Source organism: Galbibacter kalidii, assembly GCF_026241135.1.
Taxonomy (GTDB): Bacteria; Bacteroidota; Bacteroidia; order Flavobacteriales; family Flavobacteriaceae; genus Galbibacter.
Map to the genome: position 1 here is coordinate 57,672 of NZ_JAPFGA010000012.1, position 57,671 is coordinate 115,342.

The window sequence follows — 57,671 nt, forward strand, 5'->3', positions numbered from 1 at the left end:
AGCCACATTATCCCCCGTCCACGCCGAGGTAAAGCGTTGTGTTCCCGAATAAGCAGACCGGGTAATAACAAACGGACGCTTTGGGAAAATATATCGTCTCACCCCTTCATGGGTGGCCCTTGCCATCTGCATACCGTAAATATTGTGTGCTTTACGATGACTGCAATAATGGCCGTCGTAATGATGGCGCACATCATCGGGGAAAGTTTTCCCGGGCACTTCCATCACAGCGGGTTCATTCATATCATTCCAAACCCCTTTTATTCCTATGTCTGCGATTAGCTCTTCATACAAACCAGCCCACCATTCGCGGACTTTTGGATTGGTGAAATCAGGAAAATTACATTCACCGGGCCATACTTTACCCTTCATATACGGACCGTCTGCCCGCTTACAGAAATAATCCTTTTCCACTGCTTCGTTATACACCCAGTATTCTTTATCAATCTTAATTCCCGGATCGATGATCACCACGGTTTTAAAACCGTCTTCCGCCAATTCGCTCACCATTCTTTTAGGGTCGGGGAAATACTCCTTGTTCCAGGTAAAACACCTGAAACCATCCATATAATCAATATCCAAGTAAATGGCATCACACGGGATCTGTAATTCTCGGAATTTTTTTGCAATCTTTTTTACTTTCCCTTCCGGGTAATAACTCCATTTACATTGATGGAACCCCAGCGCCCATAAAGGTGGGAGTTCCGGTCTTCCGGTAAGATCCGTATAACCAATAACCACATCGGGTACGGTAGGTCCGTAAATAAAATAGTAGTTCATTTCCCCTCCGTCTGCCCAAAAACTGGTAATATTCCTTCTTTCCTGACAAAAATCGAAATGTGATTTAAAGGTGTTGTCAAAAAATATCCCATAGGCGATATTGTGATGCATCCCCACATAAAACGGAATACTTTTATACAGTGGATCCTTTCCTTTTCCATAAGCATACTGATCGGTTGCCCAATTTTGAACCCGTTTACCTCTTAAATTCAACTGGGAAGGCTTATCGCCCAAGGCATAAAAACTTTCTGACTCTTGTGAAAACTTGCTCATCTTCACTACATTCCCCCCATACTCATAGCTTTCTTCCCAATGAAAACCCAATTCATCTTCATTGATGATCTTACCCTTGATGTCTAAAATAGTCAACCTAAGGTCTTTTTTGGCTACTCGTACTTCCAATTTGGAGGTTTTCATACTAAAGTGATCATCCTTCTCCTCTATCTCTAAAAAATTGTACCCATAGGTGGCATCCTCGGAAATCGCATATGAAAAATCGGACTCAAAATCTACTTCTGCTGCATATCTGAAACGCAACACGCTATCCCTCAAAAAAGAAATCTGCAAAGCGACATCATTCTCGGCATAAAAGGTAACCTTATCGACTTCTTTTTTGTGATCTATGATCTTGGAAGGAAATAGGTTCCCTTTTTGTTCTAGCTTAGTGTTGGCAATCATAGCAAATCCTTTTTCAATTTTTTACAAATAAAACAATTTGTTATCAATAAATGATGAATGTTTGTTTATAAAATTTTAAAGATTATAACGCTCAATGGCGGCAGGGTGACAACGGCAGAAAAAGGCTTTTCGTTCCACGGAGTAGCCTCGATAAGCACTTCATTTTCATTGCAAACCCCACTACCGTAATATTTTTTGTCATCACTATTGAAAACTTCTTTTATTTTCCCACCTCTAGGCATTCCTATACGATAATTTTCCCGTACCATCGGTGTAAAATTACAAATGACGACCAAATCGTTGTGCTTGTCGTGCCCCTTTCTGAGGTAGGATAGCACCGAGTTGTCAGCATCACTATAATTGATCCACATAAACCCTTCGGTACTGAACTGTTTTTCATACAATGCCGGTTGATTGGTGTAAAATTTATTCAAATCAGCTACCAAGGTTTTCACTCCCTGATGGCCTTCGTACTGCAGCAAATGCCAATCCAAACTATTTTGAAAATTCCATTCGCCGGATTGTCCGAATTCCCCTCCCATAAAAAGCAAATTCGTCCCCGGATGGGTAAACATATAACTGAATAGCAATCTCAGATTCGCAAAACGCTGCCACTCGTCACCAGGCATACGCCCAAAAAGGGATTGTTTCCCGTAAACCACTTCATCATGACTTAGCGGTAACATAAAATTCTCAGAAAATGCATAAGTCATGCTGAAAGTAATATCATTTTGATGAAAACGGCGGTGAACAGGCGATTTTTTGAAATATTCCAAGGTATCGTGCATCCATCCCATCATCCATTTCATTCCAAAACCCAATCCGCCCGTATGTACTGGTTTTGAAACCATGGTATATGAAGTAGATTCTTCTGCAATGATCTGTACTCCATCAAAACTGGTGTAAACAGCTTCGTTCATCTCTTTTATGAATACCATCGCTTCCAGATTTTCCCTTCCGCCATGAATATTGGGTTCCCATTCTCCTTCTTCTCTTGAATAATCCAAATACAACATCGAAGCCACAGCGTCTACCCTCAGACCATCTACATGGTATTTATCCAGCCAAAAAATAGCATTGCTAATCAAAAAAGAACGCACTTCATTCCTTCCGTAATTAAAAATAAGACTTTTCCAATCGGGGTGATAGCCTCTTCTCCTATCGGGGTGTTCATACAGGTGTGAACCATCAAAAAATCCAAGTCCGTGACTGTCCTCAGGAAAATGAGATGGCACCCAATCCAAAATCACACCAATATCCGCCTGATGGAATTTTTCAATGAGCAGCATCAAGTCTTCCGGTTTCCCAAAGCGGGATGTCGGCGCAAAATAACCGGTAACTTGATATCCCCATGAGGGATCGTATGGATGTTCCATAACGGGCATAAACTCAACATGGGTAAAGTTCATCTCTTTAACATAACTTACCAGTTCATCGGCCAATTCCACATAATTGAGCGAACGTCCGCCCTCTTCCACTTTTCTACGCCAGGATCCCAAATGCACCTCATATACAGAAAAAGGCTTATCCAAACCGTTTTTATCTTTTCTATAACCCATCCATGCGGTGTCTTGCCACTCATGTTCCGGCTTCCAAACAACAGAAGCGGTGTTGGGTCTTTCTTCACAATAAAACGCAAAAGGGTCTGCTTTTTCCGTTTCTATATCCTGATTGTGTGATTGTATCTTGTATTTATATATGGCACCTTGCTCAACCCTGGGGATAAAGCCTTCCCAAATACCCGATTCGTCCCAGCGCACCTGAAGTTCATGCTCACTGGCTGTCCAATAATTAAAATCGCCTATAACAGAAACTGTTTTGGCAGTTGGCGCCCATACCGCAAAATAACATCCTTTAACACCATCTTTTTCCATCGGATGCGCACCTAATTTTTCATACAGTCTATAGTGTTTTCCTGCCTTAAAAAGATCGATATCATAATTTGTAAACAGACTGTACGAATGTACTTTGCTCATAATTTTTCGGGTATTGTGTATTATGGTGGTTTTGAATGCTCTAAATATCTAATGATCGTTTACGCTCAAAAATATTCTTTCGACTAAATTTATAAAAAAGGATCGATAATTAATACCTTGCAAGTTCAAATTATTGGTAAATGGACACAACAAGTAAAGAAAACTACCAACAGAGCGTAAAAATACCAAAACCTATCGTCATATTTGCCAAAATACTGCAATTCATTTCGACAGCCTTGGCAAGTAAATTTGCTTCCAAATTATTTGCTACTCCCATAAAACATTCCATACCCAAACGGGAATTCCATATGGACGCGGATTCAAAACAGGAAGAAATCACCATTCCATCTATTGATAAAAAAGTAATTGTCTATAGCTATGGAAGAAGCAAAAAGAAAATACTTCTCGTACACGGATGGAGCGGTCGGGGAACACAGTTGGTTAAAATAGCCGATAAATTTCTCGAAATGGAGTACAACACTGTCAGTTTTGATGCTCCTGCTCACGGAAAAGCCCCCGGAAAGGTCTCTAATATGAGTGAGTTTATCGAAGCGGTCATGGAAATAGAAAAAAAATACGGTCCTTTTGAAGCTGCTGTGGGGCATTCTTTAGGAGGAATGACACTACTGAACGCCGTTAAAAACGGTTTGGATATTAAATCCATGGTCATTATTGGAAGTGGGGATATCGTAACTGATATCGTTTTTGATTTCACCGAAAAACTGGAATTAAAAAAAGAAGTCGGGCTACACATGAAAAACGTATTTGATGTAAAAATAGGAAGAGACATCGATGAGTTTTCCGCCAGTGTTTCGGCCAAAGAAGTCGATATCCCTGTCCTCGTGATTCATGACAAAAATGACATGGACGTACCAATTTCCTCTGCACACAATATCCACAATAACCTCAAAAACTCAAAATTGCTTGTCACCGAAGGATTTGGACATCGAAAAATATTGGGAAATAATGAAGTTATCGAGCAACTTTCTAGGTTTATAGAAAAATATACATTAAAATAATGTGAAAAATTTCTATTATTGCTTTTTTTTCATAGTTTTGGAAACTAAATCTTACTTAATACTTTTACTATGAAAAAAACTGTTTTCTTTATTTTAATGATGATTACTAGTACTTTTTACGAGGCAAATGCTCAAGTACAAGTAAAATTAAATGATATGTCTTATGCTTCCGGCGCAAGCATAGCGGCAGGGAGTCCGATTGAAATTACTAATGGGCAGTCTGTTAGAATATTATTTACCGTAGAATTAACAAAAACCGGATCAACCTCAGATGGGTATATCATAATATATACACGTAAAGGGTCTTTATCGCCCGTACAACAGGGAGCAAAAAGGTTTATCTCAAATAATTCATGGAGTACTCTTAATGTTCAATCTTATGATGTAACTTTAAATTCTTCTGATTTTTATAATACTAACAACAAAATATATGCTGAATTTGTAACAAATTCAGGTCTTAGGTATACAAGTAGAAATAATTGGTCCATAGTTATAAATGGTGGTGCCCCAGTAACTACACCTGGCCCGGGTGATAATTCTATATGTTGCAACCAATCCATAACCAATCAAGCAGATGTTCAAGAAATCAAAGGCCTACCACCTGTTTCTACAAACTTAGATGTAGCGTGGTATCGTTGGCAATATTATCGATCGCCAACCAGATATAGTGATGGTGGTTGGATAACAATTGGGATTAACACAAAAGATTTCCATCCAAATTTAATAAATAATGGTTATGGCAATACTACTACTAGAAGCAGACCACATACATATAACAGATCATATACATATAAATTTAGAAGAGTTTTAATGACTCGTAAGGGAAGTAAAATTATAAGTAACACTGTTGATATAATATATACTCGTCCTAGCACAACAATACCTCCAAGAAGAAGATCTGGATCTTCTGGTGATAGAGGATAACAAATAGAGTAAGTCATGATGCATTTAGTCACAATTTTTTTCATATTTTGGCATAACATTTGTATCTGATATAAAAAATCAATCTATTATGAAAAAAATAATCACATTACTATTTGTATCGCTATTTGTTTTAACTGCTTGTGAAGGACCGGAAGGACCTCCGGGACTAGATGCCCCTGTTGTTGAATTCTTTGAAAGAACTGTAAACTTCAATAGTGGAAATAATTATGCTGAACCAGTTTCAATTCCAGAATCAATTGAAGTATCTGGTTTTGATGTTGTCCAAGTCTATATTTTATGGGGGCAAACCGAAAACGGTGACGATATATGGAGAGCCCTTCCTCAAACAGTTCAAATGGCAGATGGGGATTTAATCTATAATTTTGATTACACCATTGCCGATGTTCTATTGTTTATGGAATCCCTTGATTTCGATTTAGGAACAGTGGATCCTGCTTATACAGATAACCAAACCTTTAGAATTGCGATTATACCTTCTTATGAAGCAGCTATCATGGATCTAAACGATGTAAGTCAAGTTTTTAAATCTAGTATTAAAATAGATTAATCAGTAAAATAACGAACAAAGCCCAAAATCCAATTTTTGGGCTTTTTTTATGCAATGTTTTTAACCCCTGTCCGACCAATTGATTGAAAATCAATAACTAAACACTTCTATTATGAAAAGAGTTCTTTTACTGATCGTATGCTTGAGCCTATTCTCCTGCAACACCAAAGCACAGGATAAAAAAGAAAAAAACACTGCCAAGGCTGAATTTCCCATCACTAAAACTGATGCCGAATGGAAAGCCGAACTACCTCCTGAAACCTATTACGTCATGCGAAAAGCGGGTACCGAAAGGGCTTTCAGTAGTGATCTCTTAAATATAAAAGAAAAGGGCACCTATGTGTGCGCCGCTTGTGGCACTCCCCTTTTTAAAAGCGAACACAAGTTTAAATCCGGTAGTGGTTGGCCAAGTTTCGACAGGGCCATTGAGGGCAATGTAGCTTATGGGGTTGATAATAAGATTGGTTACCCCCGGGATGAAGAGCACTGTGCCAAATGTGGGGGACACCTCGGTCATGTCTTTGATGACGGTCCGAAAACTACCGGAAAAAGACATTGTATCAACGGAGCCGCACTGAGGTTTGTCCCTGAGGAGTAGCGTGTTAAAATCAGGTTTTTGGTCGAAAATCGCTTGTCCTCAATACTTTTCTCTTTCATGAAAAAACTCGAATTGACGTGATTTTCTTATATCAAAGTATTCGTAAAATAATTATGAAATCCTTAAATTTGATAGGAAACCGTATCCGTAAAGCAAAAATCCATGTTTCGAAGGACAAATGTTGAAGAGAAACTAAGACACCATCGGGATAAACACTACGATGAAAGGGATATTATGGACACTGTTTATCGAATACTACAATCGGAAACGGAGCACAACAAAAGGATAGAAGAAGTTTTAACTTCAGGAAATAGTGCAGAAAAAAACGACTTTGTCTTTGATCTGCTCGAAACGGATAAGATCTATCACATTGATCAAATTCAAAAAATATGTATTGATTACCGGCTCAGGTTCTTGGACACCAAATATTTTAAAGGAACTTTCCCAAAAGAAGCCATTACAGCTATAAGGGATTTGGAAGAACAACACGACACCAGTCTTAACGGACTTAAAATCATAGCGCCTTCCAGGCTTTTTAAATTGGAAAATGCAGATGATCCCTTACTCTTTGCGTCTATCGGAAACAATTATTACTATCTCATTCATAAATGGGGAAATGACCTCCATCCGTTACGGAAATTATTGGTGCTTCCTTTTAAAAACTTTTTAAACCTCTGCATTACTGTGCTACTTATCAGTTGGTTGCTTACAGCACTTATACCCTTAGATCTATTTGTAAAAGACCACAACAGCACCCATTTTTGGCTCATCTACCTCTTTATGTTTAAAATGGTAGGAAGTCTTGTTATTTTTTACGGGGTGGCCTTGGGAAAAAATTTTAATCATGCTATTTGGAAAAGTAAGTATTATAATGCGTAACTTTAGTATATGGAAACGCAAGACTATATCAGAATATTTACCGGAGAACGTACCTATGCCGCTTTACTTGAAAGTAGGCTTAAGGATGTTTCCATAAATCCCATTATAAAAAACGAAAGCGAATCTGCCCGCCTGGCCGGATTTGCCCCTGCGGTCTTTAACCAAGTACAAGTGTTTGTTCATAAAGATGAACACGAAAAAGCACTTAAAGTCCTCACCGAGGTCGAAAAAGAGGTTGGTGAAAAGGAATAGTTCAATCTTAGTTTGCAGAAGCATAATACCTCTATCCTTATACCGATTTTAAATCCACACTATCAGGCATTAATATTCAATCGGGACGCTACAATACTCAATCAGAATACTATATCACCAAATGAAGATGTTCTATTGTGCTCGAACTAACAAGAAACAATCTTTTTAGACAGCCTCATAATTTTCTCCTTCACCCCATCATTCAATTAACACCTTCTTCCGAAACCGCTTTAAGTTTATCTGAATCCAAATTGCCAATAAAAACAAAGCCACGGAAGTAAAAATGGGGATATAAAAAGCCTCTTCAACGTCTACGTTAAATGTAATAATGAGTGTGCCCACAGAAATAAGTACAGCTGTCACCGCATATCCTATTTCGTCGTACAACCAGGCGTAGGGAAATAGGTGGGCTCCTGTTATCACGGCATAGGCCATTATAAAATAATCGGGGTATTTAATTAAAATGAACACCAGAAACGGAAAGTAAATAAGTTGAGCGAAATTCAGCCAAAGTCCTAACGGTTGTAGCGGATTATCCTTTATTTTCCAGTTTGTCTTTAATAGTTTTGATAGTCCTAATGCCAATGGAAGTAATAATGCACTGATGATAAAGGTAAAAACGCTCTTATCGTAAGATTGATAATCCAAAGTCCAAATAATATAGACCCCAAACCAAACGATACCTGCAGAAATTATAAAATCAATACCGTTTTTGGCATTCAACTGGAGTTCCCGTTTTAATTTCTCAAACTCTTTTATTCTCATTATTTAATGTTTTTTTGGTTTATATGTTGTCGAGTGTACTGACAAACACCCTCTCATTTATTTTCTTCTAAAATATGATTTTTTCTCGTTAAAACAGTATGCTTTGTTGTGAAGGCTGAGAATGTTGTTGTAAAAGGATGTTGGGAGTTTTTCAGTAGGCAGTGGGTATATAACTAAGAAGAGGCTGTTTAAAAAGCCCTTGATGAATTCGGTTTGTCAGTCTGAGCTTATCGAAGACATATTATGTTTCAATGAATTATACTTCGACTGCGCTTCGACAGGCTCTGCATGACATCTAAATTTTCAGCTTTTTAAACAGCCTCCCTAAGTTAAAGTATGTAATCCGTACTTACGAAGTTGGAAGCTTTACTGCCTAATAGATCATTCAAGATTCTATTGTTGTATTCGTTGTCTTTTGACGCTACAAAGGTTCTGATAGAGAACGAACGCAAAGCATCGTGAACACTTAGTGTAGCCACTGCGGAATCTTTTCTTCCGGTAAATGGATATACATCCGGACCACGTTGACACGAACTGTTTAGGTTTACCCTACATACCAGGTTTACCAAGGTATCGATAAGTGGTGCCAGCTGACGGATATCAGCACCGAACAAACTTACTTGTTGTCCGTAATTGGAGTCAGCTATATCGTTGAGGGGTTCGTCTATATTACTAAAAGGCACCACAGGAATCACCGGACCAAACTGCTCTTCCTGGAAAACCCTCATTTCTTTTTTCACCGGATATAACACAGCGGGAAAAATATAATTCTCAGTAGTTTCCCCTCCTTTTTTATTGATCACAGAAGCACCATTGGCTTTTGCATCGTCTATCAATTCTTGAATATATGCCGGTTTTCCCGGTTCGGGAAGCGGTGTGAGTTCTGCTCCCTCATCCCATGGATTTCCATATTTCAATCCGTCCACACGCTTTGCAAAACGCTTATTGAACTCCTCTACTATATCTTCGTGCACATACACCAGTTTTAATGCCGTACATCGTTGTCCATTAAACGACAAGGTTCCTGCAATACATTCATTAATAGCCAGATCGAGATCGGCATCGGGCAATACAATAGCCGGGTTTTTGGCTTCCAATCCCAAAACTAGACGCAATCTGTTTTTGTATGGGTGTTGATCTTGAAGAGCTACAGCCGATTTACTGTTCCCGATCAGTGCCAACACATCTACCCGTCCTGACTTCATTATAGGTGCTGCTACTTCCCTACCGCGACCAAACACTATATTGACCACTCCTTTGGGGAAACTGCTCCTAAAAGCTTCTAAAAGCGGTGTAATGAGCAACACTCCGTGTTTTGCCGGTTTGAAAATGGCTGTATTTCCCATGATCAATGCCGGAATCAACAAAGCAAAAGTTTCGTTAAGCGGATAATTATAAGGTCCAAGGCACAAAACAATACCTAGTGGTCCCCTGCGGATATGTGCATAGATTCCATCCCTCTTTTTAAAATTAGCCGAATCACGATCCAGTTGTTTGTAATCTTCAATGGTATCATAGATATATTCAACCGTACGGTCGAATTCCTTTTCAGAATCCGGGAGGTTTTTACCGATCTCCCACATCAAGAGCTTCACTACCTCGTCACGCTTGGTTTCCATTTGCTTTACAAACTTTTCCATACAGGCTACCCTATCGACTACTTTCATGGTAGGCCAAAGCCCTTTTCCTTTGTCAAATGCATTGGCTGCAGCCTCCAAGGCTTCATTAGCTTCAGGTTCAGACATATAAGGAATACTTCCCAAAAGTGTCGGTTTATAATCTTCTGTAGATGAAATTGTAGAATAGACTTCTGTCGTTTTTCCTGTCCACGGTTTTAATTGACCATTGACAAGGTATGATTTTTGGTGAATCAGTTCTTTTATCTGAAATTTCTCCGGAATCTGGTTGTGTGTTTTTGTTTTCGTAGTCATAATTTTTTTTGATTGATATAAAGTTCGGTATTACTTTATTAAAATTCAAATCGATAATGTCATCCTGCCCCGAGGCTTCGGGGTAGAAGACTTATCGTTCTCTGATGAAATACCCTTCGACAGGCTCAGGGTAACATCAAAGATTATACTTTATCAAACCAGATATTGAAACAGATCCGGTTTGTTGTTCAAATAATCCCCATAAAAGTTACGGGCTTTCATACGCGCTATTAAAGGTTCCAGATCGGCTTCATCTTTTAATTCGATACCAACCACGGCCGGAGCATATACCTTAGCGTTCTTTTTGGTATATTGGAAATGAGTAATATCGTCATTCGGACCCAAAATTTCGGCTACAAAATCTTTTAAAGCTCCTGCCCGCTGTGGAAAACGTACAATAAAATAGTGCTTTAGATTTGCGTACAAGAGTGCACGTTCTTTAATCTCGGGAGTTCGTAAAATATCATTATTGCTCCCACTCACCACACAGACCACGTTTTTGCCTTTAATTTCGTCTTTAAACAAGCTTAAGGCAGCTAATGTCAATGCTCCCGCCGGTTCAACGACTACAGCATCTTTATTGTAAAGATCAAGGATCTCCTGACATACTTTCCCTTCCGGGATCGTGATCATTTCCTTCAGCAATTGCTGGCAAATGGCAAAGGTTTTATCCCCCACACGTTGTACGGCAGCTCCATCAACAAATTTATCGATCTTGTCCAGTTTGATGTTCTCGTTGTTGTCCAACGAAGTTTTCATTGAAGGCGCCCCTTCTGGTTCTACCCCAATGATCTTGGTTTGAGGCGAAAGTACATGAAACACACTCGCCAGTCCTGATGCGAGTCCGCCACCACCAACTGCAACAAAAACATAATCGATTGCCTTTTTGGTCTGCTCCAGGATCTCAAGTCCGACCGTTGCCTGCCCTTCAATCACTTTTTCATCGTCAAAAGGGTGTACAAAGGTTTTTCCTTGCCTTTCACATTCGGCCATGGCTGCTTTGTTGGCATCGTCGAACGTATCACCTTCCAAAACAATATCGATATAATCTTCACCAAACATCTTTACCTGTTCAATTTTCTGTTTTGGCGTTGGTGAAGGCATATAAATAGTCCCTTTAATCTTCAGTTCCTTACATGAATAGGCCACCCCTTGTGAGTGATTTCCTGCGGAAGCGCATACAATTCCCTTTTCCCGTTCTTCTTCGGATAAAGAACTGATTTTGTTATAAGCACCTCGGATCTTGTACGAGCGCACCACTTGAAGGTCTTCCCGCTTTAAGAGCACATTCGCTTCAAAGGTTTTTGAATAGCGTAAGCTTTTGGTTAAAGGCGTAACTGCCGCCACTCCATTGAGAGTAGCAGCAGCCTTCCTTACATTTTCAATTTTTGGTATGTAAACTGTTTCTGTTTCCATATAGCTATTTAGTTTTAGAAGAATACAAGGCTTCGACAAGCTCAGCCTGACAGCTTAGGGAAATAAATCCGCCTTCTAAAATTTATACAATCTTTTTCATCGCTGTCATGGAAGAACGTAACCACGCTCCTACTTCTTCCACAGGATGATTTCTTATTTCAGCATTGACCGCGATCAATTCTTTATTGTCAACAGAATTGTTTGCAGCAAATGGCTTTCCGATGACATTGGTGTCGATTGTCTTCATAAAGTTTGCCAATAGTGGCTTACAAGCATGATCAAACAAATAACAACCGTATTCAGCTGTATCTGAAATAACACGGTTCATTTCAAACAATTTCTTTCTCGCGATGGTATTAGCGATCAACGGAGTTTCGTGAAGCGATTCATAATAAGTCGATTCTTCAATAATTCCGGCTTCTGTCATTGTTTCAAAAGCCAATTCCACTCCTGATTTTACAAAAGCGACCATCAACACTCCGTTATCGAAATATTCCTGTTCAGAGATGTTATCATCACCAGCTGGAGTTTTCTCAAAGGCTGTTTCCCCTGTTTCTGCTCTCCATGTATGCAAGTTTTTATCTCCATTTGCCCAGTCTTCCATCATGGTTTTAGAGAAATGTCCACTCATGATATCGTCCATATGTTTTTGGAAAAGCGGACGCATAATTTTTTTCAATTCATCTGAAAGTCTGTACGCTTCTATTTTGGCCGGATTGGACAAACGATCCATCATATTAGTGATTCCACCATGCTTTAGGGCTTCTGTAATGGTTTCCCATCCGTATTGAATCAACTTTGAAGCATAGCCCGGATCGACTCCTTTTTCAACCATTTTATCAAAACTCAAGATCGATCCCGTTTGCAATAATCCACATAGAATGGTTTGCTCACCCATCAAATCTGATTTTACTTCGGCTACAAAAGAAGAACGCAATACCCCAGCTCTGTGTCCACCGGTAGCAGCTGCATAAGCTTTTGCCTGCTCCAATCCTTTGCTTTCAGGGTCGTTTTCCGGGTGAACGGCTATAAGTGTTGGTACTCCAAAGCCTCTTTTGTATTCTTCACGTACTTCAGAACCGGGACACTTTGGTGCCACCATGATCACGGTAATGTCTTCACGGATTTTCATCCCCTCTTCCACGATATTGAAACCGTGTGAATATGACAATGTCGATCCTTTTTTCATCAAAGGCATGATCGTACTCACAACATTGCTGTGCTGTTTGTCCGGCGTCAGGTTACAAACCAGATCGGCCGTTGGGATCAATTCATCGTATGTCCCTACTGTAAATCCGTTTTCGGTAGCGTTTACATACGATTGTCTCTTTTCTTTAATGGCTCCTTTACGCAAGGCATAAGAAATATCCAATCCGGAGTCTCTCATATTCAATCCCTGATTGAGTCCTTGTGCCCCACATCCTACAATTACTACTTTTTTTCCTTTTAGTTTTTCTACACCATCACTAAATTCTGAGATGTCCATAAATTCACATACTCCTAATTGTTCTAATTGCTGTCTGAGTGAAAGTGTATTAAAATAATTTGCCATTTTCTGATCTATTATAATTTTAGTTGTTGTAATTATTCTTTTTAGTAAAGTTGAAATTCTTTTAAAATATTGGAGATTTGCATCTCTGATTTTGATACGGAAATCCTTCCCGATCTTACGAACTGCATAATTCCATAAGGTTTTAGCTGTTCATACATCTCTTCGATCTCTTCACGCCTTCCCGATTTTGAGATGACAAAGAATTCCGGAGAAACCGTTACAATCTCTGAGTGATTGTCTTTTATGATATTCTGAATCTGACGTTCATCAAACAATAGTCTTGAAGCTATTTTGAATAAACCCGTTTCCAAAAATATGGTTTCTTCGTCGGTGTGATAATAAGCTTTGATCACTTCGATCTGCTTTTCAATTTGTCCAACGATCTTACGAGCCCAATCTTCAGTAGAATAGATAACGATCGTAAATTTTGAAACATTATCAATCTCAGATTTTGAAACATTCAGACTCTCAATATTAATATGTCTCTTCAAAAATATTCCGGATATCCTGTTCAATAATCCTACGTTATTTTCAGAATAAACCGATATGGTGAATGTTTTATTGCCTTCCATTTTCTTATTCTTATAGTTGTTTGGTCTTGGGCTATTACCCTAACCTTCAAACTTTTATTTTTTTAACTCAAACGAACATCTGAAACCGAAGCTCCTGACGGAATCATCGGGAATACATTGTCTTCTTTCTCTACACATACCTCTAAGAAATATGCATTTGGAGAAGCAATCATTTCCTGAACAGCCTTAGCCAGATCTTCCCGTTTGGTTACTTTTTTAGCTTCAATATGATAACCTTGTGCTATGGTTATAAAATCCGGATTGGTCATTTCGGTTGAGGCATAACGCTTGTCAAAAAACAATTGCTGCCACTGACGCACCATTCCGAGAAAATCATTGTTAAGCACCACAATTTTTACAGGTACTTTGGTTTGGAATATCGTTCCCAATTCCTGAATGGTCATTTGATAGCCGCCGTCACCGATAACCGCTACAACTTCACGTTCGGGAGCTCCCATTTTGGCTCCGATAGCTGCCGGAAGTGCGAACCCCATGGTTCCCAATCCTCCGGAGGTAATGTTACTTTTTGTGGTATTAAATTTTGCATAGCGACAAGCGATCATTTGATGCTGTCCCACATCCGAAACGATTACGGCTTCCTGCTTGGAAGCATTATTGATTTCTTCAATAACCTCACCCATCGTCAAACCTTCTTTTTCCGGATAGATATCGTGTTTTATCACCTTCTCAAATTCGATCTTGTGTTTTTCCTTATACTCATTGTGCCATGCCTCATGTTTGTTCTCTTTAATAAGCGGTAGCAATTGTTGCAGGCTTTCTTTTACATCACCCAATACCGGAACATCAGCATGTACGTTTTTATTGATCTCTGCCGGATCGATTTCAAAATGCAAGACTTTTGCCTGTTTTGCATAAGTATTCAAATCGCCCGTAACACGGTCGTCAAAGCGCATCCCAAGAGCAATCAAAACATCACATTCGTTAGTCAGCATATTGGGTGCATAGTTCCCATGCATCCCTACCATTCCCACATTAAGCGGATGTGATGATGGCAATGCGGAAGCTCCAAGGATGGTCCATGCAGCCGGGACACCCGACTTCTCAATCAAGGTTTTTAGTTCCTCTTCTGCTTTTCCTAAAATAATTCCTTGTCCCCAAACGATCATAGGTTTTTTAGCGCTATTGATCAATGCCGCAGCTTCTTCAATTTTTGAAGTGTTTACAACTGGTTTTGCAGTATAACTTCTGATCGCAGTACATTTCTGATAATCAAAATCAAACTCTTCAAACTGAGCATTTTTGGTAATATCGATAAGTACAGGACCCGGACGACCAGATCTTGCTATATAAAATGCCTTTGCCATGATTTCGGGAATTTCAGATGCTTTTGTGATCTGATAGTTCCATTTGGTCACCGGAGTGGAAATTCCAATAATATCGGTCTCCTGAAAAGCATCAGAACCCAATAAATGGCGAGCCACCTGTCCAGTGATACAAACAATAGGGGTTGAATCTATTTGAGCATCGGCGATACCGGTAATCAAATTGGTAGCTCCGGGACCTGATGTTGCCATAGCAACACCTACTTTTCCTGAAACCCTGGCATAGCCTTGTGCGGCATGTGTAGCGCCTTGTTCATGACGTGTCAAGACATGGTGTAATTTATCCCTGAATTTATATAGTTCATCATAAATAGGCATAATTGCCCCTCCAGGATAACCGTAAACGGTTTCAATTCCCTCTGCCAAAAGGCAATGGATCACAGCTTCTGCTCCGGAAATCCTTATTGTGGTTCCGTTTATGCTTTCCCCTTTTTTTAGTGTTTTTACTTCCATAAGTAACAATCTTTTAGTTACGGACTGCGCCGCAATTATCAAATTGAGGCTATTGTTTAAAATTCATCGGTTACGCAGCCCTGAGAAGCAGATGAAACCGTTTTTGCATATTTATACAATACTCCTTTTTTAAATTTTAATTCAGGCGCCTTCCATGCCGCCTTACGTTTTGCTAATTCCTCCTCAGTCAATTCAACATTGATGCTGTTCTCTACTGCATCGATCGTTATAATATCTCCATCTTGCACCAAGGCTATGTTTCCTCCTGTTTGTGCTTCGGGCGATACGTGTCCCACCACAAACCCGTGAGATCCTCCAGAGAAACGTCCGTCGGTAATCAAAGCCACATCTTTCCCAAGCCCGGCACCCATAATGGCTGCAGTAGGCTTCAACATTTCCGGCATTCCGGGACCTCCCTTCGGACCTTCATAGCGGATGACGACGACGTCTCCTTTTTCTACCTCACCATTTTTAATACCGTCGTTGGCATCATATTCCCCTTCAAAAACCTTAGCCTTTCCTTTAAAATAAAGTCCCTCTTTTCCTGTGATCTTAGCCACAGCTCCCTCTTCAGCAAGGTTTCCATACAAAATGCGGAGGTGTCCGCTTTCTTTGATCGGATCTTCAACTGTTTTTATGATCTCCTGACCTTCGGTCAAGTCGTCAACATCCAATAGGTTTTCTGCCAGTGTCTTTCCGGTGACTGTCAAACAATCGCCGTGTAGCATTCCTTTCTTCAGCATATATTTCAATACTGCGGGAACACCTCCAACCTTATGCAGGTCTTCCATCACATATTTTCCACTGGGTTTTAAATCTGATATAAACGGCGTGGTATCACTAATTCTCTGAAAATCTTCCAAAGTAAATTCCACATTTGCTGCTTTGGCAATTGCCAAAAAGTGAAGTACTGCATTGGTAGAACCTCCCAAGACCGTTACCAAACGAATGGCATTCTCCAACGATTTTCTGGTTACTATATCTGATGGTTTTATATCCTTTTCCAATAAATTGCGAACGGCCTCACCCGCTGCTTCGCTCTCTATATTTTTCTCTTTGCTCACAGCCGGGGTTGATGAATTGTATGGCAATGCCATCCCAAGTGCCTCAATGGCCGATGCCATAGTGTTTGCCGTATACATCCCTCCACAGGCTCCTGCCCCGGGACAAGCATGGTGCACCACTCCTTTGAATTCTTCTTGGGTAATGGTTCCCGCCACTTTTTGCCCCCAAGCTTCAAAAGCAGAAACAACATCCAGTTTTTTTCCTTTGTGACATCCTGCAGCAATAGTTCCTCCATAAACCAATACTGATGGTCTGTCTAAACGAAGCATTGCCATCAATGCTCCGGGCATATTTTTATCACAACCAACCACAGTAACCAATCCGTCGTATCTCATCGCCTGTACTACCGTTTCTACCGAATCGGCAATAATATCCCTGGAGGGTAATGAAAAACGCATTCCTGGAGTTCCCATGGAAATTCCGTCACTCACCCCGATCGAATTAAAAATGAGTCCTACCATATCAGCATTCTGAACCCCTTTTTTCACATCTTTAGACAGGTCGTTCAGGTGCATATTACACGGGTTTCCTTCATATCCGGTGCTGGCTATACCCACAAACGGCTTTTGAAGATCCTCATCGGTTAATCCCAAAGCGTGCAACATGGCTTGAGCCGCCGGTTGCGTCGGGTCTTGTGTTACTTGCTTGCTATACTTGTTTAAATTCACTTTAAATGTTAAATTTTTCGACAATTATTAATTATATTCAAATTTATATTAATGTATTTTCAAGGTTTACTTCTTTTTATTTCTAATTTTAAATCCAACGTTCGATATAAATAGTTATCTTTTTGATAATCAGGCAAATAACTTTATTTTTTTAGGACATTCAACCTTTATTTTTTATACAATTTAATCCCCGATTGTTATTTATTTACCCCCAAATAAACAGCTCAAACATTCAAATCAACTGCCTCGGGACAAGCCTGTATACCGACAAAAGCAGGCCCACATGGTATTCAAATAAATTTTACTTTGGCTCATTTCGATGTAAAACATCGGAAAATTAAACCCTCTTAGTCGGCAACAAAAAAGCCTGTATCTCGATTGACACAGGCTTTTGTATAAAACATAGTCTCCCGTATCAACTCAGCACGAGTTAATAATGACGATAATGGCTATGATAATGTTCTTGATATTCATTCTGTTATATACTAAAAAAGCCTCCCGAATCCGGAAGGCTTTGTCTAATTATTTAAATAATACACATTCCTTCCTCTCACAGTGAAATAATCACCACGACAATGACAGAAATGATATTAATGATTTGCTTATGCATCACTGCAATATTAGATATAATTTCTATATTGAAAAAACTTTTTTAGTTTAAATTTTATGTCAGTAACCGCCCAAACTATTATTTCAGCACAGAAAAAATACTTTTCTGATGGCAAAACAGTCGATCTGAAGTATCGAAAATCCTTTTTGAAAAAATTGAAGGGAGAGGTCATTTCCAAAGAAAAAGCTATCTGCAAAGCCCTATATGACGATTTTGGAAAATCTGAATTTGAATCTTTACTGACCGAAACACAGATCATTATTGCCGAACTGAACGACGCTATAAAAAACCTTAAAAAATGGGCAAAACCCAAAAGAGTACGTCCGTCACTGGTTAATTTTCCTTCCTCAGCAAAAATCATTAAAGAGCCCTATGGTACGGTACTCATTATTGCTCCGTGGAATTACCCATTTCAACTTGCCCTTTCACCGCTTATTGGTGCGATTGCCGCCGGAAATACTGCTGTAATAAAACCTTCGGAATTGGTGCCGAACACCTCAAAAATAACAGCAGACATCATTAAAAATGTCTTTTCTGAAGAACATGTTGCCGTTGTTGAAGGCGGAAAGGAAACGGCGCAAGCTTTACTGAATGAAAAGTGGGATTATATCTTTTTTACCGGAAGTCCGAAAATCGGTAGGATCGTCTATCAAGCTGCTGCAAAGCACCTCACCCCTGTAACACTCGAACTGGGTGGTAAAAATCCGTGTATAGTTGACGAAACAGCCAATATTCGCCTTGCAGCCAAGCGTATTGTTTGGGGAAAATTTTTAAATGGCGGACAAACTTGTATTGCTCCCGATTACCTCCTTGTTCATCAAAATATACGATGTGAACTCATCAATGCTTTAAAGGAAGAAATTTTATTGGCCTATTCAGAAAATCCCCAAACATCTCCTGATTACCCACGAATTATCAATAACGGACATTTTGAAAGGCTTTTAGTGTTATTGGAAAACCAAAATGTAGTATTTGGAGGAAAAACTGATAAAAAAGAGCGTTACATAGCCCCTACCCTAATCAGCGAGCCTAAAATGGACAGTCCGATGATGCAAGAAGAGATTTTCGGTCCGATTTTACCCATCCTTAGCTATATAGACGAACAACAAATAAAAGACACTATCACAACCTATGAAAAACCGCTATCGCTTTATGTGTTCTCTAAAAAATCCGGTTTTTATAAAAAGATCATTCGTCAATACGCTTTTGGCGGTGGAACCATTAACGATACTGTAGTTCATTTTGCCAACAAGCGCCTTCCCTTTGGTGGTGTAGGCCATAGCGGAATAGGTGCCTATCACGGAAAAAAGAGTTTTGATACTTTCTCTCATCAAAAATCAGTTGTGAAGCGAGGGAATTGGCTTGATATTCCGTTGCGGTATGCTCCTTATGGAAAGAAAATAAAATGGGCAAAAAAGCTTGGGAAATTCATGTAAATCATATCCTTTTTGCGAAAATAAACCACTTTGAGCTTCAAATCCATAGGTTACAGACCGAAAGTTTGTTTTTGCCACGGATACACTAATAATTTTTAAATAGCCATTAGTGTATCCGTAGCTAAAGTTTATGAAAATCAATTCCTGTAATTATTGGGAGAAAAAGCTCCAAAATTTTGGAGGCTGGGTTTGAACTTATAATATAATAATAAATCACCTGTCAGGGTTATTAACTTTTTTTATTTTGAAAACCTTTTTTTAAATGGTAAATTGTAGTTCGTTGATAATCAGAATATCAAAAATTGAAACATCTACATATTAGGTTTGAGGCGCTTGTCAACCGGTATCCACGACATATGTGGATGCCCTTACTTTTTTGTGCCATTTTGTTATTTACATGTTGCGCCCCGAAATTAGATACGGTTGAAGCTCCTATAAACGACCCTCAAGAATTTTCATATACGGGAACGGAAGTAATTCCTGAAAAATGGTGGACTGTTTTTAATGACGACCAACTAAACACCCTTATAGATTCAGCCCTTAATCGAAATCTTAATCTTGCTGCAACTTGGGAGCAGGTTATGGAAGCTCACGCCATTAGACGAAGCGAAGCCTCATTTCTTTGGCCACAACTTGATGCAAATTTGCAAACAGGAATTAGCAGACCAAAACCAGATTTTGCCGGTGGGGAAAATACCCAGTTAGGTCTTTCTGCTTCCTACGAACTAGACCTCTGGGGGCGGTTACGATCCAGCAAACAGGCTGCCAATTTTCGTTTGGAGGCCTCTTATTTTGATTATCAAACTGCTGCAATGACCCTTTCTGCTGAAATTGCCACAACTTGGTTTCAATACTTAACGGCCATGCAGCAATTACAACTTGCAAAAAAACAGATTGAAACCAATGAGGATATCATGAAATTGATTCGTGTTCGTTTTAGTGGAGGAACAATACGTGGTACAGATATCTTGCGACAGCAACAGCTTTTAGAAGCTACTCACAATCAAAGAATAGTTTACGAAACCAATGTTGAATTATTTAAAAATCAGCTAGCTATATTGTTGGGAAAACCACCTCAAAATACGCTTCAATTAAAATCTGCCACATTACCAGAACTCCCTTCAATCCCGGAAACCGGTTTGCCGTTAGACCTTATTCGCCGGCGACCAGATGTGCAACAAGCATATAATCTAGTGCTAGCGGCAGACAGAGATATGGCTTCAGCCATTGCAAGCCGATACCCACGACTTACATTAACCGCTGCTACCCAATTGCGTTCCAACGACTTCAATAACTTATTTCAAGAATGGGCCTATACCTTGGGAGCTAACATAATAGCCCCATTAATTTACGGCGGCAGGCTTAATGCTGAAGTAGATCGTACCGAAGCTATTAAAAACCAGACCCTCTATCAATATGGACAGACAGTATTAACAGCTTTCCGGGAAGTCGAAGATGCCTTAATCCGGGAACAAAAACAAAAAGAACAAATTGCGGTGTTAGAGAAACGATTGGATTTGGCACAAAAGACAAATCGACAGTTGCGTATTGAATTTGTAAATGGTTTGAGCGAATATTTAGATGTACTGCTTGCCTTAGATCAAGAGCAACAATTGCGAAGGGATATGCTTTCAGCAAAACAAGAACTATTGAGCATAAGAATTTCGCTCTATCGTGCGCTGGCAGGAGCCTTCGAAACGAGCAGGGAAAGTGAACTAGAACAATAACCAAGAGACCATGAGTAGAAAAAAGATCATCCTTATCTGTTTAGTCATTTTATTTGCAGCCATCGTGATCATCACCATTATTTTCTTAACCGAACCAACGGCAAAAAGTGAAGGTGCAGTTAAAGAATCGGCCATGTTGGTAAACATTGTAGAAGTCGAAAAAGGCAACTTTAAACCTACCATTGTGGTAACAGGTACAGTTCGCCCCATAGAAGATGTAATGATAAGTCCGTTGGTAAATGGACAAGTAATACGCCGTGACCCAAACTTTGCTCCGGGCGGATTTTTAAAAAAAGGGGAAGCGCTGTTACAAATTGATCCTTCCGATTACCAAAATACTTTGGAACTCAGAAAAAGTGAACTGCTACAAGCTAAAACCAATGTAGAAATTGAAATGGGACGGCAATTTATTGCTGAGCAAGATTTGAAATTGATTGAAGGCGACACCCTTTCACAAAATCAACAAGATCTTGTGCTACGGAAACCACAGTTAAACGCCATTAAAGCAACCGTCATATCAGCGCAAGCTGCAGTGAATCAGGCTCAGCTAGATTTGAAACGAACTACCCTTCGCGTTCCTTTTGACGCACATATCATTAATCAAAATGTAACCGTAGGTTCACAAGTAGCTCCGGGCGATAATCTGGGGCGTTTGGTAGGTACCGATTTTTATTGGGTAGAGGTTACAGTTCCTCTTGGAAAGTTAAAATGGCTTTCTTTCCCCGATTCTAAAAAGGAACAGGGTTCAAGTGTAAGAATTAGGAATGTAACCGCTTGGCCCAAAGGAGAATATCGAACCGGTTTTTTAGACAAACAAATAGGGGCATTAAACAATCAAACACGTTTGGCAAGGGTACTTGTGCGTATCCCCGATCCATTAGCGCTTAAAGAATCGCAACAGGACAAACCAAAATTGATCATCGGTTCCTTTGTAGAGACCCGGATTCAAGGAAAAACTATTCAAGATGCTATTCGTATCGATCGTGATTATGTTCGAAACAACAATACGGTTTGGGTAATGGAAGAAGGAAAATTAGCCATAAAAGAAGTAACTATACCATTGACCGATGCTGAATATGCCTATATCAGTAATGGTATAGAAGACAATGCGAAAGTGGTGACCACCAATTTAAGCACTGTAGCTTCAGGAATACCTTTACGCACAGAAATAGATTCCTCCGAAACCAAAAAGAATCGACAAGAAATGAGTGATTAATGGCAGAAAAAAAGGAACATAAAGAAATCCGGAATGAAGGTGCCATTGCATACATGGCACGTAATTCGATTGCAGCCAACCTTTTGATGATTGTACTTATTGGCGCAGGTATTTGGACCATGTTCAATATTCAAAAAGAAGTATTTCCGCAATTTCAATTGGATTTTGTTGAGGTAAGTGTAGTTTATCCAGGTGCCGCACCCGAAGAAGTTGAGCAGGGAATTTTACTTCCTGTGGAAGAAGCCATTCGGGGCATACAGGGCATTAAGGAAATAACTTCCACCGCACAAGAGGGTTCAGGTAATGTTTCTATCGAACTTATTGCCGGTACCGATAGAATGAAAACTTTTCAGGATATCGATCAGGCGGTAAATCGTATCCGTACATTTCCAGACGATATTGAAGAACCTGAAGTTGCCCTGCAAGATCAGCAGCAGGACGTAATGCAAATAGCACTGTATGGCGATATCGATTTTTGGAATTTAAGGAAACTGGCCGAGCGTCTTCGAAACCGTTTCCTAAGCAATCCTGAAATCACGCAGGTAGAATTGGGCTTTGTTCCCGACTATGAAACCCGAGTGGAAATATCCCAGCATAATCTTCAGCAATATCAGCTCACCTTAGGACAAGTAGCCAATATCATAGCTAACAGCAGTGAAGATGTTCCTGCCGGGGCAATAGAAACACAGTCCGGGGAAATCCTTCTGCGAATGCAAGAACGCAAACAATGGGCACAAGAATTTGGCGAAATTACTATCATCTCTTCCGCATCGGGAGCACAAGTGAAATTGGCCGATATTGCTACCATTACCGATGGGTTTGAAGAAACCGGGTTTCACGGACAATTCAATCAAACGCCTTCCATCGATTTAGAAATATTCCGCGTGGGCGACCAATCGCCTTTGGATATTGAAAAAACAGTCTTGCAAATCATGGAAGATTTTCAATTGCCTCCGGGAGTCAATTATCGAATAGATTCCAACCGTGCCGAAGATTACAGGGAACGCCTCTCGCTTCTTACGGAAAACGGAATCTTAGCTATTTTTATCGTTTTACTCATCTTAGGGCTCTTTTTAGAATATCGTCTTGCTTTTTGGGTCATGGTTGGAATGACTATTTCCTTTATCGGTGGAATAATTTTCTTACCTGTGATTGGCGTTAGCATTAACATGATTTCCATGTTTGGGTTCTTGGTGGTACTGGGTATTGTTGTAGATGATGCCATTGTAGTAGGAGAAAATGTTTATGAATATCGCCAACAAGGTTTAAGTCCTATAAAAGCTGCTATCGAAGGAACAAAAGACATTTCAAAACCCGTTATTTTCAGCATTATAACCACAATTATAGCTTTTGTACCCTTGCTTTTTATGCCCGGTGAAACCGGAAAGTTTTGGTGGCCCTTACCGGTTGTGGTTATTGTAATTCTGGCGGTGTCCTTGTTGGAAGCATTATTTATTCTTCCCTCTCATTTAGCGCATTTAAAAAGAAAAAAGAAAAAAGGATGGTTGTTAAAACTGGAAAATTGGCAAGAAAAGTTTGCCCGTGGCTTTAATAAGATAATTGATAAACACTATCGTCCGTTTTTAGATAAATGCTTAAAATTCAGGTACATCACCTTAAGTACAGCTATTGCTATTCTCCTTGTGGTGGGAGGCTATGGTTATAGCGATCATATGGGGATGATTATGATGCCGGAAGTAGCAGCAGATGAAATTGAAGCCGGAGTGAGATTACCTGAAGGAACTACACCCGACCAAGCAGCAGTCGTAGCCGAAGAAGTTACAGCAGCAACCCAGCAAATGTTTGATGAACACAACTTATATGAAGTAGCTGAAGGAATAAAAACCAATGTTCGGGGACAAAATTTTATTGATGTGGAAATTGTAATGCTACCACCGGATAAACGCAGTACCACAGCCAGGGAAGTTATTGAGTTATGGCGCGATAATATTGGGGATATTAGCGGGGTAGATCAAATTACCTTTGAGGCAGAACGAGGCCCCGGAGGATTCCAACAAGCCATTAGTGTGGATTTAAGTCATAGCCAAATAGATGTGTTGGAACATGCCAGTGAAGCATTTGTTGAAAAGATGCAGGCATTTGAAAATACACGCGATGTGAATGATAATTTTAACAAAGGAAAACAACAATATGATTTTAAGCTTTTGCCTGCAGGAAGAAACCTGGGATTAACTTCTTCCGAAGTTGGGCGTCAGGTGCGTAATGCTTTCTTTGGTGCTTTATCCATGCGACAATTACGAACTATCAACGAAATAGAAATAAGAGTAAAACTTCCATTAGAAGAACGCAAAGACCTTCTGCATTTGGAAAACTTCCTTATCCGTACACAAGACAGCATTGAAGTTCCTTTGCTCGATATCGTTGAAGTTACGCAACAAGAAGCATTCACCAGCATAAACCGAAGAGATGGAAGACGTGTAGTAACTGTGGGAATGGATACTGAACCCGCTAATGCAGTAGGCAGGGTAATGAAGCGAATTAACGAAGAGGTATTGCCTCAACTACGTGCCGATTATCCCGGACTAACATGGTCTTTTGAAGGTAGCCAAGCCGATATGCGGGAATCTACAAACACTTTATGGAGCGGATTCATGATAGCCATGATGATTATATATGCACTATTAGCAGTAGCATTTGGAAGTTATATACAACCTCTGGTGGTTATGATGGCTATTCCTTTTGGAATTGTTGGGGCCGTAATTGGACACATTTTATTAGGATATGATCTCTCTTTGGTTAGCTTAATGGGTGTAATTGCACTTTCCGGAGTAGTGGTAAACGATTCGTTGATTATGATTGATTATGCCAATAAGAAACGAAAAAAAGGGGCTTCTATTTATGAATCTATTCACGAAGCTGGTCTCCGTAGGTTTCGACCTATCATGTTGACCACACTGACCACTTTTGGTGGATTGACCCCAATCATTTTGGAAACTTCAAGTCAAGCCTTTTATTTGATCCCCATGGCAATATCCCTGGGCTTCGGAATTGTTTTTGCCACTTCCATTATCCTAGTCATCGTGCCTTGCTTGTACCTTATTCTCGAAGATGCCCGATTGGTATTTCAAAAAGGGGAAACGGTCACACGGGATGCTACAGTTTTAGAATAAAAAAAGGGTGTCGAAAAAGACTATTTTTACACAAATTGTCAGTCTGAGCTTGTCGAAGACGATTTGATTTTTGTTACATTACACTTCGACAGGCTCAGTGTGACATAGGCTTTCAAATCTTTTTAGACACCCTCTTATGAACTCGTTTAAAAAAGAGCAATTACATAGCGCCCCATTCTTTTAAAGATTTTTTATTGAGCTCGACATAATCCTGATTTCCAGCTTTTTCTGCTGCTGCCATGGATTCTTTAGCCGTTTTAATCGCTTCTTTTTTATTGCCTCTTGCTGCCTGGATCAATGATTTTTGACGCAACATCCAAAAAGGAACTCCATTTTGCATGCTTATGGCCTTATCAATCCACTCTTGTGCTTGATCCAAGTCTTTATCCGATTGCAAATAATACACTGCCGAAGAGTAATAATCTCCTGCACTAGGACCATTCATTACCTTCTCGATACTCGCCAAGGCTTTTTCAGAAGTCGGTACCTCAAAAGGAACGCCTACATAGGTTTTTTCCCAAAAAATCCCTATAGATGCACCGTCGTTTGACAGATTGTCAATATCCATAGTAAAGGTTTCCACATCAAAAGGAAGGTTAAAAGTTTCAGCCGTAACTTTGGCCGCTACTTTACTATCGTCCCACTCCTGTGGATTTCCCCAATTGTCGGTAGCAGTATAAAAATATACTTCCCAACTTTCTTTTCCCGGTTTGGTATAGATGGCATAAGCTCCTTTTTTCAACTCCTTACCTCCTATTTTTACATCATCACTAAAAGTAATTACCGTATTTTCGTTGGCTCCGGTTCTCCATATTGCATCATAGGGAACCAAATCGCCAAAAATAGTTCTTCCACGCATAGACGGACGTGAATAATCAATTGTAACTTCCGTCAAGCCCACCTCCTGTGTCAATTTTGCTGAAGGACTGGGTTGTGGTGTTTCAACTTGTGCATTTGCTGTAAAGGATGCCAATACAACACATGCTGATAAAATTAGTTTTTTCATTTGTTCTTTTTTTAAATAGGTTAGACCTGCCTATGCCGGCAGGCAGGTGGAATTACTCTCGTTATTCCATTTTAGTTCAATAAATTAATTTATGCGCTAACGAATTTACGGAAAATAGATTAGTTAAATAACCAGAATGTTATAATGATTAGATTTTTAACACTAAGTTTTTTCTGAATATCCTTCAGCCTTTATTTCTTAGATGATTTTGCTTTGTCATTGAAACTCAAACACAATTCAACCCAAAATTCAAAATCTTTGTTATTCTTAAACCCTATCAGTTCAACATAACAATACCCTTCATACTCCCTCCCCTTCATTATCACAGGCATATAACCTCTTTTTTTGGCTATGTCTTGTGTTAATTTAGGGTCAAAACGACACATTAAGTTTTCTCCGCTTACGTTAACGCACATTTTTCCGTTTACCATAAAAGCAAGTCCGCCAAACATTTTCTTTTCCTCAACTTTGAGGTTGGGGAATTTCACAAGGTATTCTCTTATCCGGTCTGCAAGTTTTGTATCGTAAGCCATTTTTCTTTTGTACTGCTTTGGAAAGATAAATGTATTAAAAATTAATTGTAAACTACCTTTTGAATCCTCCCTGTCTCGGACGGGAGAGTTAGGTCGGGATGATTTTTCAAACCCCATGTTATGAAATCTTATGTCAACAAAAAAAGGCCGCCTCTTTCGAGACAGCCTTTTGCTTTTAAATGAACGGTGAAGAATTATTTTTTCTTCCCTTCCATTTTATCTTTCAATGCTTGTAGCTCTGCATTAGCATCTCCAAGCGTAGTTTTCTCTGCTTGGTTGCTACGTTTTGCAGCCGCTTTTACATTTTTCTCTTCTTCTTCTTTGAAGATCGCTGTGTGAGAAGCTACAACTCTTTTGAATTCTTTGTTGAACTCAATGATTTTAAAGTCTGCTGATTCTCCTTTTTTCAGTTTCTTGCCATCTTCTTTCTCTAAATGACGAGAAGGAACAAAAGCAACGATATCTTCGTTGAAATCTATAGTTGCTCCTTTGTCAACAATCTCAGCGATTTCCGCAGTGTGAACGGTACCTTCAGCAAATTCTGTTTCGTACTTGTCCCATGGGTTCTCTGTAGTTTGTTTATGACCAAGGCTTAACTTACGTCCTTCAACATCCAATTCCAATACTTCTACTTCCAGTTTGTCCCCTACGTTTACAAACTCAGATGGGTGTTTGATTTTCTTAGTCCAAGAAAGGTCAGAGATGTAAATCAATCCGTCGATTCCTTCTTCCAATTCTACAAACACACCAAAGTTGGTGAAGTTACGAACGATTCCTGTGTGTTTAGAACCTACAGGATATTTAGAAGTAATGTCTGTCCATGGATCAGGCGTCAATTGTTTGATACCAAGTGACATTTTACGCTCTTCGCGGTCTAGAGTAAGGATCACTGCTTCTACTTCGTCTCCAACTTTTACGAAATCCTGAGCGGAACGCAAGTGAGTTGACCAAGACATTTCAGAAACGTGGATCAATCCTTCAACACCGTCGGCTACTTCGATAAACGCACCGTAGTCTGCTATAACAACTACTTTACCTTTTACTTTATCACCGATCTTAACTTCTTCACCAAGGGCTTCCCAAGGATGCTTCTGTAATTGTTTAAGACCTAATTGGATTCTTGATTTGTTATCATCAAAGTCAAGGATCACAACGTTTAATTTCTGATCAAGCTCTACCACTTCGTTCGGGTGGTTGATACGTGACCAAGAAAGGTCTGTAATGTGGATTAAACCATCTACGCCACCAAGGTCGATGAACACCCCGTATGAAGTGATGTTCTTAACGGTACCTTCAAGTACCTGACCTTTTTCAAGCTGTCCGATGATTTCTTTTTTCTGTTCTTCGATATCAGCCTCGATAAGTGCTTTGTGAGATACCACAACGTTTTTGAATTCGTGATTGATCTTAACCACTTTGAATTCCATTGTTTTTCCTACGTAAGCATCATAATCACGGATAGGCTTCACATCTATTTGAGATCCCGGTAAGAACGCTTCGATACCGAATACATCTACGATCATACCTCCTTTGGTTCTGCATTTTACAAAACCATTTACGATCTCTCCTTTATCGTGGGCGTCATTTACTCGATCCCAAGCCTTAATAGTTCTGGCTTTACGGTGAGATAATACCAACTGCCCTGTTTTATCTTCGCGAACGTCGATTAAAACTTCAACTTTGTCTCCAACCTTAAGGTTTGGATTGTAACGAAACTCGTTTAAAGAGATTACACCTTCAGACTTTGCGTTGATATCAATAATCGCCTCTCTGTCTGTCAAGTGAACTACGGTTCCTTCTACAACTTCCTCGTCTGCCGTATCTACAAAATTCTCTTCAACAAGATTTTCGAATTCTTTTAATTTTGAATCTTCAACCTGCTCAATACCTTCTTCGTATCGGTGCCAGTTGAAATTCTCAAGAAACTCTTCCGGAGAAACAGTTTCTTTTACTTCTTGTTTTGCTTCAGCAGCCTTTGTTTCCTCAGCCTGCTTCGTAGCTTTTTCTTTTTTTTCTTTAGTTTCAGCCATCTGCTGATAAAAATTTGTATTCTGTGTTAAATCAAGAGGTTAGCAACAATTAACAACAGAAGATTGTTTTTAAAATAATTGATCTTCAATCCCTTTTCCCCCTTGGGGTTGCAAAAAGGAGTGCAAATTTATGATTATAATATTTGATTTACAAATAATTAGAACTTAAAAGTTGGTTTAAAGTATGTTGTTGACAAGTGTTGATTGTTTTTCGACATAAGATTTCAAGACTTAGGACGTAGGAAACAATATTGTCTAAAGCTCAATTTTACCTTTCCCCAACCCAATGTGGATAAATCATAGGTTGTTTGCTTATTTGATTCAGTTCCTCAAAATCTTTTTCAGGAAGGGACCAGTCAACGGCTTCCAGGTTATCTATCAGTTGTTTTTCATTTCGGGCACCTATTACGATATTGGAAACTGTTGCGTTTTGAAGCAACCAGTTAATAGCAACTTGCGGAATACTTTTGTTGTTTTCATTTGCAATTCGCTCCAAAACTTCAACCACATCAAAAATCAGTTCTTCATTAACAGGAGGAGCCCCCACATCACCACCGGATTTTATCCTACCATCTTCCGTAGCTTTATTCCGTTTGATTTTTCCGGTTAAGCGACCCCAACCAAGTGGACTCCACACCATAAGTCCCATGTTTTGATCCTGCAAAAGCGACATTAATTCTTGCTCATAATCCCTACCAATCAATGAATAATATCCTTGATATACAATATACTTTTCCAGATTTAATTTTTCAGAAACGGAAAGGGACTTCATTAATTGCCATGCCGCAAAATTGGAACAACCAATGTAACGCACTTTTCCGCTCGAAACCATATTATCCAAGGTTCTCAAGGTTTCCTCGATAGGAGTATCCTTGTCGAATCCGTGCATGAAATACAAATCAATATAATCGGTTTGCAATCGCTTTAAGCTGTCGTCCAAAGCTTTGGTTAAATGAAAACGGGAAGAGCCTTTATCATTCACACCACCACCCATTTGAAATGTAGCTTTAGTAGAAATAATAGTTTCCTGTCTTCTGCCTTTTAGAGCTTCTCCCAGTACAGCTTCAGAATCACCTTGTGAATAAACATTGGCTGTATCGAAGAAATTTACGTCGTGTTCTAAACAAATATCTATGAGACGGGAAGCTTCCTTGACATCTGTTTTTCCCCATTTCCCGAAAAACTCATTCGTACCGGCAAAAGTAGCAGTACCATAACTGAGCACAGGGACTTTCAATCCTGAGTTTCCTAAATTTTTAAATTTCATAATTTTCCTTTTTTAATCCCACTAAGTGGGTTTAACCTGACTGCCGTCAGGCAAGTTTCCCCGATGCTCTGCATCGAAATGAGTTAAGGTTTATTCGTTTGAATACTTCGTGGGCCTGCCTCTGTCGGCAGACAGGCTTACCCCCGAGGTAGTTGATTTCTAAATAAACTTTACAGAGCAAAACTATGGTGAATCAAACAGGAAATACAGGACAATTGTCACAGATATGATGTGAGATTTATCACACTAATTCAAGGGGTAAACCGACTCAAGGTTTCCCTACTAACCCCTAAAAAAGAAGCTATCATTACTTTGGGAACGCGTTGGATAAGCATTGGATCTTGTTCCAAAAGATTGTGATATCGGTCTTGAGCTTTGCTGCTAATAAAGCAAAGTACTCTCTTTTGCAGGGCAATGTAACCTGCTGTGGTCTTAACATGGAAAAAGTGTTCCATTTTGGGGAGTTCTTGACAAAGTTTAAGTTTGCTCTCCAATGTTATGACATAAGTCGTGGTATCTTCCAAACAATCAATGGTAAACTTGGAATTGGTTCCATTGTGAAAAGCTTCTAAATCGGTAATCCACCAATTTTCCATAGCAAATTGCATAATATGTTCTTTGCCATCGGAAGTGATTCTTGCAGATTTCATCAGCCCCTTCAGAATAAAAAAATTATACTTTACCAGATCATCCTGATGCACTACAATTTGATGCTTTTTGAATGTTTTTGGTATGAAATGTGGTAAAACACGAGCAAACTCATCATCAGTAAGCTGAACAATTTCTTCTATATGTGCTCTAAGGATTTCTTTCATTAAATTTTGAAGTTGGTTTTAAAAAACCATTGTCAACCATCAGCTTCCCCTTCAATTTGTTCAAAAATATCTACAAGAATGCAGGCTTCACTTTTTGGTACAATTCCGTATTCAGATTTAATTTTTTTTAGGATTTCATCGTTTTCCAAATCAAAAAGAAACTCTGAATCAAAATCATATAAAGAGCTTTCATCCGAGACAAAGCAATCGTAAAAATCAATTCCAATGATCTTATCAAAAAAATCAACCGCAATATGTTCGTACTTTCCAATTCGGTCAGTTTCTGAAAACTCTATTTTCTTTGGCTTGGATGTTGCTTTTCTCCACTTTTTCATAGAGTTGTTTTAGTTTTCAAAATATTCAATCGGATTCAAGTAAAACATTTTTTTCCAACCTTGTTTGTCAGAGTCGATTCTCCAAAAATATGGAATCAAAGTTAAAATAGCATAGTGCAGATGAGGCGATTTTCCGACTGCGTTTCCACTTGCCCCCACAGTTCCTATGATTGTTTCATGATCGACAAGAGATAAAGTCGAGGTGTTTAATTCGTCCATATGTGCATAGTAATGCAATCTCCACTTTGGACCAAGAACCAAAGCTATATTTCCACCCACTGCTATTTTTCCCGAATATAAAGTCAATCCGGCTGTAGCAGCGTTGATTTCAGTTCCTTTTTCTGCAAAAACGTCAACTCCTTTATGGGTTACTGATTTTCCCCAAGGGAAATACCAAAACGATTTTGAATTGTAATCCGATTTAGTTGCTTTATTCACCGGCATTTTTAAATTCTGAGGAATTAAAAAACCGATAATAAGGATTACCAATAAAAAGAGTAATATATTTTTTTGTTTTTTCAATTAAGGTTTTTGGAATTTGATGCTTGTCCCGAAGCTTCGGGATGGAATTTCTATCAGTTAATGGTTATCATTTCGTCATTCATTTTCGCTTATCTGTTTTTCAATTTCCATCTTTAATTTAGGAAGATGACTTAAAATTATTGCCCAAATGTTTTCATCTGATATGCTGTCATAAGCATGAATCACTTGATTCCTGAGACCAACTATGGCTTTGGCGTCCGAAATTGAAGTTTCAAAAGTACTATCGGTTTTAAGAATTCTATTTACTGCCTCTCCAATGATTTCCAAATCCCTCTCAACAGCTCTTTTTAACATGGTGTTTTTTTGATATTCAAAAAAGTCCATTTCCTTTCCGTCGAAATAAGATTCAATTTCTGAGATAGCAAATTTAATGTCATAGAGCCATTTTAAAATCCGCTCATCCATAAATTAGCTCTTTACTTTTGTTAATAGACTTAATCAGTATAGGGTTTTTTAAGGTTTGTTCCTCTACTAAATCAATTTCCCTATTAAATATATTTTTCAAGCTCTCTTTTAAAACCATATAATTCTCGAAATATTTAGCTAAGTCAATTTTTTTGAATTTCACTAAAAAATCTATGTCGCTTTCAGGTGAGAAATCATCGTTAGTAGCAGATCCGAAAAGGTATAACTTTTCCACATTGTGAGTTTTACACAATGCCCTTATTTCATTGATATACTGATTAATTGCTATCATAATACAAAGATAGTAAAAATCCCGCCCTAAAATCAACTACCTCAAGGTAAGCCCCTCTTAGTGGGATTTAGATGATATTCGTTAGATTGATTTTTGATTAAAAGTCTTAACAATTGTTTTTTTGAAGCATGGTGTTTTTCAATCCTCTGCCTTCTTCGTCCTAAAATTCACCAAACCATTCCCCATCGAATCGTCTTCCTCTTCCACTACTTCTTCGGGCTGCTGTGTATTTTTCTTCGGATTTCCTTCAAAGATCTTTTTCATCAACTCCCTGAACGTATTAAACTCTACCTGATAGGAAAGTCCGACTCCTTGTGTGTAGCCTTGTTGCTGGGCAAAAAACTGCTGGATTTCGTTTTCCCTGTTGAATATTCTTGCCGTGAGTGAACCTTCTTCGTTCAGCAATATTTGGACTTCAACATCACCTGCTACTACCGTTTCGGTAACGCCGCCAACCGGCACTCCTACTTTTCCGTTGATCAAAATACGGTCGTTGATTTGTGTAGAAACAGTTACTCCCAAACGATCTTCTGTGGCGTAATCCAATTCCGGATTTCTTTCACCGATCTCATAAGAAACACCTACATCAAACTTACCGTCGCCGGCATTAAGCACCTGATTGAAAAGGCTGGAGGCGGTTTGTACCAGATTTCCTGTTACGGCTGTCTGACTGATGTTCAGCTCGTTTAGAAACACCCCTTGCGACAAGAGTGAAAACGTCTGTAATTCCCTTTTGGCGTTATCGTCCAACCGGTATTGTAATTCCGCATTGATCACCGCATTGGTGCTTGGGAATTTTATTTCATAATCCAAGGTGGGTTGCATCAATTGCCCTTGAAGATTGATATACACATCGGTTTCAATTTTTCGGGTGATCTGCGCATTGTCCAACAAAACGGCCGGGTTTGCGTACAGAGAATATTTAGCCGAAATATTTACATCGGCATCCAATGGGTCTCCTTCCCAGTTGATAGTCCCTCCGGGTTGTACGATAAAACGTTTATTGATAAACCCTCCGTATTTAAAGTTATAATCTCCCGTATAGGTGATAAAGTCACCATACATCCTGAATTTTCCGTTGGTATTGATCTCAATCAAAAGGTTCCCCGCTCCTGTTCCCCGCAAAGTACTACGGGTCTGAGGGTCGATAACGATCTCTATTTCCGCCTGTGGCGTAACATCCAGGTCAAATTGCATCTCTATACCTTGCACATCTGCCAACTCGCGTTGTCCGGCTCCTTCGCCCGATTCATCTTTCTCTATAAAATGAATAAAGGAAGTATCACCTATTTCGGTAACATCACTCACCGGTATAATGAAAGTAGTTCCTCTTTCTGTGCGGGCATTCACATCGATATTGATCATCTCGTTGGTGAGTCCGTATATCTGAGCATCCCCGCTTATAAATCCTGTTCCGTAGTAAAGTGCATCTTCATCCGGACCGGTATTCAGCACCAAAAAGCGATCTCCTCCCGTATCTAAATACAGATCGAGATACCAATCTTTAAAATGGTCATAGGTAATCGAACCATTCAATGTGGCATTTGTCCTGTATCGCGTATCGACAAGGGTGATGTTATCAAATTTAAAAGAGCGTCCTTCCAAATTGACATTTGCCACCTTATCAAAATCCATATCCACGTTCAGGTAAGGCACTTTCATCCCTGCATCGACCAATTGCAAGGATCCGTTCATTTCCGGGTTTTCTACAGCCCCGGTAATCTTAAACTTCCCGGATGCCAGTCCTCTCATATTGGAAATAACTTCCCCTCCCAGTGGACTAAATGGCCTCAGATTGAGGCTTTCCAAATTGGCTGTTAGATCCAGTCTTGTATCCTTTTCAGAAGAAAAAATATCTCCATAAATATTCAACGCATCCCTCGAGTTTTCATTCACAATTTTTGCGTTTACCCCAAATTGGCTAAGGTTGTCGTTTCCGATAATGGACAAGAACAAGTTCCCCAATTCAAAATCGTTAACTTTAAAATCGGAGATCTTTACATTCGAAGAGGGGGTATAATTTTTATTTCGCTGTAAAATATTGAAATAGCCGTCAACAACACCATCTAACTTAAGGCTATCAATATCGGGCATGATCTGACTCAGGGTCACTTTCTCAAACTCCAAGTCAATATCTTTATAGGTACTATCGATAAGCGTTCCCTCCAAACGGATTTGTTCTTCCTCATAATTCATAACCACTTGCCGAATGTTGATGGTGTCCAGCGTTTTGTTGAAACTCACCTTGTTATCGGTATCATTATTTTCGTTGATAATCCAATCACGACCTTTAAACCCAAGTTCAGATCGCTTTAAACCAATAATCGATTCCTGTTTGTCATTGAAGGTGTGGTAAAAATTAAGGTTGTAAATATCGTTGAACTCCTCCCCTCCTTTAAATTCCGTTCTAAAGAAAAGTGTATCGTTAATCTTGGTGTTGATCAGGTTAAAATCAGTTACATCATAAATATCAGATTCAATACTATTGACTTCCACATAGGTATTGTAAAGTGGGTTTTTATTGTCCACCTGAATCTGGATATTGTCAAAGATATTCCCATTGGCGTTGATCATTGGTGAGTTAAACTCCAATTTGAAATCTCCTTCATCTGCGGCCATACTTCCCTTGATAAAGGTATTGCTACCAAACTCAATCTCGGGAAAGAACACATCGACAATCTTGTTGTAGATCTTAAAATTGAAATCGACATATTGTCCTTCTGAAATCTCCACCGGATTGTAATTGGTATAAATACTTCCTACCGAGTTCTTCACCAAATTGCCGAGTTCTTTGATATTGAATTTTCCACTCAACTCGCCCGTAATGATATCCGGGGAATTTACTTTTATGATCCGTTCTTCACCTTGATAAACCGAACTTATCGAAAAATCCTCAAAATAATAACTGTCGTTTTGGTTGGTATAATTGGTTTTTCGGAAATAGGCCTCTCCCTCCAAATCATACATATTGTTTCCCACCATATCGGCCATGATATTTCCTTTGAAGACTGAAACGCTGTCTCGTTCCACAAAATTGAGTTTGTTCAAATCCATCCTGTTCACCGAGGCCACAAACTTAAATTCATTGGTTACTCCCGACAAATCTGCCAATCCTTTGAAGTCCACATCAAAGTTTTCATCTCTCGAAGTGACAGTCCCATCAAAAAGCTGATCTTTTAAAATTCCCGAAACATTAACACCTTTGTATTCATAACTGTTATATTCCACTGTGATTATTTTTCCGATAACTTCTGTGTTAAGCGATTCCTGATCAAAACCTTTCCCGTCCACATCCACATCGAGTGTGGTTTTTCCAAGTTGTTCATTCTCAATAAAAGTCCCGAGGTCAAAATCCTGAAGTGATAAAAATCCCTTGTAGGAGGCGTTGTCAATGTTGTCGATATTGGTAAGCGTAAGATCTGAATAGCCCTTTCCTATATCTGAACTCATATCCACCTTGGCATAAACAGATTCTTCGGTGATCCTTACACGTCCGTTTACGTTCAATTGCCCCAACCTGCTAAACGACGACGGCAAGGCATTCCCTAAAATATCGGGCAACAAACTGGTGAGCTGATAGTAGTTTGAAGAGACATTGCGAATGTTACCATCAATACTGAAATTCTTATCCTTCTCAAACATATTATTGAAAACAAAATTTCCATCAATATGTGTGTTTTCTGAAGTCATGTCCAGACTCTTCAGTTCAAGTTTGTTCAACACTCCATTGATCTGTGTCGACAATTCCACCATACGTCCCCTACCAAACTCATTAAAATAAAGGTTGACCTCGTCCAAAGCCACCGTAGACTCTACAAATTGACCTGAAAGTTTTACTTTGTTTAAAAAATCCTGGAAATCTTCAACCTGATAATTAAAACTTAGATCTCCTTTAATAAGCGATTCTTGGGTTTCAATGGACAAATTATCGAGTCGCATTTCATTTTTGTCATACGAATAATCGGTTTGTAATCGCTTTACGATCACCCCTTTTTTAGTGGTAAAGTCCAATTCATCAACCCCGATGTTCACCTTTGGTCCCACAACACTGAAATCATCTGCTTCGATATGCAAATTTTCCAAACCTAAAATAACCGGTGCCTCCTTATTCTCATCAATCAATCTATACTCACTATTTTTTACTGAGATATGTGAAGAAGTCATCAAAAAGGTTTTTTCTGGATTCTGTTCACCGCTATCGAGTTTGTCTATGAAAATATTGAAATTTGTATCAGTCTCCCCTTTATAAGTCTTCATGTTCAGCAGCAGATTGTCAACATTAATTCTACCGAACTCCAAATCGCCTTTTGCAATATTTGACAAACTCAAAATGGAAGTATTCAGCTTATCAATATAAATAAGCGTATCCTTTTTATAATCTTCTACATATACCCCATTAACATTTACATCTCCTAAAAACGGCATAAAATGAAGTCTGTCTATGGTGATATGTGTACCAAAAGTTTCATTTAAATAGTTGGTGGCCCTATTGGCCAGCGAAGTCTGAACAAAAGGCAAAGAAAGGAATATGCTTGCCATGACCAATAAAAGGAACAGGACAAGCACCGTTCTAATTAATATTTTCTTCAGTTTTTTGATAGTTCTTAATGTTTTACCTTTGCATTCAAATTCCATTCCAAAGATAGCATGAATAAGGATGATGTTTACATACTAGCTATAGAATCTTCTTGCGATGATACTTCTGCCGCTGTACTCCACAACGATAAAGTATTGAGCAATGTTGTTGCCGGCCAGGAAATTCACGAAGAATACGGCGGCGTTGTACCCGAGCTTGCGTCCAGGGCACATCAGCAAAACATTGTTCCGGTAGTACATCAAGCATTGAGTAAGGCAAATATCGATAAAAAACAATTATCTGCCATAGCTTTTACAAGAGGACCCGGATTAATGGGATCACTGTTGGTGGGTACTTCTTTTGCCAAATCCTTATCCTTGGGGTTGAACATCCCCTTGATCGAGGTGAACCACATGCAAGCACACATCCTGGCACACTTTATAAAAGAACCGGAAACCTCTATGCCGGAATTCCCCTTCCTGGCGATGACCATAAGCGGCGGACACACACAGATCGTGAAGGTAAACAGTCATTTTGATATGGAAGTGATAGGCGAAACCCTTGACGATGCCGTAGGCGAAGCCTTTGACAAATCGGCTAAAATATTGGGACTCCCCTATCCCGGCGGACCTTTGATCGATCAATATGCAAAAGAAGGGAATCCAAAAGCCTTTTCGTTTCCAAAACCGAAAGTGAAAGACCTCAATTTCAGTTTTAGCGGATTCAAAACCGCTGTTTTGTATTTTATTCAGAAGCAAACCAAGGAAAACCCGAAATTTATTGAGGAAAATTTAAATGATATCTGCGCTTCGATTCAGCATGTGATTATCGATATCCTTATTGACAAGCTAAAAAAAGCATCTAAACAAACAGGGATCAAGCAAATTGCCATAGGTGGCGGGGTTTCTGCCAATTCAGGCATCAGAAAAACCATGAAAGATTGTGAAAAACGCTTTGGATGGAAAAGCTATATCCCTAAATTTGAATACACAACAGACAATGCAGCCATGATCGGGATTGTAGGATACTACAAATTCCTTAATGACGATTTTGCTGATATAAAAACAACCGCAAAAGCGCGATTTGCTATCGATCACGCATAAACCATCGCATATGCAGCTTTTTTACGCCCCGGACATTGAGCAGCCCCCTCAACAATATGCTTTTGATAAAGAAGAAAGCAGGCATATCAGCAAAGTGTTGAGAAAAAAGGAGGGTGATACACTTTTTATTACCAATGGCAGAGGATGGCTTTTTAAAGCTGAAATTATTCAGGCTGACATAAAGCACTGCACGGTTTCTATTGTTTCTTCTGAAATGAAACCCAAGAGGGATTACCATTTGCATATGGCCGTAGCCCCGACAAAAATGAATGATCGTTATGAATGGTTTTTGGAAAAAGCTACTGAAATAGGCATTGATGAAATCACACCGATTATCTGCGACCATTCGGAAAGGAAAGTTATCAAGCCGGAACGCTACGAAAAGATCTTGCAATCTGCCATGAAGCAATCGTTGCAATGCTACCTCCCTAAACTAAATGAAGCCGTTCAGCTAAGCACTTTTCTTACGGAAAACAAGTTCGACGGACGGTTATTCATAGCGCATTGTGAGGAAGAAGAGAAAGCAAGCCTGAAAGACCGTGTTAAAGCTGCTGAAGACACTCTTATTTTAATAGGTCCTGAAGGCGATTTTTCAACCAAAGAGATCGAATTAGCACTTCAACAGGGCTTTATCCCCATTTCTTTGGGAGAAAACAGATTGCGTACTGAAACAGCAGCTATTGTGGCATGTCATAGTATTGGGTTTACTAACGAAAAGTAAATCAATTTTTAAAAATTACTTAGGGAGTTGCGCTAGAAATGTTTCAGAATTATACACCGGGATTTCAGAAAAGTGGAAGTCACCAACATCTTCAGTAACAATCATCACACATCCAGAGTTTACGGCTGAATAATATTCCAATCCGTCCTCAAAATCATTCACTGCTGGATTTTTTGATGCCAACCTTACTGCGTTTCCATCAGCTGAAGCGATTTTTAATTTTTCAGACAGCAATGCTATTTTTTGCTTGGCTTTCTTCGAACCACTTTTCTTTTCGGCAAAATAAAAAGCAATTGCAAGGCAAATAGGCGAGGTAAACACTTCATAATTTTTTGAATCAGAAAGACTCAATACCCGTGCAGCAAATGGAAACAACGGATATTGCTTGTTCAGCACAGCCACCAAAATGTTGGCATCAACAAAAACCTTCATTTACGGGAGTTTAAAAACTCGGACTTCATTTGTTTACGGGAAGGTGTTTTTTGATACTCTACTTCCCCTTCGGCAACGCTGTGAACCCAATCAGATATAGGCATATCTTCCAGGGTTTGGTATTGCTCACTGGTTATTTGTTTGAAAATAAATTCCGTAAGCCTCGAAAGACTAATGTTGTGCTCTGCGGCATACGCTTTTGCTCTTTCAATAACCTGTTTGTCGAATGACAAGGTGACTTTTGCATCCATTTTTTATTTTCTTTCAATAATACGACAAAAATATAAAATTTATACGTATAAAAATTGGCTTTGGCACAAAATCAAGAAATTTCACTTTTTTTTGGGTATCTTAGCATAGCTAAATTTTAATAAAGCTATGGACACTGCATCAAAAATAAACAAACGTATCGATAAATTACCTGAAAGTATTTTAGTCGAATTGGATAAATATTTGGATTATTTGCTGTTCAAACACGATTATTTGGAAGATGAGGATTGGGCCAACTCTCTTTCTGAAGAACAAGCAGCATATATTCAAAAAGGGGAAGATGATATAGAAAACGGAAGGGTTGTCCCACATTCAGAAGCTATAAAGAAAATGAAAGATTATCTGAATGAAAAAATTAAATAATGGAAGTCGTTTGGTCTGAAGAATCACTGCGCAATTATTACAGAACCATTGATTATTTGATTTTGGAATGGGACGTTTCAATTGCTATTCAATTCGATAAAAACCTTATTGATTTAGTAGAAAGAGTTCGGACTTTTGAAGAAATTTGTCCAAAATCCAAGCTGTTGCAGTATCACAAATGCCCAATAGACAAAAACAACTCATTAATTTACAAAATAATAAATAACACTCTTTTTATCGTAACCATTATTGACAATAGAAGCAATCATTCCTACTGAATATTATGACACGTTCCCAATTTACATCTTACGCCTTATTTCTTTTTTCAGCCTTCTCTTTTTCACAGGAAATTGCCCTACTAAAATACAATGGCGGCGGGGACTGGTATGCCAATCCTACTGCGCTTCCCAATCTTATCGAGTTTTGCAATAAAAACATCCATACCACCTTAAAAGACAAACCGGAGACCGTGGAAACCGGCAGTTCTGATATTTTTCAATATCCGTTTATCCACATGACCGGACACGGAAATGTGTTTTTTTCTGAAACTGAAGCTGAAAACTTACGCAATTATTTGCTGTCCGGTGGTTTTCTACATGTCGATGACAACTACGGAATGGCTCCTTTTTTCAAAAAAGAAATCGCCAAGGTATTTCCGGACAAAACACTTATGGAAGTTCCCGTAAACCATCCTATTTTTAACCAAACCTATAAGTTCCCAAACGGCATCCCAAAAATACACGAGCACGACGGGGAACCACCTCAGGCCTTAGGGATATTTGACAACAACCGCTTGATCTTGCTTTTTACCTATGAAACTGATTTGGGAGATGGATGGGAAGACCCCGAAGTACACAAGGATCCCGAAGATGTGCGACAAATAGCTTTGCAAATGGGCGCCAATATTATTCAATACGCTTTTGAAAACTGATCAGTACATCTTTATGAATTAACTAATTATTATAATTCGTAGATTTTAGACGCATTTTCTTTAATTTTATCTCATTAAATGGATTTAAACCTTTGATGTTCTGCATTAAAATAAGCCAAGGTAATTTCACTTAATATTTTTATAGGCCTGCCCTGAGGTAGCCTATTTAACTAACTATACCAAAAAAATGAATTCAAAAACAATCTCGAAAGGTATCCTTAGAGCCATCGCTATTCTTGTAGGTATTGCGCTATTATTATATTTCCTGTATAAAATTCAAGCGGTGATCGCTTATATCATTATCGCAGTTGTTATTTCCCTTATCGGAAGGCCGTTGGTACGTTTCCTTAGAATACGCTGTAAATTCAATGACAACATAGCAGTTTTAACCACCATGACGCTGATGGTTGCCTTTTTGGCAGGGCTTATAAGCCTTTTTATTCCGTTGATAGTCGAACAAGGGAGAAATCTTTCCCTACTGGACATTGAAGATCTCAAAGGAAATTTGCAACATTTATATATTCAAATGGCGGATTATTTCAACCTCCATCAATTTAATTTTGAAAAATCCCTTCAAGAATCCATCACAAAATCTAAATTTATTTCAAACATCGACCTTTCTGCCATTCCCAACCTGTTTAACTTCATTCTTGGCGGTATTGGTTCGTTTAGCGTTGCCTTGTTCAGTATTATTTTCATTTTGTTCTTTTTTTTGAAGGATAGCCGACTATTTCAAAACGGATTACTCACTTTTGTACCGGATGACCAAGAAAAACATGTAATAAATTCTATGGAATCCATAAAAAATTTACTGTCAAGATATTTTATTGGATTATTGCTTCAAATCACGGTTTTGTTTGTTATCTATACCATTGTTTTATTGATTTTCGGGATCAAAAATGCCATTGTAATCGCTTTCTTATGTGCCCTCTTAAACCTAGTTCCCTATGTCGGTCCGTTGATCGGAGGAATACTGATGGTTTCGCTTGCCATGACGAGTAATTTAGGAGCCGATTTCAGTACGGTTATTCTTCCAAAAGCCATCTATGTTTTGATTGGATTTGTCATCGGACAACTGGTTGATAATTTCATCAGTCAGCCCTTTATTTTTTCCAGTAGTGTAAAGTCACATCCACTCGAAATATTTTTAGTCATCATCATTTCAGGAATTGTTTTTGGTGTAACCGGGATGATACTCGCCGTACCTGTTTATACGGCCATAAAGGTAATTTTAAGGGAATTTTTATCAGAAAATACTATTGTAAAAAAGTTTACGAAAAACTTAAAATAATACTTTGAATAAAAATATTTTATATACTGGTGTACAAGATTTTATATCAAAAAATTTAACTACTGACATCTTGTCATTTTTGTTAAAAAACCCACATTTCAAAGATGTAACGACTAAAGAGATCGCCGAACAGATAGAATCTAAGAAAAAAGCAGAAAAGAAACTTCCTACTTGGTTTAAAACTGATCTTATCTACTATCCCAACAAACTCAATTTGGAGCAAACTTCTTCAGAAGAGACTGCACGATATAAAGCTCGTTTGGTAAGCGGAAAAACCCTTCTTGACCTTACCGGGGGATTTGGGGTTGACAGTTATTTTTTTGCGGAACATTTTGATGAAGTTTTTCACTGTGAAATCAATAAAGAATTGTCAGAAATCGCCGGTTACAATTTTAAAATTTTAGGAAAAAGCAACATTCATTCCATCCCTGAAAACGGACTCGATTTCCTTACCGGAAGCAAACGCACTTTTGATTGTATTTTTATCGATCCTTCCCGAAGGGATTTGGTGAAAAATAAGGTGTTTTTACTACAGGATTGTTTGCCGGACATGACCAAAATCCTTCCTCAACTATTTGAGAAGAGTGATAGGGTTATGGTGAAAACCTCCCCCCTTTTGGATATCACCAAGGGTATTGAAGAGCTGGACAAGGTAAAAGAAATTCATGTTGTCGCTGTAAACAACGAGGTGAAAGAACTGCTATGGCTATTGGATAACAGGCAAGAAACGGACGATATCTCTGTTAAGACCATCAACATAAAGAAACAAGGAAATGACTATTTCAGTTTTAAACTATCCAATGAGGCTGCTTCTCCCCTTAAATTAACTTTACCTAGTAAATATCTATACGAACCCAACGCGGCTATTTTAAAAAGTGGAGGTTTTAATACAATAGCAAAAAAGTTATCGCTAAATAAGCTGCACCCCAATACTCATCTTTATACCAGCGATAAAGCCATTGACTTCCCCGGCAGAAGCTTTATTATAAAAGAAGTTTTGTCATACAATAAGAAAGCTTTAAAGAAAGTTTTACCAAACAATAAAGCCCATATTACAACAAGGAATTTTCCGGAAAGTGTAGCTCAAATACGCAAAAAAACCAAGATTCAAGATGGTGGAGATATTTATTTATTCTTCTGCACCAACTTTAACAATGAAAAGATTGTACTCTTGACCAAAAAACTATAGAAACCAAAGCTAAGAATTAGTGTTAACGAACCTCATTCATTTAATTTTATTAATTTAGTCGCTGAACTAAGAAAGAACAGAAGCTTGACAATAAAAGAAATAGCCAAATTAGCCAACGTATCACTGGGAACTGTAGACAGAGTAATCCATAAACGTGGCAAGGTTTCCAAAAAGACCGAAGAAAAAGTATCAGCAATAATCAAGAAAGTAAATTACCAGCCTAATATTTATGCACGTGGATTGGTACTAAACAAATCGTATGATATTATTGCGCTTGTCCCTTCTTTTGTTGAAGGTGAATATTGGGAGATGCCGTCTAAGGGAATAAAAATGGCTGAAAAGAATTTGAGTAAATTTGGAATAAAACTAGAGATTTTATATTTCGACCAAAACTCTGTACCTTCTTTTATAGAAAAGGCTGACGAGCTTATAAAACTCAAACCCGATGGTGTTATCCTCGCCCCGGTAATCAACTTCGAAGCTGCAAAACTCACCAAAAAACTAGAAAAAGCCAACATCCCTTTTAGCCTTATAGACTCTAATATACCAAATAGCAATGCATTGAGTTTTATCGGCCAGGACGCATTCCAAAGTGGAAAATTAGCCGCTAAATTGATGTGTTCAGAAATAAAAGCACAAGGAACCATATCTATCATTACTATTAAAAATAATGAAAATCACAACAAAACACTCCAGCAACGAATTGAAGGCTTTAAAGATTACATTTACAACAGTGATTTTATTGCAGACATCTCATTAACAGAAAACAACATTCATTTAGGAAGTGCAAATTGGGAAGAATGTTTAACACAGGCATGTAATCCTGACAATGACACTGTCGGTATTTTTGTCCCAAGTTCTATGATCCACTATGTTGCAAAATGTATTGAGTCTAATGTAGACACCATGGGCAATATAAAATTGATAGGGAACGATTTAATTGCCAACAATGTAAAATACCTCAAAAAAGGGATTATCAATTATTTAATAGGTCAAAGACCTGAAAATCAAGGATATCTAGCATTAGAAAGTTTCTACAAGCACTTGGTGCTCGAGAAACAGGTGCCTTCAGAAAAATACCTGCCGTTGGATATTATTACCCAAGAAAACTTAATGTATTATAATGATGATGATGTGGTTTCTATGTAGGTAATCAACACTCTTCTATTTCCTTCCTTGCAATACATTCATATTAATCAATTATACTTACAAAATAATGATTAAATGTCAAAACAACACCTAATTTTTTACGTATATAAAAATGATATACGTACCTTATTTTTAATAGTTAAAATTACTTTTTTATAAAAAAAATGTTAACTTGGGCGAAAAATAGGCAACTATATCAATAAAAATTAAACTAAACACTAACAAAAAAATTGCAAAATGAACATTTATGATTAAGAATGTGTACGTACACATTAAAAACTAACAAAACACTACTAACTTAAAAACTTTTTAAATTATGAAACACTTTAAACAAACTGCATTTTATGGTTTTGCTATCGAGCACTACCGAAAAAATGTGTTTTTGCTGTTTTTTATCTTCTGCACAGGAATTACAAATTTCTCACATGCTAAAGGTTTTCAACAGTCACAAGAATGGAACGTAACCGGAACTGTTCTAGATGCTGAAGGATTGCCACTCCCAGGAGCTACTGTTCTGGAAAAAGGCCTACAAAATGGAACCCAAACCGACTTTGACGGTAACTTTGAATTAACAGTCTCCAACCCAAATGCTACGCTGGTAATATCATTTGTTGGTTTCTCTACTGAGGAAGTCCCTATTGCCGGACAAAATAGCATTCAAATTACTCTGAAAACCAGAGCTGCAGCATTAGATGAAGTTGTTGTAATAGGGTACGGAACTCAAAAGAAAACCGATGTTACAGGAGCTATTTCTTCTATTTCCGGTGATGATATTAACTCTACAAAAGAAGGTAATGCTTTTAATGCCATGGCAGGTAAAGTTGCCGGACTGGATGTAGGGGTAACAAGTGCTTCTCCAGGGACTTCACCCAGCTTACTAATTAGAGGAAGAAGCTCTCTTAATTTTTCAAACGAACCCTTAATTGTTGTAGATGGTATCCCTATGGAAGGAAGTTTAAATGATATAAACTCTGCCGATATTGCTTCTGTAGAAGTTTTAAAAGACGCTTCTTCAACAGCTATTTATGGTGCTAGAGGAGCTAATGGGGTTATTTTAATTACAACTAAAAGAGGAAAAGTAGGAAAAACTAAATTTACTTTTGATACTTATTATGGTTTTGCTGACATCTCTGAGAATTACGATCTCCTTGATGCCGATGGTTATGTAAACATAAGACGTGAAGCACGAAGAGCGGGAATGGAAGAAGAACAAGGTCTTATTCCCGGCACATTACCATTACCTTCTATCGAAAGTTCGCTGGAGCCACTACAATTAGCAGCCTATCAAGATGGGGTAAATACCGATTTTTTAGATTTGGGAACACGTTCCGGACAACAAATCAATTATCAATTAGGGGTTTCAGGAGGTTCAGAAAAAATAAGATATAATCTTTCCCTTAGTTATTTTGATCAAGAAGGGGTTTATAATTTAGCTGATTATGAAAGATATACGTTTAGAGCAAACCTCGATATTAATGCATCCGATAAACTAAAGATCGGACTGTCGCAACAAGCCAATTTTTCAAAACGAAACAATTACAACGATTTACAGGATCTAATGAGGTACTCGCCTTTGGCTACCCCTTTTGATGAAAACGGAGTTGCTACACTTGATCCTCTTGCAGATGGATTGAATTGGAACCCATTAAGTAATGAAACTCCGGGGAATTATATCGACGAAACTATAAACTACCGATATTTTGCTAACATTTTTGCGAGTTATCAAATCTTAGATGGTTTGAAGTATACGCTTAATGTTCAACCACAATTTGAATCTGTTACTGATAATGATTTTCGTGCCTCCTTATCCAGTAGCCGCACCGGAGGCTTATCGCAAGCATCAAAAGAAACAAGGGTTAACACAGCATATACCATAGAAAACATCTTGAATTATTCCAAGATATTTGGACAAGACCATTCAGTTGATGCTACTTTTCTTTATAGTTTTCAGGAAACAAAAAGAGATCGTTTATATCTTCAAGCATCAGGACTTGCAAACGATAGCCAGACATTTAATAATTTAAGTGATGCTTCTCAGGTAGATAATCGTGATAGTTCTTTGGAAACTGAAGGTTGGGTATCTTATATGGGACGTGTTAATTATGGATTCAAAAATAAATACCTCCTGACACTTACCGGACGTTATGACGGTTCTTCAAAACTATCAAAAGGAAAAAAATGGGGGTTTTTCCCTTCTGCATCTATTGCATGGAGAATTATCCAAGAAGATTTTCTTCAAGATCAAACCGTCTTAAGCGATCTTAAGTTAAGAACAGGTTACGGTCAGGTGGGTAGAAATCCTATTGATCCCTACTCAACATTTGGAAGTATTAAAAGACTTGAGAATTCTTTTGGGGGAAATCCTGCTTATGGTTTTCAACCAGAAGAGATCGCCAACCCCGATCTCAAATGGGAAACCACCACTACTTTTGATATTGGCTTAGATTATGCCTTTGCCAAAAACAGAATATCTGGAAGTATCGATTATTACACCGGAAAAACAACCGATTTATTATTAAATAGGGTTTTACCTTCTACCTCAGGCTTTTCTTCCATCCTTCAAAATGTTGGAGAAACTAAAAACTCCGGAGTAGAGCTAGTATTAAGCACTATAAATATTGAATCAGATAAATTTAAATGGACTACCGATTTTAATTTTTCAACTAATAAAAGTGAAATTGTAAAGCTTTTAGATAGCGAAACCGATGATGTTGGAAATGGTTGGTTTATTGGTGAACAACTTAGTGTATACTACGACCGTGTTTTTAATGGTATTTGGCAACTCGACGAAAATGATGCTGCCAGCAGCTTCGGAAGAAGACCGGGAGACATTAAACTAGCGGATCTTAATAACGATGGAGAATTAAATGATGACGACAGAAAAATTCTTGGTCAGTTAGACCCTAAATGGATTGGTGGTTTTACCAGTAAAATGGAATATTCAGGCTTCGATTTTTTAGTAACATTATATACGCGTCAAGGAAATATTACTCGCTCTGAAGCATTAGATAATATCACCATTTTTGGAAGGTACAACGATCTAGACCTGAATTATTGGTCACCTGAGAATCCAAACAATAAATATCCACGTCCCAATACCAATAGGGAAAGGCCTTTGGACAATGGTGTTTTAGGTTATGTAGATGGTTCTTTTGTAAGAGTTCGTAACATCACCTTGGGCTATACCTTAAATCAAGAGGTAAGCAAAATTTTAGGCATGGAGAGTTTAAGGTTTTATGCATCTGCACAAAACCCACTCATATTTACAAAAACCGATTTAAAAGGTTTTGATCCTGAACTTGGTAGCGGCGATGATTTTATTGCATCGCCAAGAACCATTTTATTTGGTCTAAATGCGGCCTTTTAGTCAAACCTTAAAGCAAATAATCATGAAAAAAAATATAATATACATATTCGCAATATTGTCACTCATTTCTTGTAGTGATATTTTAGAGGAAGAACTTACCGGAGACTTAACAGGTGACGGGGTTTTTATAGATGAAGAAGGAATAGATTTTGCCTTAAATGGGGCTTATGCTTCGCTTGGGCTCTTTATTGGGAATAGCCCCGACGGAAGAGACGACACTAATAGAGAAACTGGGTGGACACTTATTGCCTATGGAACAGACACATACACAAACGGTTCCGATGGAGGATTTAAATACTTCAACACCTATGATTCTGACCTAAATGCCAGCTCTAGGGTTGTAAGGGAATCCTGGGATGAATTTTACAAAGGTATCAACGCTGCCAATACCGTAATTGGCAGATCCCCGGACGCTATTGTCAATAATCCGGAAAAATTAACCAGAGTAACTGCAGAGGCACGGTTTTTAAGAGCTTATTTCTATTATTGGCTTGTAAGAATTTGGGGACCGGTACACTATACCGACGAAGAAACCAAAACTGCCGAAACTGAAGCACATAGAATGGCATTGGATGAATTGTACCCTAAAATAATTGAAGACCTCAAATTTGCCGAGGAAAATTTACCAGGAGTACAAAACGATTTTGGAAGAGCAACTTCTTGGGCTGCAAAATCTACATTAGCCGACTTGTACCTTACACGTAAAAACTATGATCAAGCAGCTACTTATGCTGAGGATATAATAAATAACGGGCCTTTCTCTTTAGTGAATTCTTTTTCAGAGTTATGGGAACTCGATAATGAAGAAAGCAGTGAAGTCATTTGGTCAACCCAATTTGCCGATGAACTTGAATATGACAACGGTGGAAACCCTGCACACTTATTCTTTTTGATGGAATATGATAAATTACCGGGAATGAAAAGGGATGTTGTTAATGGTAGACCGTGGAAAAGGTTCAGACCTACAAATTATTTATTAGACTTATACGATATGGAAGACCAAAGGTATGATGCAACCTTTGTCACAGTTTATTATGCCAACAATCCCGATTCCGCTCCTTCTGGGGTAGCGGTAGGAGACACTGCTGTGTACTTACCTCGCGTTCCTTTATCACAAGCAGAAAAAGACACAAAACCATATGGTGAAAGCATCTATAATCAAGATGAGTATACTGAAAAAACATATCCGTCAAGCAAAAAGTGGATTCAACCAAACAGAGCATCAGCCAATGAAGTGTCTGGAGGAAGAGACTTTATAGCATACCGCTTAGCTGAAATTTATTTAATAGCCGCTGAAGCTCATGCGTTAAAATCGTCTCCAGACCAAACCAAAGCTTTATTCTACCTTAACGAAGTTAGAAAAAGAGCCTATGGTGTAGATGATGATTCCGCCCTCCCTCCCATCACTGCTGTAGATATTGATATCATACTAGAAGAAAGGGCAAAGGAATTAGCTCAGGAAGGAAAAAGATGGTTTGATCTTGTACGCACCGGTAAATTAGTAGAACGTGTAAAAATGCACAATCCGCAAGCAGCTTCTTTTATTCAAGATTATCACAGTTTACGTCCTATACCATTGACGCAAATTGATAGAACATCAAACGATTTCCCCCAAAACCCAGGATATTAACACCTAATCCCAATATTAAAACAAATACATGAAACCAAAAATCAAGAATTATAAACATTATGCCTTGGCAATATGCCTAAGCGTTGGGCTATCAAGTTGTCAGGATAATGCTCCTAAAGACAATACTCCCTGGATCCCACTATTTAATGGTAAAGATCTAAATGGATGGACACAAAAAGGAGGTAAAGCCAATTATCGTGTCGAAGACGGAGTGGTAATAGGAAGTACAGTACACAGTACTCCTAACTCATTTATGACTACTGATAAAATGTATGATGACTTTATCTTAGATCTTGACTACAAAGTAGATTCCACCATGAATTCTGGTATACAAATTCGAAGTAATAGTATCCCTCAATATAGAAATGGGCGTGTCCACGGATATCAGATCGAGATAGATCCATCAGGGAGAGCATGGAGTGCCGGTATTTATGATGAAGCTAGACGTGGGTGGCTATTCCCATTAACGGATAACAAAAGTGCACAGCAAGCCTTTAAACAAGGGGATTGGAACCATTACCGTATTGAAGCTATTGGCGACACCATTAAAACATGGATCAACGAGGTTCCGGCAGCCCACCTTATAGACGACAAAACACATTCCGGGTTTATTGCCTTACAAGTTCATTCTATTGGTAAGGATGATGAAGAAGGCACCGAAATCATGTGGAAAAACATAAATATCCTTACCGATAGTTTGGAGAAGTACACGAAGAAAACCCCAGTTTCTCCTGTTGTTACCAAAAATAATTTGACCATCGATGAAAAGAAAAACGGATGGAAAATGCTTTGGGACGGTAAAACCACAGATGGATGGAGAGGCGCCAGACTCGATGAATTCCCAGCTGAAGGTTGGGTAATTAAAAATGGTGTTTTAACTGTTTTAGAAAGTGAGGGGAAAGAAGCTGCCGCTGGCGGGGATATTGTAACCAAAAAAGGCTATGGAGATTTTGAACTTCAAGTAGACTTTAAATTAACCGAGGGTGCCAATAGCGGTATTAAATATTATGTGGACACTGAAATTAATAAAGGTCCCGGTTCTTCTATCGGGCTGGAATATCAAATTCTTGACGACGATAATCATCCTGATGCTAAATTAGGAAACCATGATGGCAGTAGAACAGTTGCTTCTCTATATGATCTAATACAGGCCAACATCAACAAACCTATTCATCCTATTGGGGAATGGAATACAGCTAGGATTGTTTCTAAAGATAATCATGTAGAGCATTGGTTAAACGGAATGAAAGTACTTGAATACGAGAGAGGGAGCGATGAATATCGCAAACTAGTCTCAGAAAGTAAATATAAAGTATGGCCAAATTTCGGGGAGCTGGAAAAAGGAAGTATCCTTCTACAAGACCACGGAAACAGAGTATCTTTTAAAAACATCAAAATCAAATCGTTATAACATCATGGAAAGCAGACGAAAATTTATAAAAAATACTGTCTTAAGCAGCACAGCTATTGCTGTAGGAAGTTCTGTAATGGGAATGCCTGCAAGTAGCTATAGAAGGATTATCGGAGCTAACGACCGTTTGAATGTAGCCATTGCTGGCTTAGGAAGAAGGGTTGGTGCGTACTATGAGCCTATTGCCAGAAAAGAGAGTAACGTAAACTTGATGTATCTGTGCGATGTAATGGAGAGTCAGCGACTTAAGGCCATGGAGAATATTTCCAAACGCATTGATTATAAGCCAAAACTTGAAAATGACATCAGAAAGGTTATCGACGATAAAGAGGTAGACATCCTGATCAATGCTACTCCGGATCATTGGCACACCCCCGGATCTATCCTCGCAATGAAAGGTGGCAAACATGTATATGTGGAAAAGCCGTCCAGCCATAATATGAACGAAAATGAACTTCTTGTAAAAGCTGCCAAAAAGTATAATAAAGTGGTGCAAATGGGGAACCAACAACGTTCATCCCCCATATCCATGGATATCATCAATCAAATACACAATGGTGTTATTGGAACTCCATACAAAGCAGTTGCTTTTTACAGTAATGGCCGAGGTGAAGTCCCTATTCAGAAAAAAACATCAGTTCCAAAAGGACTTGATTGGGAATTGTGGCAAGGACCGGCAATCCACAGAGAATACACTGAAGAAACTTGGGATTACAACTGGCATTGGTACGGATGGAACTACGGAACCGCAGAAGCCGGAAACAACGCCACACATGAGCTTGACATTGCTCGTTGGGCGCTACAGGTTGAATTTCCCCAATATGCAGAAGTAGAAGGTGATAAAAGGCATTTTATAAATGATGGATGGGAAATGTACGATACTATATTAGCTACTTTTAAGTTTGCAGACAATAAAATCATTCAATGGGATGGAAAAAGCAGAAATGCTTATCAAACTTATGGCGCAGGACGTGGTACCATTATCTACGGAAGTGAAGGTTCTGTTTTCATGGACAGAGGCAAATACATCCTCAGGGATCGTTCTGGTCAAGTGATAAAAGAAGTCAACTCAAACTCTGATGAAGCGGGTACTGCTCTTGGTGGAGGTGGTAGTTTATCCACAAGACACATGGTTAACTTCTTTGAAACCATCCGGGGGAAAGACAAACTAAAAGCCCCTATTGATGATGCCAATACAAGTATGGCCATGGTGCATTACACCAATATTGCATACCGCATTAATAAAGGGTTTAAAATTGATGAGAAAACCGGAAAAATCCAAGATGAAGATGCCATGAAGTTATGGGGACGTGAATATGAAAAAGGCTGGGAACCAACATTGTAATATACCACCTTATATTATACTGACCAACCAACTCTACAACTGCCCGTTGATGAAATCCGAAAGATTTGGCTTGAACAATTGATTGATAGCTTTAATTCGAACGATTTTATAAACGGGCAGTTAATTTTAGGTGATGGTATTATGACCCGCATCGAATAAAACTATTAATGAAAAACAAACCATGGAGAACAACTTCATAAACAACAATTTCTTGCTCAGTAATAAATATGCTGAAGAACTTTATCACGATTACGCAAGCAAAATGCCAATTATAGATTATCATTGTCATTTACCTCCTCAAGATATAGCCAATAATAAAGTATTTGAAAACTTAACCCAGATATGGATCTATGGCGACCATTACAAATGGAGAGCGATGCGTACTTTGGGGATAGACGAGAAGTTTATCACTGGAAATACTTCTGATAAAGATAAGTTTCTTCAATGGGCAAAAACAGTACCGTATACTATGCGGAACCCATTATATCACTGGACTCAATTGGAATTGGCGCGTTATTTTGATATTTACGATTTACTAAATGAAAAAAATGCCGAAAGTATTTATAAAAATGCTTCAGAAAAATTAAATTCCGATGCGTATAGTTGTCAAAATCTACTTTCCAAAATGAATGTTGAAATGGTTTGTACAACCGAAGACCCTACAGATTCATTAGAACATCATCAAAGACTCGCCAAAGGAAACTTTGAGACACAAATCTCCACTTCGTTCAGGCCCGATAAAGCTATTTTGATTGGTAATAACGGTTTTATTGAATACCTAAACAAACTTGAGAAAAGCGCTGGAATATCAATCAATTCATATAAAGACCTAAAAGATGCTTTGATAAGCAGGATTGATTATTTTAATGAGAATGGATGTAAAGTCTCCGATCATGGGCTCAGCGCTATTCCGTATGCTGAATATACAGAAACTGAAATTCTCGACATCTTCAAAAAGCGTATTGAAAAGAAACCTTTGACAAGTGAGGAAATCACTAAATATGAAAGTGCTGTGCTCCAATTTTTGGCAGAACAGTATCATGCCAAAGGATGGGTACAACAATTTCATTTAGGGGCCTTGAGGAATAACAACACTCGTATGTTAAAACAACTAGGTCCGGATACTGGTTGGGATTCTATTGCTGATTATCCTCAAGCTGAAAACCTCTCAAAATTCCTGAACAGTTTAGACACCAACAATATATTGACCAAAACCATAATATACAACCTTAACCCTGCTGATAATGAAGTAATGGCTACCATGACCGGTAATTTTAATGATGGATCGGTAAAGGGAAAAGTTCAATTTGGTTCTGGTTGGTGGTTCTTAGACCAAAAAGACGGAATGATCAAGCAAATGAATGCACTATCAAATATGGGACTTATCAGTTGCTTTATTGGAATGCTAACCGATTCTCGTAGCTTCCTCTCCTACCCTAGACATGAATATTTCAGAAGAATTTTATGTAACTTGTTTGGAGAAGAAATAGAAAATGGTGAGTTGCCTAACGATATAAAATGGATCGGAAAGATTGTCCAAGATATTTCTTATAATAACGCTAAAGAATATTTCAATTTTTAAAAACACTATTACCCCTCTATCATCAACAAAAAAAGCGCCGAAAACGGCGCTTTTTGAAAAGTATTTCTTAACTGACTATTGCTCTAAAGCAGCTAGTTTTTCTTTCATTTCTGTATATTTTTCCTGTTCTCCAGTAGTTCCGTAAATATTCATTAGCGTTCTTACGGCATCAATATTATTAGGGTTGATCTCTAATAAATCTTCAAGATAAGGAGCAGCAGATTTATACAGGTTTTCACGCTTAGCCTTCAACTCATCATAACGTTTATTGTCCGCTGCAGAATTTCCAAGACTATTCATTTCTTCAACAATCTCTTTTTCTTCAGACAAGGTCAATGAAGCCATGTTTAAATATGCATTTTCATTTTTAGGATCCAATTCCAAGGCTTTTTTGTAATACCCTTCTGCTTGTTCTTTGTTCCCTTGTTCAGCATTGATCACACCTAAGTTATAATACAATGTTGGATTGTTAGGGTCTTTTTCAATAGCTTCTTCCATCAAAGACTGGAATTTGGCCTTGTCCCCCATTTTGATGTACATATTGGCCTCAGTCATCAACAAGTTCATATCTTCCGGATTAGCAGCTCTTGCGTCTTTAATTGCTTGAGCAGCTTTTTCAGTCTCCCCTTTTTCGTTGTAGATCAATGCAATGTTTTTCACGATCTCAGGAAGTCTTGATTCTGTTACTTCTTCTTTAGGATCGGTATACTGACCTGCTTTTACCATCAAGTCACGTTGTTGTTCAGAACCCAGGTTCTCTACTTCACCAGTTTCTTTGTTTGTTGCAAGATATGCAGTACTCTCTCCTGTGTACCCCATTTCTTTCAGTTTTTCATAATACTCCAAAGCGGTATCAAAATTCCCTCCATTTACAGCACTGGAAGCAGCAAAATAAAGATAATCCTGACTATCAGTTATCTCATAAGCCATGTAAAGTTTTTTTGCTGAACTTGCAAAGTCTTTATTCTCATTGTCTTTTACAGCTGAATTAACGATATCAGCTGATAAGGTAGTAAGGATTTCCTCAGCTTCATCAGTATATTTCTTCTTCGTTGTTTCTTCAAACTCGATCAACTGGTTGAAAGAATTCACTGCTTTTTCATAATCTGTATCAGCACTGCTTTTTTTGGCAAGATCGGCATACATTTTTCCTGTGAGGAAATAGTACTGCGCTTTATACTTGTCGTCAGCTGATTCTATCGTGGATGACAAGCTCTCCAAAGTACTTTTAGCTTCGGCGGTTCCTCCTTTATCAAGGGCTTTTTCAGCTGTTCTAAGTTCTTTTTTTTGAGCAACAGCCAATGATGTGATCATCAATGCCGATGCTAATAAAACTTGTTTTTTCATTGTTAAAAAAGATTTTTGTTTTTAAAGTTTAATGTTACTCTTTAGTGTCTGTATTAGTATCAGTTTCTTCTTTATCCGGATCAATATCCATGCCGTTTTCTATAACTTCGATTTCATTCACATTTGTTATATCATCTTCATCCTCCTCTTTCATCACCTTGGCAACAGCTGCAATCGAATCGTTTTTAAGGTTGATCAATTTCACACCTTGTGTCGCCCTTCCCATGACCCTCAAATCTTCAATACCCATACGAATAGCAACGCCAGATTTGGTAATAATCATCAAGTCATCTTCATCAGACACATTTTTGATGGCTACCAAAGCTCCTGTTTTTTTGGTAATCGACATGGTTTTTACTCCTTTACCGCCACGATTGGTGATTCGGTAAACAGCTTCGCCGTCTTTCGGATCGTCCAAATAGGTTCGTTTTCCGTATCCATTTTCTGAAACAACCAAGATATGATCTTCCAAATTGTTCACAGATACCATTCCAACGACTTCGTCCTTATCATCAGCTAATCTGATTCCGCGTACCCCGGTAGCGTTTCTTCCCATCGGACGGGTTTTCCCTTCTTCAAAACGGATAGCTTTACCTGATTTTACTGCCAAAAGAATCTGACTGTTACCTGTTGTCAGTTTCGCTTCCAGCAATTCATCGCCTTCGCGGATGGTAATCGCATTGATTCCATTTTGTCTCGGACGGGAGTATTGTTCCAATGAAGTTTTCTTGACAGTCCCTTTTTTGGTTGCCATAATGACATAATGACTGTTGATATACTCTTCATCCTTAAGGTCTTTGGTACAAATAAAGGCTTTTACCTTATCATCTTGTTCGATATTGATCAAGTTTTGGATGGCACGTCCTTTTGAAGTTTTGCTTCCTTCCGGAATTTCGTAAACCCTCATCCAGAAACATTTTCCTTTTTGCGTAAAGAAAATCATATACTGGTGGTTGGTTCCTACAAAAAGATCTTCTAAAAAGTCTTCGTTTCGTGTGGAAGAACCTTTTTGTCCAACTCCCCCTCTGTTCTGCGTTTTATACTCGGTAAGCGGTGTTCTTTTAATATATCCTGCATGAGAGATGGTAATCACCACCTGTTCGTCCGGGATCATATCTTCTATACTCAAATCGCCACCGGCATATTCTATTTGAGAACGTCTTTCGTCACCGTATTTTTCTCTTACTTCCTGAAGTTCTTCTTTGATGATCTCCATTCTACGCTCTTTACGAGCCAGGATATCTTTACAGTCTTCTATGAATTCTTTGATTTCTTCATACTCAGAACGCAATTTGTCTTGCTCCAGACCGGTAAGCTGTCGCAATCGCATTTCTACAATGGCTTTGGCTTGAATTTCGGTGAGCTTAAAGCGCTCCATCAATTTTGTTCGTGCCTCATCAGCATTACCAGAACCACGGATGATAGCGATCACTTCATCAATATTATCCGAAGCGATAATCAATCCTTCTAATATGTGTGCTCTGGCCTCTGCTTTTTTAAGCTCATATTCGGTTCTCCTTACCACAACCTCGTGACGGTGCTCCACAAAATGATGGATCATCTCCTTGAGATTCAATAGCTTCGGTCTTCCGTTTACCAACGCTATGTTATTCACACTGAAAGAAGATTGAAGCGCCGTGTATTTATAGAGCATGTTCAGAACAATGTTCGGGATGGCATCACGCTTCAAAATATACACAACACGCATTCCTTTTCTGTCAGACTCATCACGGATACCTGAAATCCCGTCTATCTTTTTATCATTGACAAGGTCGGCTGTCTTTTTGATCATGTCTGCCTTGTTTACCTGATATGGAATTTCAGTAACGACGATAGATTCCTTACCATTCACCTCTTCAATATGCGCCTTTCCGCGCATCATAACACGACCTCTTCCTGTTTTAAAGGCTTCCAGTACGCCATCATAACCATAAATAATACCTCCTGTAGGGAAATCTGGCGCTTTGACATGCTCAATAAGCTCATCAATTTCAATATCGTTGTTTTCAATATAGGCAATGGTACCATCTATTACTTCAGATAAATTATGCGGAGGCATATTGGTCGCCATACCAACAGCGATCCCAGAAGCTCCGTTAACAAGAAGGTTGGGAACCCTTGTGGGTAAAACTTTTGGTTCTTTAAGCGTATCGTCGAAATTCAACTGATGATCCACCGT

Annotated in this window: 46 protein-coding genes (2 of these 46 cut by a window edge); 23 read left to right on the plus strand and 23 right to left on the minus strand. The window is 38.6% G+C overall.

Annotated elements, in window-relative coordinates:
* On the minus strand, positions 1-1,458 hold the 5' portion of the coding sequence (locus OOZ15_RS12795; protein ID WP_265956814.1) for a glycoside hydrolase family 31 protein. The gene continues 942 nt to the left of window position 1, outside the view; only the first 1,458 of its 2,400 coding nucleotides appear in the window; its start codon is at positions 1,456-1,458; its stop codon lies beyond the left edge, outside the window.
* Positions 1,459-1,523: 65 nt separating this feature from the next.
* Positions 1,524-3,434: a 1,4-alpha-glucan branching protein GlgB gene (glgB, locus tag OOZ15_RS12800; RefSeq protein ID WP_265956815.1), complete on the minus strand. Its 1,911-nt coding sequence runs from the start codon at positions 3,432-3,434 to the stop codon at positions 1,524-1,526.
* Between the two features lie 140 nt (positions 3,435-3,574).
* On the opposite strand from glgB, the gene OOZ15_RS12805 reads away from it, so the two are divergent.
* From OOZ15_RS12805 to OOZ15_RS12830, 6 genes are all read left to right on the plus strand, one after another.
* Positions 3,575-4,453, plus strand: coding sequence for an alpha/beta hydrolase (locus tag OOZ15_RS12805; protein WP_265956816.1), 879 nt, complete (start codon positions 3,575-3,577; stop codon positions 4,451-4,453).
* A gap of 69 nt (positions 4,454-4,522) precedes the next feature.
* On the plus strand, positions 4,523-5,377 hold the full coding sequence (locus tag OOZ15_RS12810; RefSeq protein ID WP_265956817.1) for a hypothetical protein: 855 nt from the start codon (positions 4,523-4,525) through the stop codon (positions 5,375-5,377).
* Between the two features lie 88 nt (positions 5,378-5,465).
* Positions 5,466-5,945, plus strand: coding sequence for a hypothetical protein (locus tag OOZ15_RS12815; protein WP_265956818.1), 480 nt, complete (start codon positions 5,466-5,468; stop codon positions 5,943-5,945).
* 112 nt (positions 5,946-6,057) lie between these two features.
* Positions 6,058-6,543 (plus strand): peptide-methionine (R)-S-oxide reductase MsrB, encoded by a 486-nt coding sequence (gene msrB, locus OOZ15_RS12820; RefSeq protein WP_265956819.1) that lies wholly within the window; start codon positions 6,058-6,060, stop codon positions 6,541-6,543.
* A gap of 162 nt (positions 6,544-6,705) precedes the next feature.
* The gene (locus OOZ15_RS12825) at positions 6,706-7,422 is read left to right on the plus strand and encodes a hypothetical protein (RefSeq protein ID WP_265956820.1); all 717 of its coding nucleotides are present in this window, start codon (positions 6,706-6,708) and stop codon (positions 7,420-7,422) included.
* Positions 7,423-7,431: 9 nt separating this feature from the next.
* Positions 7,432-7,674, plus strand: a complete 243-nt coding sequence (locus tag OOZ15_RS12830; protein ID WP_265956821.1) for a putative signal transducing protein — start codon at positions 7,432-7,434, stop codon at positions 7,672-7,674.
* A 198-nt stretch (positions 7,675-7,872) separates the two neighbouring features.
* Here the strand turns inward: OOZ15_RS12830 and OOZ15_RS12835 are convergent, their stop codons facing one another.
* The 7 genes from OOZ15_RS12835 to ilvD form a co-directional block, all read right to left on the minus strand.
* Positions 7,873-8,439, minus strand: coding sequence for a DUF7010 family protein (locus OOZ15_RS12835; RefSeq protein WP_265956822.1), 567 nt, complete (start codon positions 8,437-8,439; stop codon positions 7,873-7,875).
* A 329-nt stretch (positions 8,440-8,768) separates the two neighbouring features.
* Positions 8,769-10,370: an NADP-dependent glyceraldehyde-3-phosphate dehydrogenase gene (locus tag OOZ15_RS12840; RefSeq protein WP_265956823.1), complete on the minus strand. Its 1,602-nt coding sequence runs from the start codon at positions 10,368-10,370 to the stop codon at positions 8,769-8,771.
* 153 nt (positions 10,371-10,523) lie between these two features.
* On the minus strand, positions 10,524-11,786 hold the full coding sequence (gene ilvA / locus OOZ15_RS12845) for a threonine ammonia-lyase IlvA (protein ID WP_265956824.1): 1,263 nt from the start codon (positions 11,784-11,786) through the stop codon (positions 10,524-10,526).
* Between the two features lie 82 nt (positions 11,787-11,868).
* Positions 11,869-13,338 carry a ketol-acid reductoisomerase gene (gene ilvC, locus OOZ15_RS12850; protein ID WP_265956825.1) on the minus strand — a complete coding sequence of 490 codons (1,470 nt, stop codon included), beginning with the start codon at positions 13,336-13,338 and terminating at the stop codon, positions 11,869-11,871.
* Between the two features lie 41 nt (positions 13,339-13,379).
* The gene (gene ilvN / locus OOZ15_RS12855; RefSeq protein WP_265956826.1) at positions 13,380-13,910 is read right to left on the minus strand and encodes an acetolactate synthase small subunit; all 531 of its coding nucleotides are present in this window, start codon (positions 13,908-13,910) and stop codon (positions 13,380-13,382) included.
* A gap of 62 nt (positions 13,911-13,972) precedes the next feature.
* Positions 13,973-15,706, minus strand: a complete 1,734-nt coding sequence (gene ilvB, locus OOZ15_RS12860; protein ID WP_265956827.1) for a biosynthetic-type acetolactate synthase large subunit — start codon at positions 15,704-15,706, stop codon at positions 13,973-13,975.
* A gap of 56 nt (positions 15,707-15,762) precedes the next feature.
* Positions 15,763-17,439, minus strand: a complete 1,677-nt coding sequence (gene ilvD / locus OOZ15_RS12865) for a dihydroxy-acid dehydratase (RefSeq protein WP_265956828.1) — start codon at positions 17,437-17,439, stop codon at positions 15,763-15,765.
* A 666-nt stretch (positions 17,440-18,105) separates the two neighbouring features.
* Between ilvD and OOZ15_RS12870 the strand changes: the two genes are divergently transcribed.
* The 4 genes from OOZ15_RS12870 (at position 18,106) to OOZ15_RS12885 (ending at position 25,559) form a co-directional block, all read left to right on the plus strand.
* Positions 18,106-19,485 (plus strand): aldehyde dehydrogenase, encoded by a 1,380-nt coding sequence (locus OOZ15_RS12870; RefSeq protein WP_265956829.1) that lies wholly within the window; start codon positions 18,106-18,108, stop codon positions 19,483-19,485.
* 302 nt (positions 19,486-19,787) lie between these two features.
* Positions 19,788-21,212 (plus strand): efflux transporter outer membrane subunit, encoded by a 1,425-nt coding sequence (locus OOZ15_RS12875; RefSeq protein ID WP_265956830.1) that lies wholly within the window; start codon positions 19,788-19,790, stop codon positions 21,210-21,212.
* A 10-nt stretch (positions 21,213-21,222) separates the two neighbouring features.
* The gene (locus OOZ15_RS12880) at positions 21,223-22,428 is read left to right on the plus strand and encodes an efflux RND transporter periplasmic adaptor subunit (RefSeq protein WP_265956831.1); all 1,206 of its coding nucleotides are present in this window, start codon (positions 21,223-21,225) and stop codon (positions 22,426-22,428) included.
* Positions 22,428-25,559, plus strand: coding sequence for an efflux RND transporter permease subunit (locus tag OOZ15_RS12885; RefSeq protein WP_265956832.1), 3,132 nt, complete (start codon positions 22,428-22,430; stop codon positions 25,557-25,559). Before OOZ15_RS12880 ends, OOZ15_RS12885 begins: the two co-directional genes overlap by 1 nt.
* A 160-nt stretch (positions 25,560-25,719) precedes the next feature.
* On the opposite strand, the gene OOZ15_RS12890 is transcribed toward OOZ15_RS12885, so the two are convergent.
* The 10 genes from OOZ15_RS12890 to OOZ15_RS12935 all read right to left on the minus strand — a co-directional run bounded on the left by OOZ15_RS12890 (position 25,720) and on the right by OOZ15_RS12935 (position 37,420).
* The gene (locus OOZ15_RS12890; RefSeq protein WP_265956833.1) at positions 25,720-26,565 is read right to left on the minus strand and encodes a DUF2911 domain-containing protein; all 846 of its coding nucleotides are present in this window, start codon (positions 26,563-26,565) and stop codon (positions 25,720-25,722) included.
* 191 nt (positions 26,566-26,756) lie between these two features.
* Positions 26,757-27,098 carry a TfoX/Sxy family protein gene (locus OOZ15_RS12895; protein WP_265956834.1) on the minus strand — a complete coding sequence of 114 codons (342 nt, stop codon included), beginning with the start codon at positions 27,096-27,098 and terminating at the stop codon, positions 26,757-26,759.
* Between the two features lie 194 nt (positions 27,099-27,292).
* Positions 27,293-29,128 carry a 30S ribosomal protein S1 gene (rpsA, locus tag OOZ15_RS12900; RefSeq protein WP_265956835.1) on the minus strand — a complete coding sequence of 612 codons (1,836 nt, stop codon included), beginning with the start codon at positions 29,126-29,128 and terminating at the stop codon, positions 27,293-27,295.
* A 268-nt stretch (positions 29,129-29,396) separates the two neighbouring features.
* Entirely contained in the window at positions 29,397-30,395 is a 999-nt protein-coding gene (locus tag OOZ15_RS12905; protein WP_265956836.1) for an aldo/keto reductase, read from the minus strand.
* Between the two features lie 251 nt (positions 30,396-30,646).
* Positions 30,647-31,210 (minus strand): Crp/Fnr family transcriptional regulator, encoded by a 564-nt coding sequence (locus OOZ15_RS12910; RefSeq protein WP_265956837.1) that lies wholly within the window; start codon positions 31,208-31,210, stop codon positions 30,647-30,649.
* Between the two features lie 32 nt (positions 31,211-31,242).
* Positions 31,243-31,545, minus strand: a complete 303-nt coding sequence (locus OOZ15_RS12915) for a hypothetical protein (protein ID WP_265956838.1) — start codon at positions 31,543-31,545, stop codon at positions 31,243-31,245.
* A 9-nt stretch (positions 31,546-31,554) separates the two neighbouring features.
* Entirely contained in the window at positions 31,555-32,067 is a 513-nt protein-coding gene (locus tag OOZ15_RS12920; RefSeq protein WP_265956839.1) for a M23 family metallopeptidase, read from the minus strand.
* A gap of 75 nt (positions 32,068-32,142) precedes the next feature.
* Positions 32,143-32,493 (minus strand): HepT-like ribonuclease domain-containing protein, encoded by a 351-nt coding sequence (locus tag OOZ15_RS12925; protein ID WP_265956840.1) that lies wholly within the window; start codon positions 32,491-32,493, stop codon positions 32,143-32,145.
* Positions 32,486-32,785 carry a nucleotidyltransferase family protein gene (locus OOZ15_RS12930; RefSeq protein WP_265956841.1) on the minus strand — a complete coding sequence of 100 codons (300 nt, stop codon included), beginning with the start codon at positions 32,783-32,785 and terminating at the stop codon, positions 32,486-32,488. Before OOZ15_RS12930 ends, OOZ15_RS12925 begins: the two co-directional genes overlap by 8 nt.
* Before the next feature lie 138 nt (positions 32,786-32,923).
* Positions 32,924-37,420, minus strand: coding sequence for a translocation/assembly module TamB domain-containing protein (locus tag OOZ15_RS12935; RefSeq protein ID WP_265956842.1), 4,497 nt, complete (start codon positions 37,418-37,420; stop codon positions 32,924-32,926).
* A 12-nt stretch (positions 37,421-37,432) separates the two neighbouring features.
* Between OOZ15_RS12935 and tsaD the strand changes: the two genes are divergently transcribed.
* Both tsaD and OOZ15_RS12945 read left to right on the plus strand, forming a co-directional pair.
* Positions 37,433-38,464, plus strand: coding sequence for a tRNA (adenosine(37)-N6)-threonylcarbamoyltransferase complex transferase subunit TsaD (gene tsaD / locus OOZ15_RS12940; protein ID WP_265956843.1), 1,032 nt, complete (start codon positions 37,433-37,435; stop codon positions 38,462-38,464).
* Positions 38,465-38,474: 10 nt separating this feature from the next.
* Positions 38,475-39,185: a 16S rRNA (uracil(1498)-N(3))-methyltransferase gene (locus OOZ15_RS12945; protein WP_265956844.1), complete on the plus strand. Its 711-nt coding sequence runs from the start codon at positions 38,475-38,477 to the stop codon at positions 39,183-39,185.
* Positions 39,186-39,200: 15 nt separating this feature from the next.
* Here OOZ15_RS12945 and OOZ15_RS12950 read toward each other — a convergent pair whose 3' ends face one another.
* Complete coding sequence (locus tag OOZ15_RS12950) at positions 39,201-39,617, minus strand: PIN domain-containing protein (RefSeq protein WP_265956845.1); 417 nt, start codon at positions 39,615-39,617, stop codon at positions 39,201-39,203.
* Positions 39,614-39,868 (minus strand): DUF6364 family protein, encoded by a 255-nt coding sequence (locus tag OOZ15_RS12955; RefSeq protein WP_265956846.1) that lies wholly within the window; start codon positions 39,866-39,868, stop codon positions 39,614-39,616. The genes OOZ15_RS12950 and OOZ15_RS12955 overlap by 4 nt, the downstream gene beginning before the upstream one ends.
* A 127-nt stretch (positions 39,869-39,995) precedes the next feature.
* Between OOZ15_RS12955 and OOZ15_RS12960 the strand changes: the two genes are divergently transcribed.
* From OOZ15_RS12960 to uxaC, 11 genes are all read left to right on the plus strand, one after another.
* The gene (locus OOZ15_RS12960; protein ID WP_265956847.1) at positions 39,996-40,250 is read left to right on the plus strand and encodes a hypothetical protein; all 255 of its coding nucleotides are present in this window, start codon (positions 39,996-39,998) and stop codon (positions 40,248-40,250) included.
* A complete protein-coding gene (locus OOZ15_RS12965) occupies positions 40,250-40,528 on the plus strand; it encodes a type II toxin-antitoxin system RelE/ParE family toxin (RefSeq protein WP_265956848.1) in 279 nt (92 codons plus the stop codon). Before OOZ15_RS12960 ends, OOZ15_RS12965 begins: the two co-directional genes overlap by 1 nt.
* A 5-nt stretch (positions 40,529-40,533) precedes the next feature.
* Complete coding sequence (locus OOZ15_RS12970; RefSeq protein ID WP_265956849.1) at positions 40,534-41,181, plus strand: DUF4159 domain-containing protein; 648 nt, start codon at positions 40,534-40,536, stop codon at positions 41,179-41,181.
* 187 nt (positions 41,182-41,368) lie between these two features.
* Complete coding sequence (locus OOZ15_RS12975) at positions 41,369-42,472, plus strand: AI-2E family transporter (RefSeq protein WP_265956850.1); 1,104 nt, start codon at positions 41,369-41,371, stop codon at positions 42,470-42,472.
* A 70-nt stretch (positions 42,473-42,542) separates the two neighbouring features.
* A complete protein-coding gene (locus tag OOZ15_RS12980; protein ID WP_323053900.1) occupies positions 42,543-43,661 on the plus strand; it encodes a class I SAM-dependent methyltransferase in 1,119 nt (372 codons plus the stop codon).
* Between the two features lie 84 nt (positions 43,662-43,745).
* Positions 43,746-44,810 carry a substrate-binding domain-containing protein gene (locus OOZ15_RS12985; RefSeq protein WP_265956852.1) on the plus strand — a complete coding sequence of 355 codons (1,065 nt, stop codon included), beginning with the start codon at positions 43,746-43,748 and terminating at the stop codon, positions 44,808-44,810.
* A gap of 316 nt (positions 44,811-45,126) precedes the next feature.
* Positions 45,127-48,177 (plus strand): SusC/RagA family TonB-linked outer membrane protein, encoded by a 3,051-nt coding sequence (locus OOZ15_RS12990; RefSeq protein ID WP_265956853.1) that lies wholly within the window; start codon positions 45,127-45,129, stop codon positions 48,175-48,177.
* 22 nt (positions 48,178-48,199) lie between these two features.
* Positions 48,200-49,807 (plus strand): RagB/SusD family nutrient uptake outer membrane protein, encoded by a 1,608-nt coding sequence (locus OOZ15_RS12995; protein WP_265956854.1) that lies wholly within the window; start codon positions 48,200-48,202, stop codon positions 49,805-49,807.
* Positions 49,808-49,835: 28 nt separating this feature from the next.
* On the plus strand, positions 49,836-51,218 hold the full coding sequence (locus OOZ15_RS13000) for a 3-keto-disaccharide hydrolase (protein WP_265956855.1): 1,383 nt from the start codon (positions 49,836-49,838) through the stop codon (positions 51,216-51,218).
* Between the two features lie 4 nt (positions 51,219-51,222).
* The gene (locus tag OOZ15_RS13005) at positions 51,223-52,563 is read left to right on the plus strand and encodes a Gfo/Idh/MocA family protein (protein WP_265956856.1); all 1,341 of its coding nucleotides are present in this window, start codon (positions 51,223-51,225) and stop codon (positions 52,561-52,563) included.
* A gap of 181 nt (positions 52,564-52,744) precedes the next feature.
* Positions 52,745-54,145: a glucuronate isomerase gene (gene uxaC, locus OOZ15_RS13010; RefSeq protein ID WP_265956857.1), complete on the plus strand. Its 1,401-nt coding sequence runs from the start codon at positions 52,745-52,747 to the stop codon at positions 54,143-54,145.
* Positions 54,146-54,220: 75 nt separating this feature from the next.
* Here the strand turns inward: uxaC and OOZ15_RS13015 are convergent, their stop codons facing one another.
* Positions 54,221-55,492, minus strand: a complete 1,272-nt coding sequence (locus OOZ15_RS13015; RefSeq protein WP_265956858.1) for a tetratricopeptide repeat protein — start codon at positions 55,490-55,492, stop codon at positions 54,221-54,223.
* A gap of 34 nt (positions 55,493-55,526) precedes the next feature.
* A protein-coding gene (gene gyrA, locus OOZ15_RS13020) for a DNA gyrase subunit A (RefSeq protein ID WP_265956859.1) crosses the window boundary here: on the minus strand, positions 55,527-57,671 show its 3' portion. The gene runs 420 nt beyond the window's last position; 2,145 of the gene's 2,565 nt are visible here — the last part of the coding sequence; the start codon falls outside the window, past its right edge; its stop codon occupies positions 55,527-55,529.

Excerpts from the sequence above, each read along its gene's own strand:
- rpsA (WP_265956835.1), bottom strand. The coding sequence starts at position 29,128 with ATGGCTGAAACTAAAGAAAAAAAAGAAAAAGCTACGAAGCAGGCTGAG.
- OOZ15_RS12935 (WP_265956842.1), bottom strand. The coding sequence starts at position 37,420 with ATGGAATTTGAATGCAAAGGTAAAACATTAAGAACTATCAAAAAACTG.
- OOZ15_RS12970 (WP_265956849.1), top strand. The coding sequence starts at position 40,534 with ATGACACGTTCCCAATTTACATCTTACGCCTTATTTCTTTTTTCAGCC.
- ilvB (WP_265956827.1), bottom strand. The coding sequence starts at position 15,706 with ATGGAAGTAAAAACACTAAAAAAAGGGGAAAGCATAAACGGAACCACA.
- OOZ15_RS12975 (WP_265956850.1), top strand. The coding sequence starts at position 41,369 with ATGAATTCAAAAACAATCTCGAAAGGTATCCTTAGAGCCATCGCTATT.
- OOZ15_RS12870 (WP_265956829.1), top strand. The coding sequence starts at position 18,106 with ATGTCAGTAACCGCCCAAACTATTATTTCAGCACAGAAAAAATACTTT.
- msrB (WP_265956819.1), top strand. The coding sequence starts at position 6,058 with ATGAAAAGAGTTCTTTTACTGATCGTATGCTTGAGCCTATTCTCCTGC.
- OOZ15_RS13000 (WP_265956855.1), top strand. The coding sequence starts at position 49,836 with ATGAAACCAAAAATCAAGAATTATAAACATTATGCCTTGGCAATATGC.
- uxaC (WP_265956857.1), top strand. The coding sequence starts at position 52,745 with ATGGAGAACAACTTCATAAACAACAATTTCTTGCTCAGTAATAAATAT.
- OOZ15_RS12890 (WP_265956833.1), bottom strand. The coding sequence starts at position 26,565 with ATGAAAAAACTAATTTTATCAGCATGTGTTGTATTGGCATCCTTTACA.
- OOZ15_RS13015 (WP_265956858.1), bottom strand. The coding sequence starts at position 55,492 with ATGAAAAAACAAGTTTTATTAGCATCGGCATTGATGATCACATCATTG.
- OOZ15_RS12910 (WP_265956837.1), bottom strand. The coding sequence starts at position 31,210 with ATGAAAGAAATCCTTAGAGCACATATAGAAGAAATTGTTCAGCTTACT.
- OOZ15_RS12925 (WP_265956840.1), bottom strand. The coding sequence starts at position 32,493 with ATGGATGAGCGGATTTTAAAATGGCTCTATGACATTAAATTTGCTATC.
- OOZ15_RS12990 (WP_265956853.1), top strand. The coding sequence starts at position 45,127 with ATGAAACACTTTAAACAAACTGCATTTTATGGTTTTGCTATCGAGCAC.
- OOZ15_RS12835 (WP_265956822.1), bottom strand. The coding sequence starts at position 8,439 with ATGAGAATAAAAGAGTTTGAGAAATTAAAACGGGAACTCCAGTTGAAT.
- OOZ15_RS12830 (WP_265956821.1), top strand. The coding sequence starts at position 7,432 with ATGGAAACGCAAGACTATATCAGAATATTTACCGGAGAACGTACCTAT.
- OOZ15_RS12965 (WP_265956848.1), top strand. The coding sequence starts at position 40,250 with ATGGAAGTCGTTTGGTCTGAAGAATCACTGCGCAATTATTACAGAACC.
- OOZ15_RS12945 (WP_265956844.1), top strand. The coding sequence starts at position 38,475 with ATGCAGCTTTTTTACGCCCCGGACATTGAGCAGCCCCCTCAACAATAT.
- OOZ15_RS12960 (WP_265956847.1), top strand. The coding sequence starts at position 39,996 with ATGGACACTGCATCAAAAATAAACAAACGTATCGATAAATTACCTGAA.
- OOZ15_RS12815 (WP_265956818.1), top strand. The coding sequence starts at position 5,466 with ATGAAAAAAATAATCACATTACTATTTGTATCGCTATTTGTTTTAACT.
- OOZ15_RS13005 (WP_265956856.1), top strand. The coding sequence starts at position 51,223 with ATGGAAAGCAGACGAAAATTTATAAAAAATACTGTCTTAAGCAGCACA.
- tsaD (WP_265956843.1), top strand. The coding sequence starts at position 37,433 with ATGAATAAGGATGATGTTTACATACTAGCTATAGAATCTTCTTGCGAT.
- OOZ15_RS12895 (WP_265956834.1), bottom strand. The coding sequence starts at position 27,098 with ATGGCTTACGATACAAAACTTGCAGACCGGATAAGAGAATACCTTGTG.
- OOZ15_RS12805 (WP_265956816.1), top strand. The coding sequence starts at position 3,575 with ATGGACACAACAAGTAAAGAAAACTACCAACAGAGCGTAAAAATACCA.
- OOZ15_RS12905 (WP_265956836.1), bottom strand. The coding sequence starts at position 30,395 with ATGAAATTTAAAAATTTAGGAAACTCAGGATTGAAAGTCCCTGTGCTC.
- OOZ15_RS12880 (WP_265956831.1), top strand. The coding sequence starts at position 21,223 with ATGAGTAGAAAAAAGATCATCCTTATCTGTTTAGTCATTTTATTTGCA.
- OOZ15_RS12995 (WP_265956854.1), top strand. The coding sequence starts at position 48,200 with ATGAAAAAAAATATAATATACATATTCGCAATATTGTCACTCATTTCT.
- OOZ15_RS12915 (WP_265956838.1), bottom strand. The coding sequence starts at position 31,545 with ATGAAAAAGTGGAGAAAAGCAACATCCAAGCCAAAGAAAATAGAGTTT.
- OOZ15_RS12950 (WP_265956845.1), bottom strand. The coding sequence starts at position 39,617 with ATGAAGGTTTTTGTTGATGCCAACATTTTGGTGGCTGTGCTGAACAAG.
- ilvA (WP_265956824.1), bottom strand. The coding sequence starts at position 11,786 with ATGGAAACAGAAACAGTTTACATACCAAAAATTGAAAATGTAAGGAAG.
- ilvC (WP_265956825.1), bottom strand. The coding sequence starts at position 13,338 with ATGGCAAATTATTTTAATACACTTTCACTCAGACAGCAATTAGAACAA.
- glgB (WP_265956815.1), bottom strand. The coding sequence starts at position 3,434 with ATGAGCAAAGTACATTCGTACAGTCTGTTTACAAATTATGATATCGAT.
- OOZ15_RS12930 (WP_265956841.1), bottom strand. The coding sequence starts at position 32,785 with ATGATAGCAATTAATCAGTATATCAATGAAATAAGGGCATTGTGTAAA.
- OOZ15_RS12840 (WP_265956823.1), bottom strand. The coding sequence starts at position 10,370 with ATGACTACGAAAACAAAAACACACAACCAGATTCCGGAGAAATTTCAG.
- OOZ15_RS12955 (WP_265956846.1), bottom strand. The coding sequence starts at position 39,868 with ATGGATGCAAAAGTCACCTTGTCATTCGACAAACAGGTTATTGAAAGA.
- OOZ15_RS12885 (WP_265956832.1), top strand. The coding sequence starts at position 22,428 with ATGGCAGAAAAAAAGGAACATAAAGAAATCCGGAATGAAGGTGCCATT.
- ilvN (WP_265956826.1), bottom strand. The coding sequence starts at position 13,910 with ATGGAAGGCAATAAAACATTCACCATATCGGTTTATTCTGAAAATAAC.
- OOZ15_RS12810 (WP_265956817.1), top strand. The coding sequence starts at position 4,523 with ATGAAAAAAACTGTTTTCTTTATTTTAATGATGATTACTAGTACTTTT.
- OOZ15_RS12825 (WP_265956820.1), top strand. The coding sequence starts at position 6,706 with ATGTTTCGAAGGACAAATGTTGAAGAGAAACTAAGACACCATCGGGAT.